Source organism: Micromonospora sp. CCTCC AA 2012012, from assembly GCF_040499845.1.
Taxonomy (GTDB): domain Bacteria; phylum Actinomycetota; class Actinomycetes; order Mycobacteriales; family Micromonosporaceae; genus Micromonospora; species Micromonospora mangrovi.
The window spans coordinates 5,236,525-5,293,584 of record NZ_CP159342.1; the positions used below are offsets into that span (position 1 = coordinate 5,236,525).

Below are 57,060 nucleotides of genomic sequence, written 5' to 3' on the forward strand. Positions count from 1 at the left end.
TGGTGCCGCAGATCGGGTCGCCGCAGGCCGTGGCCGCCGGATACGCGGCCGCCGGCATCCTGATCGGGTCGCTGGTGGCCCTCTGGGCGCTGCACTCCCGCGCCGCCGCCACCAACGTCATCGCCACGGTCGGCTGGCTCTGGCTGCTCGCCGTGGTCGCGGTGGTCGACGGGGTGCTCTCCGGTCGTGGACTCGCCAGCGCTCAGCTCGGCATCTGGCAGATCAGCGCGGACCGTGGCTCGTTCTGGATCCGGGACTACTTCTACTGGCCCGGCGCGGCCCTCTCCACCGGCTCGGCCCTGGTGATCGGCGCGCTCGCCGCCCGGAACGCCGCCCGGTCACCCGACCGGCGGGTGGGGGCGGCGGCATCCGGGGCGGCCGGGCCGCTGCTGGTGGCGGTGGCGTACCTGCTGGCGGTGCCGAGGCTCGCGGGGATCGCCCCCGAGCAGTTGTCGGCCCACCTGATCGCCCCGTACGCGGTGATCGCCGGGGTGGCCGGCTCGGTGCTGGTGACGGCGCTGGCCCAGCGGGCCGACCGGCGGAACGCCGCCCGCGCCGGGGTGACCGTGCCGCGGCAGCGCAGCGGCGAACCCGACGACCCGACGGTGGCCGGCCCGCAGCCGGACGCCGCGACCGGAGACCTCACCGACCCGGGTACGCCGGACCCGACGGTGGTCGAGCCGATGGCCGAGGACATCCCGCCGTCACCGCGCGGAGGCACCAGGACGCGGACGGCGTCCAGCCGTGCCCCGTCGTCCCGGGCCCGTTCCACCGCGACCGCGCCGACGGCTCCCGCCCCGACCGGCGGGTCCACCGATCCGACCGCTCAGGTCCCGGGTGCCGGCGTACCGCTCGGGGGCGGCGCGGAGTCGATCCGGCCGGTCGGGGGCGGCGCGGAGTCGACCGGGCCGGTCGATGGCGGCGCGGAGTCGACCGGGCCGGTCGGTGGCGCGGGGGACGTACCGGCGGGCGGGGCGAAGAGCCGGGCCGGACGGCGTAGCCGCTGAACCCGGCCGCCGGTCGAGGCGGAACAGGTCCGCTGACGTACCCCTCGCCGCGCCCGGCGGGTCAGTCGACCGGCCAGGTGTGCACCGGCTCGTTGCTGGTCTGCAGCTCGGCGTAACGCTGGAGCATGTGGTGCAGCGCGGCGTTGCGGTCCATCCCCCGGTGCCGCTCGGCTGCCCAGACCGCCTCGGTCTGCCACACCGCGCCGTTGCGGCCGGTACGGCAGCGCTGCTCGATGATGCCGAGCAGCCGGTCCCGTTCGGCCGGCGCGACCCCGAACCGGTCCAGCCCCTGCGCGGCCTTCGGCAACAGCACGTCCAGCACCAGCCGGGTGACCGGCACCTCGCCCAGCCGGGGCCAGTGCAGCACGGCGTCCATGCCGCGCCGGGCGGCGGCGTGGAAGTTCTCCTCCGCCGAGCTGAAGGTGAGCTGGCTCCAGATCGGCCGGTCCGACTCGGCGAGCCCCCGGGCCAGCCCGAAATAGAAGGCGGCGTTGGCCAGCATGTCCACCACGGTCGGGCCGGCGGGCAGCACCCGGTTCTCCACCCGCAGGTGCGGGCGGCCGTTCATGATGTCGTAGACCGGCCGGTTCCAGCGGTAGACGGTGCCGTTGTGCAGCCGCAGCTCGCCCAGCTCGGGCACCCCGCCGGCGTGCAGCACCTCCACCGGGTCCTCGTCCTCGCAGATCGGCAGCAGCGGCGGGAAGTAGCGGACGTTCTCCTCGAAGAGGTCGAAGATCGAGGTGATCCAGCGTTCCCCGAACCACACCCGGGGGCGTACGCCCTGGGCCTTGAGCTCGTCCGGCCGGGTGTCGGTGGCCTGCTCGAAGAGGGCGATCCGGGTCTCCGCCCAGAGCTGCCGCCCGTAGAGGAACGGCGAGTTGGCCCCGATCGCCACCTGCACCCCGGCGATCGCCTGGGAGGCGTTCCAGTAGTCGGCGAAGCTGTCCGGCGCGACCTGGAGGTGGAACTGGAGGCTGGTGCAGGCGGCCTCGGGCGCGATCGAGTCGGTGTGCGTCTGCAACCGTTCGACGCCCCGGATGTCCAGCTCGATGTCCTCGCCCCGGGCACCGACGATCTGGTCGTTGAGCACCCGGTAGCGCTCGTTGGTGGAGAGGTTGTCGGCCACCAGGTGGCTCTCGGTGAGGGTGGGCAGGATGCCGACCATCACGATCCGGGCCTCCGACTTGGCGGCCCGTTCCTCGGCGCGGCTGAGGCTGCCGCCCAGGTCCTGCTCGTAGTCGGCGAAGCCGGTGCCCTCGATCAGCCGGGGCGAGGCGTTCAGTTCGAGGTTGAACTGCCCGAGTTCGGTCTGGAAGAGGGGGTCGGAGATGTCGGCCAGGATCTGGTCGTTGCGCATGGCCGGCTCGGCGGCCGGGTCGACCAGGTTGAGTTCGATCTCCAGCCCGGTCATCGGGCGGTCGGCGTCGAAGCCGAAGTCGTCCAGCATCAGCGCGAAGACGTCCAGACAGCGCCGGACCTTCTGCCGGTAGCGGACCCGGTCCTCTCGGGAGAAGGCGCCCTGCTCGACGTCCCTGCCCATGTGTCCTCCCGGCGCGAGGCGCAACGGAACCGTACCGTTCCGGAACGCAGTGTGAACCCCTAACGTTAGGAGCGCCCACGTCGCGGAGGCCAGAGGTCGGACCGACGCGATCGCACGCCGGGCGACGGCAGCCCCGCTCCGGGTGCGCTCCCGGCCGGATCTCTACCCAGCTCGGGCGCTCGTCACCGGGTGCGGCCGACGATTGCCGGTGACAATTCGCACCCGTACGCGAACGGGGCCCGCGCCGTCGGACGGCGCGGGCCCGGGGTTCAGGCGGGAAAGGCTCAGCCCTGGCGGACGGCCTCGCCCTCGATCTCGATCTCGATCTTCTTGCCGACCAGGACGCCACCGGTCTCCAGGGCGACGTTCCAGGTGAGGCCGAAGTCCTCCCGGTCGATCTCGGTGCTGGCGGTGAAGCCGAAGACGTCGGTGCCGAACGGGGTGTGACCCACGCCCTCGAACTCGACCTCCAGGTCGACCGGGCGGGTGACGCCCTTGATGGTCAGCTCGCCGGAGAGGACGAACTCGTTGCCGCTGCGGGACTTCACGCCGGTGCTGCGGTATTCCAGGGTCGGGAACGCCTCGACGTCCAGGAACTCGGGGCTGCGCAGGTGCGCGTCCCGGTCGGCCTGCTTGGTGTCGATGCTGGCGGCCTGGATGGTGGCGGTCACCGAGGACTGCATGGGGTCCTCCGCGATGGTGACGGTGGCGGTCGCGTCGGCGAACTCGCCGCGGACCTTGCTGACCATCATGTGCCGGGCGACGAAGCCGACCCGCTTGTGCGCGACGTCCAGCAGGTAGGTGCCGGCCGTCGGGATGGTGAGGCCGTCCCACTCGCGGGTAACCGCTCCGGTGCTGCTGGTCATGGTGCTGTCCTCCAGGGGAGATTGTTTAGTAACCCAACGACTGACGGAGCAACTATAGCCACAGCAATATTCCCCGTGTCAAGTACTGGTAGGATGGCTTCGTGAACCAGAACGCGTTCGACGACCCCCGGATCACCGCCGTCGGCCTCCTCGTCGAGGCGCACGCCGGGCTGTTCGCCCGGTTCGCCGCCCAGTACGAGGAGCACGGCCTCTCACCCGTCGAGTTCGAGGTGCTGACCCGGCTGGCCCGCTCCCCCGGCAACCAGCTCCGGATGACCGACCTCGCCGCCCAGACCTCGCTCTCCACCAGCGGCGTGACCCGGGTGGTCGACCGGATGGAACGCGACGGCCTGCTCTGCCGCCGGGCCTGCCCCTCCGACCGACGCAGCTCGTACGCGGTGGTCACCCGGGCCGGCATGGAACGGCTGGAGGAGACCCTTCCCGGGCATCTGCGGATCATCGAGCAGTGGTTCACCGGCCAGCTCGAACCGGCCGCGCTCGACGCCCTGCTCGACGGACTGCGCCGGGTCCGCGACGCGGTCCACCCCGGCGCCACCGCCGGCAGCACCGAAACCTCCCCGGCCGAGGCGCCGGCCCGCCCGCGCAGCTGATCGGGGACCGGCAGAAAGACCGGCAGAACTCTTCGAATTGCGGCGGATAGCACCCCGAAAGCGACAAAAGCGCCCAGCCGTGGTGGCTAGGCTTCCGGACAGCGGGGGCGCACCGGGGGGTGCCGGCGCGAGCGATGAGCGAGGGGCAACACCAGGGGGCTTCTTCGCTCGCGCCACCCCCCGCTCTCAGCCCCGGACGGCGGCTCCACCGGGACGCGCGGCGCGGCGCGCCACCAGCGAGTAGAGCAGGCCCTCCTCCTGCGGCAGCAGGCTGATCCCACCCGCCCGCCGGACCCGGTCCAGCCGGTCCAGCACCCCCACGTCGGCGGTGCTCGCGGCCAGCCCCACCAACGCCTCGACGACGTCCCGCCGGTCCTGGCCGTCGATCCCCGCCTCGGCCGCCGTGCCGAACCACTCGGCGGCCAGCTCCCGGTTTCCCTGATGCAGCGCGAGGTGACCCTCGATCAGGGCGCAGACCGTGGCCTGCGGCGAGCCCCGCCCGCCGCCCGGCGACACCCCACCGGACCGCAGCTCGGCCACCACCGCCAGCGCCTCGGCGGAGCGGCCGTCCTGCGCCAACGCCAGACCCACCGTGCCGAGCACCCGGCGGCGGTGCCCCGGGTCACCCAGCCCGGCCAGCGCCGCGGCGACCCGACGACCCTGCTCCGCCGCGTCCGCGTACCAGCCCTGGAGGCGGGTCACCTCCGCCAGGTTGGCCCGGGCGAGCAGCCGCAACCGCTGCTCCCCGCACTGGGCGGCCAGCCGGTCGACCTTGGCGAGGCGCCGCCGGGCCCCCTCCAGGTCACCCACCCGGATGTCGTGCCAGGTCAGGTTGTTCTGGGCGACGGCCATGTCCCGCGTACGACCGTGCCGGCTGGCCAGTGCGAGCACCGCCTCCGCCTGGGTACGCGCCTCCTCGTGCCCGCCGGTGGCGTGCAGCAGCGCGCAGAGCACCGTCCGCGCCGACACCTCACCGGTCACGTCGGCGGCGTCCCGGAACGCGGCCAGTGCCGCCCGGGCCGCCGGCAGCTCCTGCGCCCCGGCCCCGTGCTCGGCGGCCAGCCGCGCCACCCCCAGCGACGCCCAGGCCCGCAGCACCGGATCGGCGTCGGCGGTACGCGGATCGGCCAGCAGCCGACGCAGCCACTGCCGGCCCGACACGTCCCGGCCGCGCAACCGCCACCAGCGGGGCAGCGCCGCCGCCAACCGGAGCGCGGTGACCGGCTCGTCGACGGCGGCGTGGGTCAGGGCGGCGCTGATGTCGGCGGTCGACTCGTCCAGCAGGTGCGCCGCCCCGGGCAGGTCACCCCCGAGCAGGTCGGGCGCGGTCCGGACCACCAGGGCGGCGACGACCCGCGCGTGCCGACGTCGTACGCCGGTCAGCTCCCCCTCGCCGGCCGCCTGCTCGGTGGCGAAGTCACGGACCGCGTCGAGCAGCCGGAACCGCAACGGACCGGTGCCCCGGACGCTGAGCAGGCCCAGCTCACGCAGCCGGTCGAGCAGCCGGACCGGGTCGACGGCGCTTGCCCCCTCCGCGCCGTCGGCGAGCAGGTCTTCGGCCAGCTCCACCGACCAGCGGTTGCGGAACGCGGAGAGCCGGCGCAGCGCCGCCCGCTCGTCCGCCGCGAGCAGGCGGTAGCTGACCGCGACCGCCTCCCGCAGGGTGACCGCCCCCTCCGCCCGGTCCGAGGCGTGCCAGGTCGGCCGGCCGCCGGGTGCCGTGGCGAGATCGAGGACCCGGTCGCCGTACCGGTCGAGGAGTTCGGTGACGTCCAGGATCCGCCCCCGCGCGGCCATCAGCTCGATCGCCAGCGGTAGCCCACCGAGCCGGCGGACCAGCGCCACCACGGCGGGCAGCTCGGCAGGGGTCGGCGGATCGCGGCGGGCCTGGCCGAGCCGGGCGGCGAAGAGCATCGCCGCCGGCCAGCGCGCCAGCGCCGCCGGATCGGAGAGTTCGGTCCCGGCCGGCGGCACGTCGAGCGGCGCGACCGGCCAGACCCGCTCGCCGGGCAGGCCGACCGGATGCCGGCCGGTGACCAGCACCCGCAGCGTCGGCGCCGCCGCCACCAGCCGGTGCAGCGCCTCGGCCACCGGGTCGGGGGCGCGCTCGACGGCGTCCACCACCAGCAGTGCGGGTCGTCCGGCGAACCGGTCGGGCAGCTCGTGCGGACGGGTCACCCCGAAGACGGCGGCACAGGCGGCGAGCACGTCCGCCGGGTCGGAACCCTCACCGACCAGCACCCCGGCGACACCCGCGGGATGGTCGGCGGCGACGGCGTGCGCCACCGCCAGGGCGAGCGCGGTCTTGCCGACGCCGGCCAACCCGACCAGGCTCACCACCGGCGGGTCGGCGGCCAGCAGACCGGCGAGTTCGGCGACGTCCCGGTCCCGACCGATCAGCGGGACCGGCGGCGGGAGGGTGATCGGCGTACCGGTGGGGGTGCCGGCGGCACCGGTGACCGGGAGGTGCCGGGCGGCCTGGCGGGGCGGCGCGACGCCGGCCGGCCGGGCCGCGGAGAGGAAGGCGGCGCGCGTCTCCCCGGTCAGCGCCAGGGCGTCGGCGAGCAGCTCGACGGTGGTGCGCTGGGGTCGGGCGGAGCGACCCCGCTCCAGGTCACGGACGGTCCGCACGCCGACCCCCGACCGGGCGGCCAGCTCCGCCTGGGTCAGGCCGGCCGCGAGCCGGTGCCCCCGCAGCAGATCGGCCAGTCCGGTACGACCGCCCGGGCTCCGCGAACGATCATGATCCGGAGTCATGGGCCCGAAGAGTACGGATCGGGTCCGACGATCGGCAGTGCCGCGTCGTCCACCCGACGGTGGGCCGCCGATATCCGACAGCGTGGAGGTGACGCGGGGCCCCTGCCGCACCGGAGGCGTCGACCGGGGCCCCTCGCCGCTCACATGCCGAGGTCTCGGGCGATGATCATCCGCTGGACCTCGGAGGTGCCCTCGCCGATCTCCAGGATCTTGGAGTCCCGCCAGAAGCGGGCCACCGGATACTCGTTCATGAAGCCGTAGCCGCCGTGGATCTGGGTCGCCTCGCGGGCGTTGTCCACGGCGATGGTGCTGGCGTGCAGCTTGGCGATGGCGGCGTGCCGCTTGAACGGCTCGCCGGCCAGCATCCGGGCCGCCGCGTCGTAGTACGCCAGCCGCGCGGTGTGCGCCTTCATCTCCATGTCGGCGATCTTGAACTGGATCGCCTGGTAGTTGCCGATCGGCCGGCCGAAGGCGTGCCGCTCCCTGGCGTACTTGATCGACTCGTCGACGCAGCCCTGGGCGAGGCCCACCGCGAGGGCCGCGATGGCGATCCGTCCCTCGTCGAGGGTGCGCAGGAACTGGGCGAAGCCCCGACCACGCTGGCCCAGCAGGTTCGCCGCCGGCACCCGGCAGTCGTCGAAGGTCAGCTCGTGGGTGTCCGAGGCGTTCCAGCCGACCTTGGAGTACGCCGGCGCGACCGTGAAGCCGGGCGTGCCCGACGGCACGATGATCGCCGAGATCTCCTTGCTGCCGTCCGGGTTGGTTCCGGTGACGGCGGCGACGGTGATCAGCGCGGTGATGTCGGTGCCGGAGTTGGTGATGAACGCCTTCGAACCGTTGATCACCCACTCGTCCGTGGACTCGTCCAGCACGGCGCGGGTCTGGGTGGCGCCGGCGTCCGAGCCGGTGCCCGGCTCGGTCAGCCCGAAGCCGCCGAGCGCCTCCCCGCTGAGCAGCTTCGGCAGCCACTGCGCCTGCTGCTCCGGGGTGCCGAAGCGGTAGATCGGCATCGCGCCGAGGGAGACCGCCGCCTCCAGCGTGATCGCGATGCTGGAGTCGACCCGGGCCAGCTCCTCCAGGGCCAGGCAGAGCGTGAAGTAGTCACCGCCCATGCCGCCGTGCTCCTCCGGGAAGGGCAGGCCGAACAGCCCCATCTTGCCCATCTGCCGGACCATCTCGTACGGGAAGGTGTGCTTCTCGTAGTGCTCGGCGATGGTCGGGGCGACCACCTCGCGGGCGAACTCCCGCACGCTCTCCCGCAGCGCCTCTTGTTCCTCGCTGAGCCGGAAGTCCATCGGTTCCTCCTGTCAGGGACGGCTCCGCCGGTCGCTCGTGACGCCGGGGGGTCGCTGGGTCTGGTCGCGGTGCCGGGCGGTGGCGGTCCCGCGGGATCGCGGGCCGGTCAGACCGGGGTGACGCCGTGCCGGCGCCGGGAGAAGTGCCGGTCCTTGGTGCGGGCGGCGGCGAACCGGCGGACCAGCTCGGTGCGCAGCTCGTGCGGCTCGACGATCGCGTCGACCACCAGCTCGCTGGCGAGCCGGACGATGTCGATGTCCCGCTCGTACTCCTCGCGCTTCGCGGCGACGAAGGCGGCCCGCTCGTCCGCGTCGGAGATCGCGGCGATCTTGTTGGCGTAGACGGCGTTGACGGCGGCCTCCGCGCCCATCACCGCGATCTTCGCGGTGGGCAGCGCGATCGTCGCGTCCGGCTCGAAGCCGGGGCCGGCCATCGCATAGAGGCCCGCGCCGTACGCCTTGCGGACCACCACGCAGATCTTGGGTACGGTCGCCTCGGAGATCGCCGTGATCATCTTCGCGCCGTGCCGGATGATGCCCTGCTTCTCCACCGCGCTGCCGACCATGAACCCGGGCACGTCGCTCAGGAACAGCAGCGGCACGTTGAACGCGTCGCAGAGCTGCACGAACCGGGTCGCCTTGTCGGCCGAGTCGACGAAGAGCACCCCGCCCTTGAACATCGAGTTGTTGCCGACGACGCCGACGACCTCGCCGTTGAGCCGGCCGAAGCCGATGGTCAGCTCCTTGGCCCAGAGCGCCTGGATCTCGAAGAAGGAGCCCTCGTCGAGCAGGCCCTTGACGTACCGGCGCATGTCGAACGCCTGCCGCTCGCTGACCGGGACCAGCGCGGCCAGGTCGACCTTCTCGGACGCCGGCACCGGCGCGACGGCCGGCGGCTGCTGCTGCCAGTTCCCCGGCAGATACGACAGGTAGGTCCTGACCACGTCGAGCGCGTCGGCCTCGGTCTTGCAGAGGAAGTGCCCGACGCCGGACTCGGCGCAGTGCACCTTGGCCCCGCCCATCGCCTCCAGCGTGGTCTTCTCCCCGGTGACCATCTCGACCATCCGGTCGGAGCCGAGATACATGCTGGCGTTGCCGTCCACCATGGCCACCACGTCGCAGAACGCCGGGATGTACGCCCCGCCGGCCGCGCTCGGCCCGAAGAGCGCGCAGACCTGCGGGATCGAGCCGGAGGCCCGGACCTGGTTCCAGAAGATCCTGCCGGCGCCCCGCCGGCCGGGGAAGAGCTCGACCTGGTCGGTGATCCGGGCACCGGCGGAGTCGACCAGGTAGACCATCGGCACGCCGGTCGAGTAGGCCCGCTCGATGATCCGGATGATCTTCTCGACGGTCCGCGCGCCCCAGCTGCCGGCCTTGACCGTGGAGTCGTTCGCCAACAGGCAGACCGGCCGGCCGTCGATGGTGGCGGTGCCGGTGACCACGCCGTCGGCGGGCAGGCCCTCGGCCATCGCGTTGGCATAGAGGCCGTCCTCGACGAAGGAGCCCTCGTCGACCAGGAGCGCGACCCGCTCGCGGGCGAAGAGCTTGCCCTTGGCGGCGTTCGCCGCGTGGTACTTGTCCGCACCACCGGCCCGGGCGCGCTTGCGCAGCTGCTCCAGAGCCTCACCGTCGAGCGTCACGCCGACTCCCTCGCCATGGGCCGCCTCGTGAGCGGGCCAACTGACCTGAACGATCGTTAGGTTAACGTATCGCACGATCGTCCGGCGACCCCCGGCTGCGGGCCGGGTCGGGCCATTCTCGTGAGAACCACGGAACCTGCGGCCGCAGCTGTGCGCCCTTCCGACGTGACACTTGCTGAGAGTAGGACCGATGTGTGGCGAGCATCACCCGAGCAGTGGGACTTCGACGACGTCTACCGCCGGCAGTGGGGCCCGCTGGTCCGCTTCGCCTACGTGACCACGGAGTCGCTGGCGCACGCCGAGGAGGTCGTACAGGACGTCTTCGTGCAGCTCTACCGGCACCGCGACAACGTGGAGCGTCCCGAGGCGTGGTTACGCCACGCGGTGGCGAACCGGGTGACCTCCTGGGTGCGGCGACGCCAGGTGGAACGCCGGCACCGCCAGCAGCCCGGGGCACCGACCCAGGTGTCCCCGGTGACGCTGGAATTCGTCGCGATGCTGGCGCCGCTGTCCGCGCGACAACGCGCCGCCCTGTTCCTCCGCTACCACGAGGATCTCTCCGAGCAGGAGATCGCCACGGTGCTCGGCTGCCGGCCGGGCACCGTCAAGTCGCTGATCAACCGTGCCCTGGCACGACTGCGCGAAAGGCTGGACCAGAATGCGTGATCTCGACCGGAAGTTGAGCGACGGGTTCAGCCAGGCGCTGGCTGACCTGCCCACCGAGGCACCTGCCGTCGGTGCCGTGAAGCTGTTGGCCGGCAACCCGGCACCCGGCCGACGCGGGCTGGCCGGACGCCGGTTGGTCGCCGGGGTCGCGGTGGCCACCGCCGTGATCGCGGGCGTCGTGGTCGCGCCGTCCGTGCTCCCGCTCGGCGGTGACGGGCCGAGCAGCACGGCTGCGGCCGCCGTGCTGAACAGCACGGCGGAGGCCGCCGAACGGGCGCCGGCCCCGCCGGTGCCACGGCCCGATCAGTTCGTCTACTTCCGGGAGGTCGGCTCGCAGCGCGGCTGCGGACTGGTCTACGAGCGGTGGCAGGCCGCCGACGGCAGGCGTGCGGGCCGGGTGGTGCGGGCGGACGGGGTCAAGGTGCCCCGTCCCGACTGGCACGGCGATCCGGCCGGCCTGCCCGCGCAGGAGGGCTGCCGGAGGATGACCCTCGACGAACCGATCACGGCGGAGAGCAGGGGCGACTGGGAGACGCCGACCCCGGCGTTCGTCGCCGGCCTGCCCACCAACCCCAGAGCCCTCTACGAGCGGGCCCTCCGTGAGGCGACCGCCGCCGGCTCCGAGGAGAAGGACCAGAGAACCTTCGACCACCTGGCGGCCCTGCTGTCGAGTGGCTCGCTCTATCTCACGCCGCAGCTCCAGGCGACGATCCTGCGTGCCATGACCCTGGTGCACGGGATCAGGAAGCACGGGTCCGAGACCGACGCGCTGGGTCGCCGGGGGATCGCCATCGGTGGTCCGCGCAGCGGCGACTACCGGCTGATCCTGGACCCACGCAGCGGGCAGTTCCTCGGCACGGCCGGCGCCCTGGCCGTGGTCCGCACGACCAGCGCGGTGGAGAGCATCACCGAACGCCCCACCCGCTGACGAGTCGCCGACGACGGTACGACGGTCCTGACCGTCGTACCGTCGTGGCGACCCCGGAACGGGGGTTCGGTCAGGCGGGCCGCGGGGTGAGGCGGGTACGGGGCCCGGCCCGCAGCACGCCGGAGGGCAGCTTCTTGCCGACCAGCTCCTCGGCCAGCTCGGCGGCCCCGATCAGGGCGTCCAGGTCGATGCCGGTGTCGATGCCCATGTCGTGCAGCATGTGCACCGCCTCCTCGCTGGCCAGGTTCCCGCTGGCCCCCGGCGCGTACGGGCAGCCGCCGAGGCCACCGACGCTGGCGTCGAACTCGGTGATCCCCAGCTCCATCGCGGTCAGCATGTTCGCCAGGGCGGTGCCCCGGGTGTTGTGGAAGTGCAGCAGCACCGGGACCTGGGCGTTGCGGTCACGGACCGCGGTGACCAGCTCGCGGACCCGACGGGGCGTACCCATGCCGGTGGTGTCGCCGAAGGCGACCCGGTCCGCGCCGTCGCGGACCACCCGGTCCACGATGCCGGCGACCCGCTGCGGATCCACGTCCCCCTCGTACGGGCAGCCGAAGCTGGTCGCCACGATCACCTCGGCCCGCGCGCCCGCGCCGTGCAGCAGGTCGATCAGCTCGGCGATGTCGTCGAGGGACTCCTCGGTGGAGCGGTTCACGTTGCGCCGGTTGTGCGTGTCGCTGGCCGAGACCACCACCTCGATCTCGGTGAACCCGGCGGCCAGGGCCCGCTGGGCGCCCCGGGTGTTCGGCACCAGCGCCGAGTAGCGCACGCCGTCGACCTTCGTGGCCCGCTGCCACACCTCGTCGGCGTCCGCCATCTGCGGGATCGCCTTCGGGTGTACGAACGACACCGCCTCGATCCGCCGCACCCCGGTACGCGACAGGGCGTCGAGGAGACGCACCTTGGCGTCGGTCGGGATCGGTTCCTCGTTCTGCAGCCCGTCGCGCGGCCCGACCTCACGGATCGACACGGATGCTGGCAACTCACTCATCGGTCACCTCACTGTGACGGGATCTGACGGGGTGTTGAGCCCTGTGCTCTCGGGTCAGCGCATCCGGCCCACGATGCCGGTGTCGTAGTCGCCGGAGAGGAACTCCTCGTTCTCCAGCAGCTCGGCGAAGAACGGCAGGTTGCACTTCGGGCCGGCGATCTCGAACCCGGCGACCGCCGCCCGGGCCCGCTCCACCGCCTCGTCGCGGGTCGCCCCGCTGACGATCAGCTTGGCCATCAGGCTGTCGTAGAACGGGGTGACCGTGTTGCCGGCGACATAGCCGGAGTCGACCCGCACGCCCTCGCCGGAGGGCTCGTTCCAGGTGGCGATCACACCCGGGCCGGGCAGGAAGCGCTTCGGGTCCTCGGCGTTGATCCGCAGCTCGATGGCGTGGCCGCGCGGGGAGAGCGCGTCCGGGTCGAAGGTCGGGGGCAGGCCCGCCGCCACCCGCAGCTGCTCCTCCACCAGGTCGACGCCGTAGACGTACTCGGTGACCGGGTGTTCGACCTGGAGCCGCGTGTTCATCTCCAGGAAGAAGAATTCATCGGAGGCGGGGCCGTCGCCCTGGAGGTCCCGCTGACGCGGGACCAACAGGCACTCCACCGTGCCGGCGTTGCGATAGTTGACCGCCTCGCCGGCGCGGACCGCCGCCGCGAGAAAGCGCGACCGCAGCTCCGGGGAGACCGCCGGGGAGGGCGACTCCTCGACCAGCTTCTGGTTGCGGCGCTGCACCGAGCACTCGCGCTCGCCCAACGCCACCACCCGGCCGTCGGCAAGACCGAGGATCTGCACCTCGACGTGGCGCACCCGGGGGAAGTACCGCTCGATCAGCACCGAGCCGTCGCCGAACATCCGCTCGGCGAAGGAGCGGACCTTGTCGTACTCGATGCGCAGCGCGGCCTCGTCGACGGCCACGCCCATGCCCATGCCGCCGCCACCGGCCGCGGCCTTCACCATCACCGGATAGCCGATCTCGGCGGCGGCGACGACCGCCGCGTCCAGGTCGGCGGCCGGGTCGGTGGTGCCCGGTGCGACCGGCACGCCGGCCGCCGCCATCAGGTTCCGGGCGTTGATTTTGTCGCCCATCGCGGTGATCGCGTCCGCGCCCGGTCCGACCCAGATCAGCCCGCTCGCCTCGACGGTACGGGCGAACTCCGCGTTCTCCGACAGGAAGCCGTAGCCGGGGTGGATCGCCTGCGCGCCGGTGCTCTTGGCGGCGGCGAGGATCGCCTCGACGTTCCGGTAGCTCTGGGCCGGGTTCGCCGGCCCGACGCAGACCGCCTCATCGGCCTCGGTGACGAACGGCAACCCCGCGTCGGCCTCCGAGTACACCGCGATCGCCCGGATCCCGAGCCGTTTGGCGGTCCGGATGACCCGGCGGGCGATCTCGCCCCGATTGGCGACCAGCACCGACTCGATCATGTTCTGCAAGGAAGGGCCCCTTCTCCACGCCTCGTACACACCCGGGGTCCCTTCTTAACATGCGTTAAGGCTCGGACGGCGTGTCAGGTCTTAACTATCGTTAAGGCACCGGCGGCGGGTCAGGCCGGCCCGGTGGGTGCGAGCAGGGCGGCGAGGGTGGCGGCACGCAGCAGCTCCGCCCGGCGACGGCGGTCCACCTCGCCACCGAGGAACGGGGTGGAGTTCATCAGGCCGAAGGCGGCGTGGGCGAGCACCCGCGCCTCGCCGTCCGGCAGCCCCGGGTGCAGCGCGGTCAGCACGGTGACCCACTCCTCGACGTAGAGCCGCTGGAGCTTGCGGATGCGGCGGCGCGGCTCGTCCGGGAGGCGGTCCAGCTCGTGCAGGTGCAGGGCGATCACCGCCGGGTTGGCCAGCGAGAAGTCGACGTGGAAGTCGATCAGCGACTCCAGCGCGGCGCGCGGGTCCCCCGGGTGGTGGGCGGCCCGCTCCCCGCCACCGGCGAGCAGCCCCTCGCTGACCGGGATCAGCGCGGCGGCCAGCATCGCCTCCTTGCCGGCGAAGTGGTGGTAGAGCGCCGGGCCGGTGACCCCGGCGGCCGCACCGATGTCGTCCATCGACACGCCGTGGTAGCCACGGGCGGCGAAGAGGCCGACCGCGATCTCCAGGATCTCGTCCCGCCGGGATCGGCGTCGACCCGCGCCCGTCGCCGCGTTCGCTCCGCCCCGTGCCTGCTGTTCCACCGCCACGCCGGCAAGCCTAGACCTCACGCCCGCCCAGTTGGAGCCTCGGTTACCCGCCGGTCGCTTCCACACCCCGCCGGACCTGACCGTCCGCGCGGCCTAGCCGGGGCGACTGCTCAGGCCGGAGAGACGCAGGGCGAGCCGCTGCCGGGCCGAGGGCAGCGCGGAGACCGTACGCAGCAGCAGGTCGCGCACGGGACGGGCGGCCGGGGGCAGGGTGGCCAGCCGGGTGAGCCGGCCGGCGAAGCCGGCGACCTCCTCGGCGCGCGGCCGGCGCGCGGCGGCCCAGTCGTCCAGGAGCTGGTCGGGGCCGCCGTCGCGTACGTCGGCCAGGGTGTCGCCGAGGGCCACCGCGTCGCAGATGCCGAGGTTCATCCCCTGCCCGCCGGCGGGGCTGTGCACGTGCGCGGCGTCACCGGCCAGCAGCACCGGACCGGCCCGGAACGTCCCGGCGACCCGGTGGTGGATGCGGAACCGGGAGGCCCAGAGCAGTTCGGTCAGCCGGTCCGGTCGGCGGGCCGGTCCGCGCTCGTCGAGCAGTGCCTGGAACCGGGCGAGGTCCGGTTCGGCGGGGGCGTCGGCCACCGTGGCGACGAGGCGGACCACGCCGTCGGGCAGGGGTGCCCAGACCAGCGGCCCCTGCCGGGCCATGAAGAGGGAGACCTGATCGCGGGGGAGCGCGCTGTCCACCCGGACGTCGGCGAGCAGGAACGACTCACCCGGGTCGGCCGGCCCGCCGAACGGGATGCCGGCCAGCTCCCGGACGGTGCTGTGCATGCCGTCCGCGCCGACCACCCAGCGGGCCCGGACCGTCTCCCCGCCGGCGAAGCCGACCGTGGCGCCGGCCTCGTCGCGGGTCAGGCCGGTCATCTCGTACGGGCGCAGCACCCGGCCGCCGAGCGCGGTCAGTCGCGCGGTGAGCACCGCCTCCGTCTCCGCCTGGGAGACCAGCAGCGCGTACGGGTGGCGGGAGGGCAGCGCGTCGAAGGGGACGCTGAGCAGCACCCGGTCCCGGTCGCGGACGGTGAACCCGGGCGCGCGCAGCCCTCGGGCCACCAGGGGCGCGCCGGCCCCGATCCGGTCCAGCACCTCCAGGGTGTACGCGTGCACGACCGCCGCGCGTGAGGTCTCCGCCGGCCGGTCGCGCCGGTCGACGACGGTCACCTCGACGCCGCGCCGGGCCAGGGTCACGGCCACGGCCAGGCCGGTCGGGCCGGCTCCCACCACGAGGACGTCGGTGCGTTCGGGCAGCATGGCCCACCTCCAACAGGTCAACAACTGTTTGCCAACACCTGTTGACGACGTTAGGCCGAGCCGACTGTCCATGTCAACGCTTGTTGGCCTACAGTCGTGGACATGACCGATGCCGCGCCCCGCGCCCGCCGCTCCGACGCCACCCGCGCCGAGATCCTGCGGGCCGCCCGCGAGCGCTTCGCCGCCGACGGGTACGAGCGGGCCACCATCCGCGCCATCGCCGCCGACGCCCGGATCGACCCGTCGATGGTGATGCGCTACTACGGCAGCAAGGAAGGCCTCTTCGCCGCCGCCGCCGAATTCGACCTGCGGCTGCCGGCGCTGGCCGAGGTGCCCACCGACCAGCTCGGCGAGGTGCTGGTCCGGCACTTCCTCGACCGCTGGGAGGGCGACGAGACGCTCGCCGCGCTGCTCCGTACGGCCAGCACCAACCCGGGCGCCGCCGACCGGATGCGGCACATCTTCGCCGGCCAGCTCGGTACGGCCGTGGCCCGGCTCGACCCCGACCCGGTGACCGCCGCCCGACGGGCCGGCCTGGTGGCCAGCCAGATCCTCGGGCTGGCCTTCACCCGTTGGATCGTCGCCCTGCCGCCGGTGGTGGAGCTGCCCGCCGCCGACCTGGCCGCCTGGGTCGCCCCCACCATCCAGCGCTACCTCACCGCGCCCGCCCCACGGCTGACACAGTGACGGCCGTGGGCACCCGGAGGTGACCACGGCCGTCGGAGGCGCGTGGAGGGGTCAGCCGGCGAGGCCGCCCGGCTGGTCGCCCTTCACGACGGGGGCCCGGACCAGGTTGCCCCACTCGGTCCACGAACCGTCGTAGTTGCGCACCTGCGGGTAACCCAGCAGGTGGTGCAGCACGAACCAGGTGTGACTGGACCGCTCCCCGATCCGGCAGTACGCCACCACGTCGTCCGACGGGCTCAGCCCGAGCTGGTCGGCGTAGATGGCGCGCAGCTCGTCGGCCGACTTGAAGGTGCCGTCGTCGTTCGCGGCGGACTTCCACGGCTTGCTCACCGCGCCCGGGATGTGCCCGCCGCGCAGCGCGCCCTCCTGCGGGTAGTCGGGCATGTGCAGCATCTCGCCGGTGTACTCGCCCGGCGAGCGGACGTCGACCAGCGGACGACCGGCGGCGACGTGCGCCATCACCTGCTCGCGGTACGCCCGGATCGGCGCGTCGTTGCGCTGCGGCACCGGGTAGTCGGCGCGGGGTCGGGCCACCTTCTCCCGGGTCAGCTCCCGCCCCTCGGCGATCCACTTCTGCCGGCCGCCGTCGAGCAGCCGTACGTCGGCGTGGCCGAAGAGCGAGAAGACCCAGAGGGCGTACGCGGCCCACCAGTTGAAGTTGTCGCCGTAGAAGACGACCGTGTCGCCCCGGCCGATGCCCTTCGCGGCACACAGCTCGGCGAAACTCTTCGCGTCCAGGTAGTCGCGGGTGACCTGGTCGTTCAGCTCGGTGTGCCAGTCGACCTTGACGGCACCCGGGATGTGCCCGGTGTCGTAGAGCAGCACGTCCTCGTCGGACTCCACCACGACGAGGCCCTCGTCGCCCAGGTGCTCGGCCAGCCACTCGGTGGTGACCAGCCGCTGCGGGTCGGCGTACGACTGGAGGCGGGGATTCGGATCACTCGGCACAGGCATGATCCCCAAGGTACGCCCGATCCCCGGGCCACCGGCCGGTCAACGCGGATCGGGCGCAGCGGATGTGGCCGGTGGCACGTGCGGACGCCGGCTCGGGCGGCTCTCCCGAGGCCCGGGAACCTCGCTCACTCCCCCCTTTGCTCTGCTGCACCGCACGCAACACAAACGGCCTCCCGGTGTTGCGTCCGCTCCAGCAGAGCAAAGGGAGCCCGACAGCGCATCGTCGGCTCCGACCTCACCGGGGCGGCTGGCCCACGGGGGCTGCCAGACGGCAGCCGAGGGCTGCCGGCAGCCGGGGGGTCGGCAACCCCCCGGGGGGTCGGTAGTCGGGAAGGCGGTCGGCAGCCGGGAGGGTGGTCAGGCGCGGCGGTGGACCAGTCGGCCAGCCACCACGGTGGCCAGGCAGGTGCCGTCGTCTGCGAAGACCGCCAGGTCGGCCCGGCCGGTGACGAGCAACGCCGGCGGCCGGACCCGGTCCAGCACCGCGACGTCGTTGCGGACGGCAGCGACCCGCAGCTCCGGGTCGGTGACGTGGGCGGCGAGCACGGCGGTCGCCCCGAGTCGGAACAGGGCGTGCACCCGCTCGCGCGGGGTGGGGGCCGGCGGCAGCGGCCCGTCGTGGACCAGCGCCGGCCCGAGGGTGCCGGCCCATCGCCGCACCCGCACCCGGGGGTACGCGGCCGTCAGCTCGGCCAGCGGTGCCACCGCCTCAACCCGGTCCCCGGTCACCAGCACCGCGAGCCCCGGCGTCGGCTCGTCGGTGAGGGTCCCCCGCAGCAGCGGGGCGGCGTGGAGCGTCTGCACGCTCAGTCGGCCAGCGGGCCGAGCACCGGGCGCTTCGCGGTGACCGTGTCGCCGGAGGAGCGGCCGGTGAGCCGCCGCTTGATCCAGGGGGCCAGGTGCCGGCCCGCCCAGCGCAGGTCGGCGGCGCGGGCCGCCAGCCAGGGGCTGGGCGCCGGGTGCGGCGGCACCATCAGCCAGTCCTCCTCGCAGCCGACGCCGAGCGCGTTCAGCACCTGCCCGGCGACCCGGCGGTGCCCGGCCGCCGACAGGTGCAGCCGGTCGGTGCTCCAGAGCATCGGGTTGAGGAAGGTGTCGTCGGCGAAGAGGTCGACCAGGATCGCGCCGTGCCGCTCGGCGGTCTCGCCGACCGCCTTGTTCAGCAGCGCGATCCGGGGTGCCACCAGGCGCTGCCCGGGCAGCCGGGCCATCACGTCGGCGAACCGGAAGAGGATCACGTCGGCCCCGCCGGAGCGCAGCCGGGCCACCACGTCGTCGAAGCGGGCCACCAGGGCGTCCGGGTCGAAGGTACGGCGCAGCACGTCGTTGCCACCGGCGGCGAAGCTGATCAGGTCGGGCTTCATGGCCAGGGCGGCCGGCACCTGCTCGGCCACCACGCCGGGGAAGAGGCGACCGCGGATCGCCAGGTTCGCGTACCCGAAGTCGGGGCCGGCCTCGGCGGCGAGCCGGGTGGCGACCAGATCGGCCCAGCCCCGGTAGCTGCCGTCCGGGTACGCGTCGTCCATGCCCTCGGTGAAGCTGTCCCCCACCGCCACGTAACTGCGCCAGCGCACTGCGTCTCCCTCTCCGTCCCGGCAGAGTTGCACCGGCCAGTCTCCCACCGCCCCACCGCCCGACGTCGCCCCCGGCACACGACGTGGCGGAGGTCATCGACGGGACAGCTCTCTTCCACCGGCCAGGGATGGGGTGGGCCACCGCACGGATCCGGACAACGCCCACGAGAAGAGCGGACCACCAACCGGTGGCCCGCCCTTCTTCGTCCTAGGTCAGGGCACGTATGCCAGGAGACGCTGGCCGCGTACGGACGCCGGCTCGGCAACGGTGTCGAGCTGCCGGAAGTTGCCGTCGAGCACGGTGAGGGTGTCATCCCGCTGGACGATCGCCTTGCCGTCGAGGGTGAACAGGATGCTGCGCACCTTGCCGGTGCCGGGTAGGTCGACCACCTTTCCGGTGGCGGTGTCGATGACCGCGAAACTGCTGTCCGCGCGGGACGGGTCGGTGCCCTTCCAGCCGACAGCGACGTACCGGCCGTCGATGGAGACGCTGCGGGCCGCCCAGCCGTCGCGCCCCTCAGCCTCGGCCGCCGGCGGCGTGTAGGTGTACTGGCGCAGCACTCCCTCGTCGGTCACCTGATGCTGGCCCGACTCCGCGTCCAGCGACGCCAACCACTTCCCGTCGGGGGACCAGCACCGGTCGGTTTCCTGGCCCGGGTCGCCGTTGACGGGCTTCCCGGCAGCCATGTCGACCAGCACCGAAACTTTGCCCTTCTGCGCCATCAGGAGGTCACCGCCCTTCCAGACCAGCGCCCGGGACCCGAGGCAGCTGATGCCGGTGGCCACGGTTCGCTGCCGGGTTCCGTCGATACGGGACGTGACAAGCGCGCCGCTCCACCCGGTGGTGCTGCCGTCCTTCACCCATGCCAGCCGCTTGCCGTCCGGTGAGATGGTCATCGAGTTGGCCATGCAAGTGTCGTTGCCCAACGGAAGCATGTTCACCTCGTGCCGTCCGGGCCGCACCAGGTGGATGCGCGCCTCGCTGCCGGTGAACTCGAGGTAGTAGCGGGTGCCGTCGAGCACGGCCGGCGCCGACTCACCGGCACCCGCACTGGGACTCTCCGGGGCCGGACTCGGGGCGCGCGAGGGCTTTGGCGCTGGCGTCACCTTCCCGGAGGGGCTGGGACTCTCGGAGACGGTGGGTCCGGCCGGGGCCGGGGGCGGCGAGCCGTTCGGGCGTACGGCCAGGGCGGTGCCGGTGGCGGCGGCGACCAGCACCAGGGCCGCCGCCGTGGTGGCCACCGTCCGCTGGACGCCGAGCCGACGGGACGTACGCAGCGCCCGGTCCCGCAGGTCGACCGGCGTGACCTCGTCGGCGAGCCCGGCCAGGTCGGACCGGAGGCGGTCGTGGTTCATCGGGCGCTTCCTTCCAGGACGTACAGCTCGGCGAGTTCCGGGGCGACGATGCGGAGTCGGGCCAGCGCCTTCGAGGTCTGACTCTTGACGGTGCCGACGGTGACGCCGAGCAGGTCGGCGGCCTCCGCCTCGGAGCGGTCCTCGAAGAACCGCAGCACCAGCACGGCCCGCTGTTTCGCCGAGAGCTTCGCCAGGGCGGCCCGCAGGGTCAGTCGGAGCGTGGTCTGCTGGGCGTGGTCGGTGGTCGAGTCGCCTCCGCGTGGCTCGGGCAGGTCGCCCGGCATCGACTCGGCCACCCGGCGTCGCCGCCACCAGGAGACCTGAAGGTGGTACATCGTCCTGCGGGTGTACGCCTCGGCGTTGCCGCTGTCGTGCAGCCGGCCCCACGACCGGTGGGTCCGGGCCAGGGCGGACTGGACGAGGTCCTCGGCCAGGTGCTGATCGCCGGTGAGCAGGTAGGCCGAGCGCAGCAGCGCCGGCGAGCGGTGGCGGACGAACGAGTCGAACTCACTCAACAGAGGGTCCACACGAGCCGATCCTTGGGGTGAGGTGGTGCGCCGTCGTGACGCTCTTCCAGACGCCACCCTCACCCACTGTGGTTGCCGTGCCCCGCTGTCGGGTTCACGCCGGACCCTTCCGGTACGGCCCCCACGCCACGAAGCGTTCGAACAGCTCGCGCGGCGTCGGCCCGTCGTACGGGTTAGCCGGAACAGGTCGTGGGTGGCCTCGTGATAGAGCCCGGAGAGATAGGCGGCCAGGTCGACGGGGCTGCCGTCGTACTCGGCCTTGAGCAGCAGGCGCGCCTCGGCACACGGCCACAGCGACCCGCAGGCCCGGCAGACCCAGAGCGGGCGCAGCGGCACGTGCGGCGGCCTGGGCCGCCTGGCACCGAGCGCACGCGCGCGAGCCCCGCCACCGGCCTGACGTCATCGTCGACGAGCTCTCCTCGGACCTGGCCTGGCACCGCTGGGCGGGTTGGACGGCAGATGATCCCCGCTGGCACACCTACCTGCTCGACACCGGGGGGCAGCAGCGGGAGCGGTCGATCCGTACCGTTGTCGTGGTGTCGGAAGTTCAGCACCCCGAGATGCTCCGCGTTGGTTGGCCGGACCGACGCCGGGACCGCACCCACTGGCTGCTGACCCCGCTGGTCACGCTCGTGGCGGCGCCCGTGACGGCCGCTGCCGTCGGAGTGCTCGTCCTGCTCGGCGGTGGGTTCGACCAGTCGCCGACGTTCTGCGAGTCGGCCCTCAGCGACAACCGCTGCGAGGAGAAGACCCTCGCCATGCTGGGTGAGCACGCCGTCCTCTTCGCCGCGGTGTGGTTGTTGCTCTGGCTGGTGCCGTGGTGGCGCGGCCTCCGTACGCCGCGCGTCCTGCTGGCCGTCGCCGCGACGGTGGTGCTCGTCGCCGCGCCGCTGCGGATGATGGACTGATGGCCCCGGCGCTGAGCGCCGGGGCCATCGTCGTGCGGTGGATCAGACTCAGCTGACGGTCACCGTGACGACCTTCGGCGTCTGCTGCACCTGCCCGTAGTTGTCGACCGCCCGGATCGACACGGTGTAGGTGCCCGCCGGGATCACCGGCGAGGTGTACGCGAAGTTCGACCCCGGCGAACCCGGGCTGGTGAGGAACGTGGCGATCCAGGGCGCGCCCGTGCCGAACACGCCGGTCGAGTTCATCCCCTTGCCCGCGGAGTTGACGATCTGGAGCTCCACCCGGAGCATCCCGACGTCGTCCACCCCGCGTCCGCTGACCACGATCCGCCCGTCGGTGTAGACCTGCCCGTCGGTCGGGGTGAGGGCCGGCTCCAACCGGGGGTCGAGGTCACCGGGGTACACCAGGTACTTGGCGGTGGCCCCGGAGGTCGAGCCGTCGAGCTGGCCCGCCGTGTCGACGGCCCACGCCTCGACGCTGTACTCGCCCTTGGTCGGCAGGTCGATCGGCAGGCTGAACGTGGTGCTCGTCGCGCCGGGCGAGGCGAGGGTGGCGTTCACCGTGGCGAAGGAGGCCGCCATGGTGCCGTTCGGCTGCACGTACCGGCCGGTGTCCAGGTCGCGCAGGGCCACCCGGACGGCCTGGACGCCCTTGTCGTCGGTCGCCTTGCCGGCCAGGTCGAGGTGCAACTGCTCGATGTTCTGGTCGGTGCCGGTGAAGTTCAGCGTGCCGTTCGGGAAGGCGTCGTTCGCCACCTGGGCGGTGACCGTGAGCTTGCCGAGGTTGGTGGTCGGCGTGATCAGGCCCAGGCCGTCCGTGGCCCGCACCCGGAAGTCGTACACCCCGGGGGTGAGCGGCGCGGTGGTGAAGGACCAGTTGTACGACGGCGCGCTGAGGTTGGTCGGGGAGACCCGGTGGTAGGCGGCGACCGCGTCGACGCCCCAACTGCCGTCGGCGGCCAGCGACTCCTTGGTGGTGGTGTTGCGGAGGTAGACCTCGACGGACTTCACGGCGTCGTCGTCGGCGGCGGTCCCGGAGAAGGTGATCGGTTGGCCCGGGGCGACGGTGAGCGGCGCGGCGGCGGTCGGCGGGGTCATCGCCACGGGGGCGCTGATCGCCACGGTCGGCGGGACGCCGGTGGACGAGATCGTCCACTCGCGGGTGGCACCGCGCAGGTCCGCCTGGCCGGCGGTGTCGATGGCGGTGGCCATCAGCTTCCAGTCGCCCTCGATGGGCAGGTCCAGGTCGAGCTGCCAGGTGGTCGACACCGCCCCGATCACGTCCGGCTCGCCGCGGAACGTGTTGTAGACCGGGGCGAGCGTCCCGTCGTCCTGGAGGTACCGGTTGTCCGGGGTGCGCAACCAGTACGTCATGGCGCTGACGCCCTTGTCGTCGGTCGCGGTGCCGGTGACGGTGAACGCCTTGGTGCTGAGCAGCCCGGCGGTCGGATTCGTGATCGTCGTCGCGGGCGGCAGGTCGTCGAAGCGGAACGTCTCGATCTTCTTGACGGCCTTGGTCGGGTCGCTCGTCCCGTCGCGGGCGAACGCCTTGGCCTGGACCTGGTATTCGGCGACCGGCAGCGACACCGACAGGGACCAGCCGGTGGCGGTCGCGTTCGGCGCGGCGAGCGTCGCGTTGATGCTGTTCGCGGGCCCCCAGGTGGTCAGGTCGTCCTGGAGGTACTGCTTGGAGCCTCGGTTCTGGATTTCCACCTGGACCCGGCTGACGCCGGCCGGGGCGATCGCCTTGCCGTCCAGCACGAACGCCTCGTTGGCCTGCTTCACCGCGCCCTCGATGGGCGTGACGACGGTGGTGTCCACCGCCGAGGGCGCCGGCTCCCGGGACAGGTCGAAGAAGCCGACCCGGCCGACCGTCTTGCCGCCCTTGATGTTGCCGTCGCCACCGACGAAGAGACCACGGGGGGTGGCCAGCATCGCCTTGTCGCCCTCGTACGAGTTGGAACCCGGGTTCCATTCCAGCGCGGTGCCGGTGACCGGGTCGAGCGCGCCGAGGTGGTCGCGGCGGACCACCTGGTCACCGAGGCCGTAGCCGCTCAGCCCCTGGCCGGTGCCGTACCCGACGTTGTCCAGGCCGGGCCACGGCACGTTGGAGGTCGGCGACTCCTGCCAGCTGAAGTGACCGCCGACGTACACCGCCTTCTCGGTGATCGCGACGGAGTAGATGCTGTCGAAGTGCCGGGAGATCCAGAGCGGCTCCACGTTGTCGTTACCGGTCATCGGGAACGCGATCGCCGTGTCGTTGATCGGCGGCCGGTCGCCACCGGAACCGCTGGTCACGACGAAGTAGGAGTCGTCCGGCGCGATGTCGCCGGCATAGGCCCGCTGGATGCCGCCGACGAAGGAGAGGTTGTCCTCCCACAGCCGGGTCCGCCAGGGCAGCAGCGACTTGGCGGCGGTGTCGATCAGACCCACGCCGTAGCGGTCCTGGCCGGCGATCTGCCGACCGGTGTGCACCACCAGCAGCCGCTTGTCGTCGTGCGTCAGCTTGAGCTGCTGCACGGTGAGCAGGCCACCGATGCCGATGCCGCCGGAGAGCGGCAGGTCGAAGCCGGTGTCCACCGCGCCCGTGGTCGGGTTGACCGCCGCCAGGGCACGGCGGCTCACGCCGTTGACCTTGGTGAACTGGCCGCCGACGTAGACGGCGGTGCTGCTCACCGCGAGGGCCGTCCCCCGGCCGTCGGCGGTGGCGGTGAAGCCCGCGACCGGCGCGCCGGTGACCGGGTCGAGCCGGGCGATCTTGCGCTTGGTGATGCCGCCGACCGTGTTGAACGAGCCGGTGACATAGAGGGACGCGCCGTCGGGGGAGGCCTCGACGGCCTCGACGGATCCGTCGAACGTCGGCCGGAAGCCAGTGTCCACCTTGCCGGTGTCGATGTTGTACGAAGCGAGCGAGCGCTGCGGGATCGCCGTCCCGCCGACGTTGGCGATCGAGGTGAAGGTGCCGGCGATGAAGACCCGGTTGCCGATCACCTCGATGTCCTTGATCTCGCCGTCGTTGATCCTCGGCGTGTCGGTACGCGGCGTGCTCGGCACCAGCCGGGTCTGCCCCGGCACCGGTTCGGCCGCGATGGCGACCGTGCGGGCGACCGTGTCCACCGCGTCGCTGCTGACCGTTCTGACGACGGCGCGGGCGGCGCTGCCCGCGGCCCTGTCGCCGAGCCGGCCCGCCATCGTGCTCGCCGCCGCCGGCACGGCCGTCAACACGACCGCCCCGGCGACCAGGCCGGCTATCGCGCGGCTCCGTACGTGCATCGAGACAACCCCCTGTAAACGCCCGGGGCGCGTCACCGGGTCGGACCCCGGCACCGTCCACCCCCGGGAGTACCGGAGTCACCGTAGGAGGGCTGACCGCTATTGATAAGAGCCGTGACGGGAAATCGACCGCTCGACATCCATTCCGGCCGCACCGGCCACCTGCTCCACCCTCCGATCCAGCTCCCCTCCACCAATCGGCTCGGTGCGGGGCCCACCCTGACGGCAGAAAGGGGGCGGACATGCGGTCGGAATCGGCTCGCCGGCCGCCCCGGTCCTTCGTAGGCTGCGGCAATGCTGCTGCGCATGTCCACTCTGCTGCTCCGGACCCTGCGGGACGACCCGTCGGACGCGGAGGTGCCGAGCCACCGGCTCCTGCTGCGGGCCGGCTACGTCCGCCGCGCCGCACCGGGCGGCTACACCTGGCTGCCGCTGGGCAAGCTGGTGCTGGACCGGGTGAGTGAGATCGTCCGGGCGGAGATGACCGCGATCGGCGACCAGGAGGTGCACTTCCCGGCGCTGCTGCCGGCGGAGCCCTACCGGACGAGCGGCCGGTGGACGGAGTACGGCGACGACATCTTCACCCTGGTCGACCGGAAGGGAGCCGAGCACCTGCTCGCGCCGACCCACGAGGAGTTGGCCGCGCTGCTGGTCAAGGATCTCTTCTCGTCGTACCGGGACTTTCCGGTGACGCTCTTCCAGATCCAGACGAAGTTCCGGGACGAGGCCCGGCCCCGGGCCGGCCTGCTGCGCGGGCGGGAGTTCCTGATGAAGGACGCCTACTCGTTCGACCTGGACGACGCCGGTCTGCGCGCGGCGTACCAGCGGCACCGCGACGCGTACGTCCGGGTGTTCGACCGGCTCGGGCTGGACTTCACCGTGGTGCACGCGACGTCCGGGGCGATGGGCGGCTCGGCGTCGGAGGAGTTCCTCGCCGCCACGCCCGTCGGCGAGGACACCTTCGTCGGCTGCACGTCCTGCGGCTACGCGGCCAACACGGAGGCGGTGGTGACCCGCGCCCCGGCGGCCGGCGACCCCGACGCGCATCCGGCGTCGACGGTGCACGACACCCCGGAGACCCCCACGATCGCCTCCCTGGTCGACCTGGCGAACGCGCGCGGCCTCGGCGGCCGACGGGACTGGACCGCCGCCGACACCCTGAAGAACGTGGTGCTGACCGTCCGCCGCCCCGGCGTCGAGGAGGCCGAACTGCTGGTCGTCGGGGTGCCCGGGGACCGGGAGGTGGACCTCAAGCGGGTCGGGGCGGCCCTGCACCCGGCCACGGTCGAGGTCTTCGACGACTGGGCGGCCCATCCGGACCTGGTCCGCGGCTACCTCGGGCCGCAGCTCCTGGCGAAGCTGGGCATCCGCTGTCTGGTCGATCCCCGGGTGGTGCCCGGGACCGCCTGGCTGACCGGCGCCAACGAGCCCGGCCGGCACGCGGTCGACGTGGTCTGCGGTCGAGACTTCACCCCGGCGGGCACGATCGAGGCCGCCGACGTACGCGCCGGTGACCCCTGCCCGGCCTGCGAGGACGGCGAACTGGTCATCCGGCGGGGCATCGAGATCGGACACATCTTCCAGCTCGGCCGGCGGTTCACCGACGCGTTCGCGGTGGACGTGGCCGGTTCCGAGGGGAAGCCGGTCCGCCCGACGATGGGCTGCTACGGCATCGGGGTGTCCCGGGCGGTGGCGGCGATCGCCGAACAGCACCACGACGACCGGGGACTGGTCTGGCCGGCCGAGGTGGCGCCGTGCGACGTACACCTGGTGGCGGCGGGGAAGGGGCCGCAACTCGACGCGGCGCTCGACCTCGGCGGACGCCTCTCCGCCGCCGGCCTGCGGGTGCTGGTCGACGACCGCACGCACGTCTCCGCCGGGGTGAAGTTCACCGACGCCGAGCTGATCGGCATCCCGCGCGCCGTCGTGGTCGGCCGCCGCACCGCCGAGGGGTACGTCGAGCTGCGGGACCGCGCCACCGGCGAGCGGGAGGAGGTGCCGCTCGACGGTCTCGTCGAGCGGCTGACCGGCGAGCCGGTCGCGGCGCGCCGCAACGGGGTGTAGCGGACGTGCCACGGGGTACCGCAGCGGGATCGACCAAGGTTTGTTCGGAGGCTCTCATGTACCGGGTCAGTGACGTGATGACGAAGCAGGTGGTCTACCTGTCGGCGGAGACCACCCTGGACGAGGCGGCCAGGGTGATGAAGGAGTCGGACATCGGCGACGTGGTGGTCACCGACGGGGCCACCCTCGCCGGCCTGCTCACCGACCGGGACATCGTGGTGCGGGCGGTGGCCGAGCGCGCCGACCCGACGAGCACCACGATCGGCTCGATCATCACCCGTGAGGTGGTCATGATCGAGCAGCACTCCACGGCCGGCGAGGCGGCGGCCCTGATGCGGGAGCGGAACATCCGCCGGGTGCTGGTCTGCGACACCGACCGCAAACTCGTCGGCATCGTCTCCCTGGGCGACCTCGCCATGCAGCTCGACCCGAACTCGGCGCTGGCCGACATCAGCGAAGGCGCCCCCAACAACTGAGCGTGGGGCCTCTCGGCGGAGGGGCCCCCGCCACCGCGGTGGCGGGCCGGGCGGGCGGCGGTAGCCTGGCGGGATGCCCGAGATGCCGACCAAGCTGGCCGAGATCGTCGACGAGTTCGCCACCGCGCCCCGCGACGTGGTGCTGGAGCTGCTGCTCGAGTACTCCGACGTCATCCCGCCGTTGCCGGCCGGGGTGGACCGGGACGAGCTGGAGCAGGTCCCCGAGTGCCAGACGGCCTTCTTCCTGCGCGCCGAGGTCAACCCGGACCGGACGGTGACCACGATCTTCGACTGCCCGCCGGAGGCGCCCACCACCCGGGCCTTCGCCGGCATCCTCGCCGAGGGGCTGGCGGGGGCGAGCGCCGAGCAGGTGCTGGCCGTACCGGACGACCTCTACCAGCGGATGGGGCTGGCCGAGGTGATCAGCCCGCTGCGCGTACGCGGGGGGACGGCGATCCTCGCGCGGATGAAGCGGCAGGTCCGGGAACAAGCCGGCTGAGCTGGGCGTTCACCTCGATCATGGAGATCGAGATCTACGCCGACGTGGTCTGCCCCTGGTGCTGGATCGGCAAGCGCCGACTGGAGCAGGCCCTGGCGTCGTACGACGGCGACGTGACCGTGCGCTACCGCCCGTTCCAGCTCGACCCGACGCCGGTGACCGAGCCGAAGCCGCTGGTGGAGGCGCTCGCCGCCAAATTCGGTGGCCGGGAGCGGGCCGAGGCGATGTTCGCCCAGGTGAGTCAGGTGGGCGCCGGTGTGGGTCTGGAGCTGCACTTCGACCGGGCGGTGCACGCCAACACGTTCGAGGCACACCGGCTGATCCGGTTCGCCACCGAGCGGGACCGGGCCACCGAGATGATCGACGCGCTCTATCGCGCGCACTTCACCGACGGGGTGGACGTCGGCTCGGTCGATGCACTCGTCCGGCTCGCCGGGGAGGTCGGCCTGGACGAGGCCGAGACCCGCGGCTACCTGGAGTCGAACCTCGGCCGCCGCGAGGTGGCCGCCGACCTCGCCGCCGCCCACGAGCTGGGGGTCTCCAGCGTGCCGACCTTCGTGCTGGCCGGGAAGTACGCCGTCACCGGCGCCCAGGAGCCGGAGACCCTGCTCGCCGCCCTGACCGAGGTCCAGCGCCGGGAGTCGGGCGCCGCCTGAACCCCGGCCATCGACGTCCGTGATGTTTCACGTGCAACGGTATCGACGGGCATGACGACCTAGGCCGGCCTGGCCAGCCCCTCCACCACCGTCGCACCGGGCAGTGCGCCCAGCGCCGGGCCCGGCAGCGCGATCTTGCTGTGCCGCACGCCGGACCCGATGATCACGTGCGGGGTGGCGATCACCCGCGAGTCCACCAGGATCGGCCACTGCTCCGGCAGGCCGATCGGGGTGATGCCGCCGTACTCCATGCCGGTCAGCTCCACCGCGTCGGCCATCGGGGCGAAACTCGCCTTGCGCACGTTCAGCAGCCGGCGGACCGTGCCGTTCACGTCCGCCCGGGTGGTGGCCAGCACCATGCAGGCGGCGTACCGGATCTCGCCCTCCCGCTTGCCGGCGACCACCACGCAGTTGGCCGACTCCGCCAGCTCCACCTCGTACGCCGCGCAGAAGGCGGCAGTGTCGGCCAGCTCGGCGTCGATCGGCGCGACCAGCACCGAGTCGACGTCCACCGGCGCCTCGGCCGGCCACCGCTCGACCGCTGCGGCCACCGGCGGCGCCAGCAGGTCGAGTCGGGTCCGGGCGGGCTCGGTCTTCAGCGTCCCCATCACGGGTGGATCCTCGCACCCGCCACCCGGATCCGCTCGTCGGCGGGCCGACCGGTGGGGTCAGTTGCCGCCGGTGAGGAAGGCGTTCTGCCGGGCGAAGTTCTGCTCCTGCGCCGACATGACCTGCTCGGCCCGGATCGTGCGGGCCCGGGACGCCTCGACGTCCTCCATGCCGTGCCGGACGCCCAGCCGGATCACGCCGTAGAGGAAGACGAAACCGCAGACGTAGAGGATGACCGTGGTGACGATGACCAGCATGCGGTCACCGTAGGCCGGAGCCGAACGGATGGGCGTTTCACTTTCCGCCGGTTCCCCCGTACGTGTCGGCCAGGTGATCCGCCCAGGTGCGGGTGCCGGTCGGGGTGACGGTGGTGGTCAGCGCACCCGCGCGCAGGGCGCGACCGAGCCGGCCCGGGATCCGTACCGGCAGGAGGGGGCGACGCGACCGGCGGGCGGTCCGCCAGGCCCGTACCGCCTCGTCGAAGCGGAGCACCTGCGGCCCGCCGAAGTCCTCGACCGCGTACGACGGGCCGGCACCGAGCATCCCGACCAGCCGCCCGGCCACCTCCCCCGGGTCGACCGGCTGGGCCAGCAACGCCCGGTCCCCGATCACCGGCCCCCACCGGCTCACCGTGCGCAGCAGCTCGTCCAGGAACTCGGGGAACTGGGTGGCCCGCAGGACGCTCCACGGCACCGGACCGGAGCGGACGACCTCCTCGGCGGCGAGCTTGTGCCGGTAGTAGCCCAGCGGCACCCGGTCCACCCCGACGATCGACACGTACACCAGGTGGCCGACGCCCGCCTCACCGGCGGCCACCGCCAGCCGCCGGGTGCCGACCACGTCCACCGCCCGGGTACGCCGACCGGCGTTCGGCGCGGAGGCCAGGTGGAGCACGGCGTCCACCCCGTCGACCGCCTCGGCCAGCCCCCGGCCGGTCGCCAGGTCCAGCGTCACCCACTCCGGATCCGCGCGGCGCTGCCGGCTCGCCGCCCGCACCACGAACCCGTCGTCGCGCAACCGTGGCAGCACCACCCGACCCAGCCGCCCGCTCGCCCCGGTCACCAGCACCCTCATCGACGCTCCCTTCGCACGCTCCACCGCAATCCGACGAGACAGCAGCCGCCTTCGTGACCGGGGCCGCCTTCGTGACCGGGCCCGGCCGGTCAGCCGACCCGTGCGGGCACCACCACCCGGCCGGCGAGCAGCACACCCAGCACCCCGCAACCGGCCGCCACCGCCAGGGTCGCCGCATAGCTGCCCGGTCCCGGGGCGGCCCCGGCGGCCAGCACCGCACCCGTCAGCGCCAGCACGGTGGCGGCGAACAACGAGTCACCCAGTTGCAGCGACGAGGAGTTCCGCCCCTGCTCCTCGGGGGCGGACAGCGCCAGGGTCAGCACCGACAGCGACGGATAGAGCAGACCCATGCCCAGCCCCGCCGTCGCCCAGCCGAGCACCGCCAACGGCACCGGCACGGACGGCAGGACGGCCAGCGCCACCGTCGCCGTACCGGCGGCGATGCACGCCAGCCCGACCCGGGGCAGCGTCGCCGCCGATCGCGGCGGGGTGAGCCGACCCTGCACCCAGGAACCCACCGACCAGGAGACCGCACCGACGGTCAGCACCAGACCCGCGGCGGTCGGCGAGAACCCGCGCTCCCGGGAGAGCATCAGCGGAATCACCACCTCCGCACCGGCGAACGCCGCGGAGGCCAGCCCTCGCAGCCCCACCACCGTCGGCAGCCCCCGCCGGGCACGGAGGAAACCGACCGGCAGCAGGCGCGGGGCACAGGCCAGCAGCCCGGCCAGCGCCACCGCCACCGCGACGACGGCGGTGGCGCCGCGCTGCTGCCCCCCGTAGTGCAGCAGTGCGGCGCTCGCCCCCGCGCCGACGGCCCAGCCGATCCGGGCCCGCGCACCGCCCGGCGGTCGGGCCGGCACGGCCGTACCCAGTGCCCGCAGGCCCGGCTGGACCAGCAGCACCGCCGGCACCGCCACCACCGGCACCGCCAGGAAGACCCAACGCCAGCCCAGGTGCTCGACGATCAGCCCGGCCAGCGCCGGGCCGACCAGCGACGGCACCACCCACGCCGCCGCGAACGCGGCAAAGATCCGCCGCCGCAACGCCTCCGGGTACGCCTGCCCGACCACCACGTACAACGCCACCGAGAGCAGTCCGGAGCCGAAGCCCTGCACCACCCGGCCGACGACCAGCAGCCCCATCGTCGGGGCGCTGCCGGCGACGAGGAGCCCCAGCACGAACCAGGCCACCCCGTGCCACATCGGCGCCCGGGGTCCCCGGGCGTCGCACCAGATGCCGGAGACCACCATCGCCACCACGCCCGAGGCGAACGGGCCGCCGAAGGCGAGCGCGTAGAGGGACAGCCCGTCCAGGTGGCGGGCGACGGTCGGCATGGCGGTGCCCACCGCGAGCGCCTCGAACGCCAGCAGCGAGACGAGGGCGACGCTGCCCACCGTCATCGCGCGCAGGCGCGGGGCGTAGAGGTGGTCGGGCGGGGCCGCGGCAGCGGCGGTGACGGTCACCGCTGACCGTCGGGGGGCGACATCGGCATGCGCTCAGCCTCGGACCTCAACCCGGATTGAGGTCAACCGTGACGCCCGTCTCGTCACGCCGACTCCAGCGCCTCGCCCACGCCCTTCGCCAGTCCCGACATGTGCTGGTCGGCCAGCAGGTGCCCGGCGGTGATGACCAGCGCCAACGGCCACTCGATGACCTGGAGGGCGGCCAGCACCCCGAGCCCCGCGTAGTAGGTCACCTTGTCCGGCGGTGGCACCGCCACCTCGCCGAGCAGCGGGATCTCCACCCGCCGGCCGTACGTCCGGACCGCGTCGTGCGAATCGTTGAGGTGTCGCGTCAGCGTGCTCATCCCGGCCTCCCCGGTGTGTCACGACCATCGACGTCCGGATGGCATTCCACCGGGGACGCCGTCCATGCTCCGGCGCACAGGGAAACTTCCGCCGCTCAGGGGGCATAACGGACCCCCCGCCGGGAAGCCAGGCCGCCGGGACGAGGCGTGGGAGGCGAGATGGCGTACGGCGGGCACGACGGTGGCACCGGGGAGCGTGGCCGACGGTTCGGCCGTACCCCTCGATGACGCTGTTGGGCCGGGCCGGCCGGCTGCTGCCGCCGCTCGGCGTGCCGGAGGTGGTGACGCACGCCGCCCGTACCGTCGCCGCCGCCGTGCCGGACGCGGCCCGGAGTGTCGCCTCGGCGCTGCCGGACGCGGCCCGGCACGCCGTGCCGACGATGCCGGACGCCGCGCGGAGCAACGGCGCGGCCGTCGGGGAGAGCGCCCGGTCGGCCGTGCCGGCACCCGTCACCGACGCCGCCCGCAGCGCCGGGGCCGCCGCCGCCCGGCTGGCGCGGGCCGCCGGGCTGACCCGACGGCGGGTCTGGTCCCGCGACGGGCGGCACCACATCGAGGTGCACGGCGTCTGTCAGGACGGCGGTGACCGGCTGGCCCGCCAGGTCGAGCAGGCCCTCGAACGGATCCCCGGCGTGAGCTGGGCCCGGGTGAACGCGCCCTCCGGCCGGGTGGTGGTGGCCGTCGACGACCCGAAGCCCCGGCTGCGCGACCTGATCGACACCGTCGCCCGCACCGAGCGGGTCTGCCCGCACGAGCCCGACCCGGACATCCCACCCCCGCACCCGCCCGAGGAGGGGCCGCGTACGCCCCGCACCCTCGGCGGCCTGGTCTCCGACGCACTCGGCCTGACCATCTCCGCGGCCACCCGGATCCTGCCCTTCACCCCGGTGCCCGGTGAGGTCGCCGGCCTGCTCGGCGCGATCGACCTGCACCCGAAGCTGCACCACCTCGCCGGCCGGGGACTGCGCGCCGACCCGCGCGCCGAGGTGATCTTCCCGCTCGCCGAGGCGGTGGTGCAGGGCCTCACCGGCGGTTGGGCCGGCATCGTGCTGGACAGCGCGCAGCGCATGGTGCAGTGGGGCGAGGCGCGGGCCCAGCTCACCGCCTGGTCGAAGGCCGAACCGCGGCTGACCGGCGACCCCGACCGGGCGGTCGCCCGGGTGCCCGACGGTGAACGCCCCCGCCCGAAACCCGACGGCCCGATCGAGCGGTACATCCAGCGGGTGCTGCCCCTCGGCGCGGCGGCCGGTGCGGCGGCGCTGCCGGTGGTCGGCCCGAAACGGGCCGCCGCCCTCGCGCTCTCCACCCTGCCGAAGGCGCCCGGCAGCGGCCGGGAAGGCTACGCCGCCCAGCTCGGCCGGATCCTCGCCCGGCGGGGCGTCATCGCCATGGACCGCAGCGTGCTGCGGGAACTCGACCGGATCGACACGGTGGTGCTGGACGCGGCGGTCCTCGGCTCCGACCGGGGCGTGCTCGCCGACCTGGCCCCGCTGCCGGGCGCCGACACCGGCCAGGTGGCCGCGCGGGCCTTCGCGCTCTTCGATCCCGCCGCCCCGGACCGGTTGCACCACGTCGACGGCTGGCGGCTCGGCCCGCTCGACCGGATCGACGCCGACGACCCGGGCGACACCCCGGAGAGCCGCCGGCTCCGCGACACCGGCGGCACGCTGCTGGGGCTGGCCGACGGCGACCGGCTCGCCGCGCTGCTCCGGGTGGAGCCGGAACCCGCCCCCGGCGTCGACGCCCTGCCGACCGCCGCCCGTCTGGCCGGCCTGCGGCTCGTCGTGGCCGGCGACGACGAGCGTCGGTACGGCTTCGCCGACGCCCTCGTGCCCGGCGGCGACCGGCTCGCCGACTCCGTGCGCGCCCTGCAACGCGACGGGGCCGTGGTGATGGTGGTCTCCGGCGACCGGGCGGCCCTCGCCGCCGCCGACTGCGGACTCGGCGTGGCCGGCGACGAGGACCTGCCGCCGTGGGGTGCCCACCTGCTGGTCGGCACCGACCTGCGGGTTCCCGCCCTGCTGATCGAGGCGACCGGGGTGGCCCGGCGGACAGCCGGCCAGAACATCCGGATCGCGATGGCCGGCAGTGGACTCGCCGCGCTCGGGGCGTTCACCGCGGACCCCCGGCAGCTCCCCGGGCGGGCCCTGACCACGGTCAACGGCGCCGCCGCGCTCGCCTTCGCACACGGCGTGTTCCGGGCCCGCCGGCTGCCGGACCGGACCGCCGCGCCCGTACCGGCGCTCACCGCCTGGCACCTGATGCCGATGGAGACGGTGCTCGGCCAGCTCGACACCGGACCGCAGGGGCTCAGCGGCGCCGAGGCGGCCCGCCGCCGACGGGTCGTGACCGGCGACGGGACCGGCCCGGCCGGGCTGCTCCGGGCGTTCGTCGACGAGCTGGCCAACCCGCTGACGCCGGTGCTCGCCGCCGGGGCGGTGCTCTCGGCCACCTTCGGCTCGCTCGTCGACGCCGCCCTGGTCGGCGGCGTGGTGGGCGGCTCCGCGCTGGTCGGCGCGGTGCACCAGCGCAACACCGAGCGCTCCCTGGCCGAGCTGCTGTCCCGCTCGGCGGTAACCGCGCGGGTGCTCCGCGACGGCGTGGAGCAGGTGGTCGCGGCTGAGGAACTGGTGCCGGGGGACGTGATCACGGTCGGGCCCGGTGACGCGATCCCGGCCGACTGCCGGGTGCTCGACGCGGACGGGCTGGAGACCGACGAGTCGTCCCTGACCGGTGAGTCGCTGCCGGTCGCCAAGACGGACGAGCCGGTGGTGGCCGCCGCCGTCGCCGACCGCCGTTCCATGCTCTACGAGGGCACCACCGTCGCCGCCGGACACGGCACCGCCGTGGTGGTGGCCACCGGCGCGGAGACCGAGTCGGGGCGGAGCCTCGCGCTGGCCCGCCAGGCACCCCCGGCCAGCGGGGTGGAGGCCCGGCTCGGCAAGCTGACCAGCTCCGCCGTGCCACTGGCGGCCGGGTCGGCGATCGCGGTGGCCGGGGCGGGGCTGCTGCGGGGCGTACCCCTGGCGGAGACGGCCGCGACCGCCGCGAACCTGGCCGTCGCGTCCGTGCCGGAAGGGCTGCCGTTCCTGGTCAGCGCCGCCCAGCTGGCGGCCGCCCGGCGGCTGGCCGAACACGGCGCCCTGGTCCGCAACCCGCGCACCATCGAGGCGCTGGGCCGGGTGGACGTGCTCTGCTTCGACAAGACCGGCACCCTCACCGAGGGAAAGCTGCTGCTGGCCGGGGTGGGCGACGGCGACGGCAACCGGTACGCCCCGCCGGACCGGCTCGGCCAGGAGCTGAAGCTGACCCTCGCCACCGCGCTGCGGGCCACCCCCGCCGCCGCCGACCCGGACGAGTTGCCCCAGCACACCGACCGGGCGGTACGACGCGGCGCGACGACCGCCGAGGTGACCGAGCAGACCGGCGCGACCGGCTGGACGGCGCTGGGCGGGCTGCCCTTCGAACCGTCCCGGGGCTACCACGCCACCGTGGGACGCGACGCGAACGGGCTGCTGCTCAGCGTGAAAGGGGCGCCCGAGACGGTGCTGCCGCGCTGCGCGGCCCGGCGTACCGGGGCGGGCGACGAGCCGCTGGACGAGGCCGGTCGGGCGGCGCTGCACACGATGCTCGCCGAGCGGGCCGGTGCCGGGCACCGCATCCTCGCCGTCGCCGAATGCCGGACCGGCGCCGAGGAGGTGACCGACGAGGACGTACGCGGCCTGGTCTTCGTCGGCTTCCTGGCGCTCGCGGACGGGGTGCGGGAGAGCGCCGCCCCGGCGGTCCGGCGGATCCGGCAGGCCGGCGTGCACACCATCATGATCACCGGGGACCACCCGGCCACCGCCGAGGCGATCGCCGCCACCATCAGTCCCGACCACGGCGCGCAGCGGGTGGTCACCGCGACGGACCTCGACCGGCTCGACGACGACGCCCTCGCCGATCGGCTCGCCCACACCGACGTGGTGGCCCGCTGCACCCCGGCCCACAAGGTACGCATCATCCAGGCGCTCCAGAAGTGCGGCCGGACGGTGGCGATGACCGGGGACGGCGCCAACGACGCCCCGGCGATCCGGCTGGCCGACGTGGGCATCGCCCTCGGCCAGCGGGGCACCCCGGCCGCGCGGGCCGCCGCCGACCTGGTGGTCACCGACGACCGGCTGGAGACCATCATCGCCACCCTGGTCGAGGGGCGGGCCATGTGGTCCTCGGTACGGCACGCGCTGAGCATCCTCGTCGGCGGCAACCTCGGCGAGATCGCGTTCAGCGTGCTCTCCGCCGCCGCCACCGGGCGGTCCGCCCTGACCGGCCGGCAGCTCCTCCTGGTCAACCTGCTCACCGACCTGGCACCGGCCCTGGCCATCGCGGTCCGCCCGCCCGCCGCCGACGGGGCCGACCATCTGCTGCGGGAGGGCCCGGACACCTCGCTCGGCGAGACGATGACCCGGGAGATCGCGTTGCGGGCCGCGGCCACCACGCTGGGCGCGACCGCCGGCTGGACGCTCGCCCGGTACACCGGTCGACGGCGGCGGGCCGGCACCGTCGCGCTGGCCTCACTGGTCGGCACCCAGCTCGGGCAGACCGTGCTGGCCGGCGGGACCAGCCCCACCGTGCTCGCCTCGACCGCCGCCTCCGTCGGTGTGCTGGTCGCGGTGGTGCAGACCCCCGGGGTGAGCCAGTTCTTCGGCTGCACGCCGCTGGGTCCGGTGGGTTGGGGCATCGCCGCCGGTTCGGCGATCGGCGCCACCGTCGCCAACGGCGCCCTCACCCGCCTCGTCGACCGCACCCTGTCCGCTGCCGACAAGCGGGAGCATGGGCGCGACGAACGAGGGTAGGGGTCAACCATGGGCAGCGACGCACCCGAGGTGACCTTCGTCGGCACCGCGACGACCGTGCTCCGGATCGGTGGGTTCACCCTGCTCACCGATCCGAACTTCCTGCACCGGGGGCAGCGGGCCTACCTCGGTCACGGGCTCTGGTCGAAACGCAGCACCGACCCGGCGCTCACCCTTCCCGAGCTGCCCGCACTGGACGCGGTGGTCCTGTCCCACCTGCACGGCGACCACTTCGACCGGGTCGCCCGCCGGGGTCTCGACCACGCGCTGCCGATCGTCACCACACCCGAGGCGGAACGGAAACTGCGCCGCTGGGGTTTCCACGCGGCGCAGGGGCTGCCCACCTGGCGCTCGTACGAGCTGCACCGGGGCGACGCCACCCTGCGGCTCACCTCGCTGCCCGGCCAGCACGGGCCGGGCGCGCTCGACCGGCTGCTGCCCGACGTGATGGGCACGATGGTCGACCTGGAACGCGGCGGCTCCCGCGAGTTCCGCCTCTATGTCACCGGGGACACGCTGCGCCGTCCGCAGCTCGCGCAGATCCCCCAGCGCTACCCGGACATCGACGCCATGCTGATCCACCTGGGTGGCACCCGGATCGCCGGCATCCTGCTCACCATGGACGCGAAGCAGGGCGCCGACGTGGTGGAGCTGATCCGTCCGAAGCTGACCGTGCCGATCCACTACGACGACTACCCGGTGTTCCGCTCGCCGCTGCGGCACTTCGTCGAGGAGGCCCGCCGGCGCGGCCTGGTCCGCCAGGTCCGCACCGTCATGCGCGGCGAGACCGTGCCGCTCACCACGCCGCCCGCCTGACCACGCCGATCGCCGCCCGTCCGGCGGGACCGGAGGGGCGGCGATCGGCGTACGGGCGGGTCAGTCGCGCTCGGAGAGGTCACGTCACTGGTCATGATCTCGCGTGCGGTCGGCATCGGCGTCACACCTCACCCTCGGGGGGATCGTTGTCCCGTTTCCTGCCCCCGGCCGGCGGAGGCACGGCCGGCACATGGACGGCCACCTGCGGGGAATGCGGCGAGTGGAGGTGATCGACGTGACGTTCGTCCAGGTGATCGAGTACGAGTCGGACCGCCCCGACGAGGTGCGCGAACTCAGTGAGGACTGGGCACGGCACCAGCTGTCGAACGCCCCGGCCCGGATGACGGTGGCGGAGGACCGCGAGCGGCCCGGCCACTTCGTGATGGTGGCCGAGTTCGACAACTACGAACAGGCGATGGCGCACAGCTCCCAGCCGGAGACCGGCGCGTACGCCGACCGGTTGCGCCGGTTGGCCCGGAGCGAACCGCGCTTCGTCAACCTGGAGGTCGCCCACCAGGAGACCTGACCACCGGCGGCGCGCCCGGGCGGCTCACGGCAGCCGCCCGGGCGGCGTTCCGACTAGCTTGGGGGGATGGTCCACGGCGAGCAGTTCCTCAGCACCCGTCCGCAGACCCCCCGTCCGGTGGACGCCGGACCGACCGCGCCACCCGTGGACCCGTGTAGCGGGGGCCACGGCTGGAAAAAGTGACATGGTGCCGAAACGTCTGCTGGATGGCCGCTACCAGTCCGAGGAGCTGCTGGGCAGCGGCGGCATGGGCGAGGTGTGGCGGGGACGCGACCTGCGGCTCGACCGCCCGGTGGCGATCAAGGTGCTCACCGCGGCCGGCCTCGACGAACCGCAGGCCGCCGAACGCTTCGACCGCGAGGCCCGTACGGCGGCCCGGCTGAGCCACCCGCACATCGTCGGGGTGTACGACTTCGGCACCGAGGAGGACGACTCCTACCTGGTCATGGAGCTGGTCGAGGGGCGTACGGTGGCGCAGCTGATCGCCGCCGGTCCGCTCGCCCTCGGTCAGGCGCTGTCGATCGCCGTGCAGGTCAGCGACGGGATCGCCGCCGCGCACGCCGCCGGGGTGGTGCATCGGGACGTCAAGCCCGGCAATCTGATCGTCACCCCGTCCGGCACGGTGAAGATCTGCGACTTCGGCATCGCCCGGCTCCCCCGGACGGCCGGCCAGAACAGCCTCACCGGTCCGGCGACCAAGCTGGGCACCAGCTCGTACATGTCGCCCGAGCAGGCCCTGGGCCGACCGGTCGACCCCCGCACCGACCTGTACGGCCTGGGCTGCACGCTCTACGCGATGCTGGCCGGCACCCCGCCGTTCGCCGGTGACCCGCTGAGCGTGCTGCACCAGCACGTCAACGAACCGCCTCCGCCGCTGCGGGAGCGCCGTCCCGACGTACCGGTGAAGCTGGACACCGTGGTGGCGGAGCTGCTGGCGAAGGACCCGGCGGACCGGCCCACCGACGCCGCCGCGGTCCGGGACCGGCTCGCGGCGCTGCTGCCGGCGGCGGGTTCCCCCGCCGCCCCCGTCCCGGTGGTGCCGCTGCCCGCCTCGGCCGGGAAGCGCCCGCCCGGGCCGGCCCGGCGGCGCGGAGCCCGCCTCGCGCTGGTGGCCGCCGCTCTGCTCGGGGTCGCGCTGCTGGCGCTGGCCACCGTGGCCCTGCTGCACCGCGACACCGGCTCGCCGGTCGCCGCACCCACCGTCGCGCCCACCCCGGTCGCCACCTCGACGGCACCGGCCGCACCGGTGGTGCCGGTCACCGTCGCCCCGCCCACCCCGAAGCCTCGGACGCTCGCCCCCACCACCCGGCCCCCGGCCACCCGGACGACCAGGCCGCCGGCCGCGTCCCGCACGCCGAGGCCCGCCCCACCCGCCGACCCGATCGTGGCGATCCGGCTCTCCATCCAGCGGCAGGTGGCGACGGGCCAGCTCAATCCGGACGCGGCGAAGGACCTGCACACCAAGGTGGACGCCATCGCCAAGGAGATCGCCGAGAACGACCCGGACCAGGCCGAGGCCCAGCTCAAGAAGCTGCGGGACAAGCTCGCCGAGCTGCGGCGGGGCGGCAGGCTGACCGCGGCCGGCTACACCGCGCTGAGCGCCGACGCCGACCGGATCGCCGCCGAGCTGCGCTGAGCCCGGTCAGTGCCAGGTGGCGGCCGCGCGCCGCAGCCGGTCGTTGATCGCCCGACCGACCCCGACGTCGGGCACCGGCTCGGCCACGATCTCGGTCACCCCGGCGGCGTCGAGCCGGTGCAGCGCGTCGAAGAGCCGCGCGGCCGCCGCCGTCAGGTCACCCTCCGGGGACAGCACCTCGACCGCGGCCCACCCGTCCGCCGGGCGGTCCCGGAAGGCGAGGAAGCCACGTCGGCCGCCGTCGCCGGCCGCCGGCCCCGCCGCACCCAGCACCAGAGGGGTACGCGGCGCGTAGTGCGCCGCCAGCGTCCCCGGCGCCACCGGCTGACCCGAACTACCCGCTCGTACGCTCACCGGGCCTACCGCCTCGACCAGCGCCTCCACCGGCAGCGCGCCCAGCCGCAGCACCACCGGTCGGTCGCCGCGCGCGTCCACGATGGTCGACTCGATGCCGCACCGGGTCGGTCCGCCGTCGAGCACCACGTCCACGGCGGCGCCCAGTCCGGCCACCACGTGCTCGGCCCGGGTCGGGCTGAGCTGCCCGAACCGGTTGGCGCTGGGTGCGGCCACCGGCACCCCGGCGGCGGCGATCAGCGCCCGCGCCGACGCCTCGTCCGGCACCCGGACCGCCATGGTGTCCAGCCCGGAGGTGACGATCGGCGGGATGGCCGCCGGCCGGTCCACGATCAGGGTCAGCGGGCCGGGCCAGAAGCGCTCCACCAGCGCCGCCACCGCCGCCGGCACCGGACCGACGAGATCGGTCAGGTCGGCCGCGTCGGCCAGGTGAGTGATCAGCGGGTCGAAGCTGGGCCGCGCCTTCGCCTCGAAGATCCGCGCGGCGGCCCGGGCGTCGAGCGCGTTCGCGCCGAGCCCGTAGACCGTCTCGGTGGGGAAGGCGACCAACCCTCCCGTACGCAGGACGGAGGCGGCTTCGGCGATGCCGCTGTCGGCCGGCAGGACGCGCGGGGATCCGGTGCTCACGCCCCGACGCTAGCCTGCCGCCGACGGGCCGGTGCCACGGGTCGGCGGTACGGCGTGACCGGCGGGGCGGTGGTCGGTTGCGCCCAGCCCGCGCTCCCGTTCCGTGGGGGCGGCAGCGACGCCGCGGCAGGCGGGGGGCCTCCGGCGCCTACGCGCCCGTCGGAACCGGCGCGGTGCCGGAAACCGCCGGCATCGTCGACACCTGGTGGCAGGGAGCAGACTCGCTCGTCGCGATCCACGACGGCGAAGCGGAACTCTTCGGACGCCCCGACTATCGCGAGGCGCGCGTGTACGCCGGCAACATCGCCATGGAGTGGCTCTAGCCGCGCCGGGCGCGTTCTCAGACCGGTCGGACCTCGGCGAGCCGCTTGACCGCGTACCCGTCGTCCCAGCAGACCGCGGCCTCCCAGGCGGCCGACGCCTGCCCGGCGATGTCGTACGCGCCGTCGTCGAGGCCGGCGGCGTTGTCGGGCAGCACCAGGTCGAGGTCGGGGACGTCGACGTGCGCCTCGTCCCAGTCGATCAGCGCGACCCGGTCCGCGGTCATCCGGACGTTGCCGGGGTTGGGATCGCCATGGACGACGCAGGTCGGATGTCCGACCAACCGTGCCCACGCCGCCCGGCACCGGGCGACGCCCTCCGGGGGCATCGCGCCGAGGTCGATCTTGGTGCCGGTCTCGGCGTGCAGGAGGTCGGTCGACGACCGCCAGCCCGGGCGCTGCGGCCAGCCCTGCGTCAGCCGGTGCAACTCGCGCAGGGTGGCGGCCACACGACGCCAGTCGGCCTGCGTCTCGGGCGGTCCACCGTCCAGGTAGGGCATCACCACCAGACCGTCGACGAACAGCCGGCCGTCCCTGGTCGGGATCGGCACCGGCACGGTCAGACCGGCCCGGTCGAGGTGTTGCAGGAGCCCGGTCTCCCAGGCCAGATCGGCGTCGCTCCTGCTGCCGAGACGACCGACCGCGAGGCGCCCGCCGACGCGTACGCTCCACACCTCGTTGGCGACTCCGCCGGTGAGCGGTTCGATGCGAGTGGCGTCCTCACCCCACCGCCCGAGTGTTTCCCACCCCATCGGCCAGATCCTACGGACGTTCACGGCTCTACGACCGGCTGCGTCACTCTCGCTCGCTGAAGGTCCACCATCGTGGGTCGCTCCGCTGGCGTTCTGGCGGCTCGGGCCCCGTGATGTTCTCGGGCGGATACCAGATGCCCCGCCAGACAGGCACCCCGAGCGATCAACCACCGGACACGGTGCCGGGCTGAAACTCGGCCAGATCCGGATCCTCGACGACCTTCGTCATCGGTGGCACATGCGGTCCGTACCGGTGTCTGACTATCTCCAGGCAGTCGTCGAGACCCTGGCCGGTCACACCCACCACAGGCGGCCAGCCGCGCGGGTAGATCGCCGAGAGGTCGAAGTGAAACCAGTACCTGTCCATCATGACGAACCTGAGATAGACCAAGGGAAGTCCTGGTGGAGCCCAGGGGACTCGAACCCCTAACCCCTGCCTTGCAAAGGCAGTGCTCTGCCAGTTGAGCTAGGGCCCCGAGGGCGGACGACTCCGCCGGGTGCTGGCAGCCGGGAGACGGACGCTCAGCGCAGGTCGGGGGCGGTGGTCGCCTCGTGCCACAGAGCGCGCTCGTCGTTCGACGCCTTGACCTTCTTGGCGACGACGGCGGCCACTCCGACGACGCCGGCCAGGATCAGCAGCTTCTTGAACATTGGGGCGACCCCTCGCGCTCGACTATCGTCGGACGATGTGCGGTGGGGCTAGCTGGAATCGAACCAGCGACCTCAGAGTTATCAGCTCTGCGCTCTAACCGACTGAGCTATAGCCCCGCGTAGCGACGAGCAAGGTTAACCCATCGCCGCGTCCGGCCCCAAATCGGGGTGGCCGTGGCGGGGCTCCCGCCCGTACGAGATCGAACCTACCCGGATACGCGACACCGGGGCGACCGCTTTACGCGGTGCCCCGGTGTCGGACGTTGCTCAGTCCCGCTCGGCGAGCGTCAGCTCGATCCCGCCCACCAGGTCGGCGCAGACGTTGTAGACGAAGGCACCGAGGGTGGCGAGCGCGGTGAAGAGCACGACGTTGACCAGGCCGATCAGCGCGGAGCTGAGGATCACGCCCTTGGCGGTGATCCGGAAGCCGTTGGCCCCCTGGCCGCCGCCGGCGCTCACCAGGTCGGTCAGGCTGTCGTTGACGCTCTTGAACACGCCCATCGCGTCCAGCGCGAGGTAGAGCACCGAGGTGGCGACGACCACCACGATGAAGAGCACCACCGAGACGGCGAAGGCGAACTTCATCACGGACCACGGGTCGATCCGCTTGAGGTTCAGCCGGGCCCGGCGCGGCCCGCGGGACGCGGCCGAGCTGACCGAGGTACGCGCGGCGCGTACCGCCTCACCGACGCGGGCGGCGCCGACGGCCGCCGCGCCGCTGATCCCCGGCGGCAGGCCACCGCCGTTCGCGGGACGCCCCGCGGTGGCGGTCGGGCGGCCACCGTCCGGGGACGGCTTCGCGGCGGTCCCCGCACTGGTCACCCGGGGCTGGGTGCCCGTGGTGCCGCTGGCCGGCCGGGCCGCGGCGCTCGGCTTGACCGGCTGGGCGGCAGCCGGCTTCACCGGGGCGGCCAGGCCGTCGGCGGAGGTCGGCGCGTCGACCTTGGTCTTGTCGGACGTCTCGCTCGCCCCCGATTCCTCACCCGGCGTCTCCGGCGGTGGCACCATGCCGGGGGCTCGGGTGAACTTCGGGGCAGGCGCGTCGGCGGGGACCGTGGCCCGGCCCACGGCCGCGCGGCCGGTCGCTGGTGTGCCGCCCTTTGCGGCCTCCTCGTCGACCGGGTTGGCCGAGGTCCCCTTGTTCCCCGACTTCGCCTGTGTCTCCGTCATCAACTAGTCCTGTTCGTCAGGCTCGTCGGCATTGCGAGCAATCGCCACGATAGTCACGCCGTCCGGGAGGTCCATGAGCTTGACCCCCATTGTGTTCCGGTCACGCGTACGGCGTACAGGCTTCACCGGAGTCCGGATGACACCACCGTTACTGGTGATCGCGAACAGCTCGTCGTCCGGATCGATCACCACCGCGCCGACCAGACCACCGCGTCGCTCGGTGATCTTCGCAGTCAGCACGCCCTTACCTCCCCGGCCCTGGACCGGATATTCCTCGATCGGGGTACGTTTCGCGTATCCCCCGTTCGTGGCGACCAGCACGTCCAGGCCCTCCCGGACGACCTCCATGGCCAGCAGCACGTCTTCCTCGCTGAAGCGCATGCCGATCACGCCCGAGGTGGCCCGGCCCATCGGCCGCAGCGCCTCGTCGGAGGCGTTGAAGCGGATCGCCTGGGCGTTCTTGGAGACCAGCAGCAGATCGTCCTCCGGCCCCACGAGGGCAGCACCGACCAGCTCGTCCTCATCGCGCAGGTTGATCGCGATGATTCCGCCGGACCGGTTGGAGTCGAACTCCTCGAGCCGCGTCTTCTTCACCAGGCCGTTCTTCGTGGCCAGTACCAGGTAGGGAGCCACCTGGTAGTTCGGGATTTCGATGATCTGGGCGATCTGCTCGTCTGCTTGGAAGGCGAGCAGGTTGGCCACGTGCTGGCCCTTGGCCACCCTACTGGCCTCGGGAAGCTCGTACGCCTTGGCCCGGTAGACCCGACCCTTGTTCGTGAAGAACAGCATCCAGTCGTGGGTAGAGCATACGAAGAAGTGGCTGACGATGTCGTCCTGCCGGAGCGTCGCCCCGCTGACGCCCTTGCCGCCACGCCGCTGGGAGCGGTAGAGGTCGACCTTGGTGCGCTTGGCGTACCCGGTGCGGGTGATGGTGACGACCACGTCCTCGCGGGCGATCAGGTCCTCCATCGAGACCTCGCCGTCGAACGGGATGATCTTCGTACGCCGCTCGTCGCCCCACTTCGCGACGATCTCGCCGAGCTCCTCGGAGACGATCTTCCGCTGCCGCTCCGGCTTGGCGAGGATGTCCTTCAGGTCGGCGATCTCGATCTCGAGCTTGGTGAGGTCGTCGATGATCCGCTGCCGCTCCAGGGCGGCCAGGCGGCGCAGCTGCATGTCCAGGATGGCGGTCGCCTGGATCTCGTCGATCTCCAGCAGCCGGATCAGGCCCTGTCGGGCGTCGTCCACCGTCGGCGAGCGCCGGATCAGCGCGATGACCTCGTCCAGGGCGTCCAGCGCCTTGGCCAGACCGCGCAGGATGTGGGCCCGCTCCTCGGCCTTGCGGAGCCGGAACGCGGTCCGCCGGCGGATCACGTCGATCTGGTGGTCGACGTAGTAGCGGATGAACTGGGCCAGGTTGAGCGTGCGCGGCACGCCGTCGACCAGGGCCAGCATGTTGGCGCCGAAGGTCTCCTGGAGCTGGGTGTGCTTGTAGAGGTTGTTCAGCACCACCTTGGCGACCGCGTCGCGCTTGAGCACGAGCACGATCCGCATGCCGGTACGCCCGGAGGACTCGTCCCGGATGTCGGCGATGCCGGCGAGCTTGCCCTCCTTGATCAGCTCGGCGATCCGCTCCGCGAGGTTGTCCGGGTTGACCTGGTAGGGCAGCTCGCTGACCACCAGCGCCGGGCGACCCCGCTTGTCCTCCTCGACCTCCACCACGGCGCGCATCCGGATCGACCCGCGCCCGGTCCGGTACGCGTCCTGGATGGCCGACTGGCCGACGATCAGGCCGTGGGTCGGGAAGTCCGGACCCTTGACGATCTCCAGCAGCGCCTCGAGGGTGGTCGCCTCGTCGACGTCCGGGTTCTCCAGGCACCACTGCACCGCGGCGCCGATCTCGCGCAGGTTGTGCGGCGGGATCTTGGTGGCCATGCCGACCGCGATGCCCTCGGAGCCGTTGACCAGCAGGTTCGGGATCCGGGACGGCAGGATGGTGGGCTCCTTGGCCCGGCCGTCGTAGTTGTCCTGGAGGTCGACGGTGTCCTCGTCGATGTCCCGCAGCATCTCCATGGCGAGCGGGTCGAGCTTGCACTCGGTGTACCGCATGGCGGCGGCGGGGTCGTTACCGGGTGAGCCGAAGTTGCCGTTGCCGTCGACCAGCGGGTAGCGCAGCGACCAGGGCTGCGCCATCCGGACCAGCGCGTCATAGATGGCCGAGTCGCCGTGCGGGTGGAACTGACCCATCACGTCGCCGACGACCCGGGAACACTTCACATAGCCGCGGTCCGGCCGGTAGCCGGAGTCGAACATCGCGTAGAGGATCTTGCGGTGGACCGGCTTGAGCCCGTCCCGGACGTCCGGCAGCGCCCGCCCGACGATGACGCTCATCGCGTAGTCGAGGTAGGAGCGCTGCATCTCCACCTCGAGGCCGACCGGTTCGATCCGGTCGTGCTGGACGACGGCGGCGATTGTCTCCGGGTTCTCCGGCTCGGTCGGGGTGGACTCGGGAGTATCGGTCACTGTTAACCCTTATCAGACTCAGAGTCGTGTTCGTGCTGTGGATAACGGCTGTGGAAAGCGGCGGAGCTGTGGATAACCCTGTGGACCGCCGGGCCGGCCGGTGGATCGACCGCCGGCCCGGGCGGTCCGTCAGATGTCCAGGAAGCGCACGTCCTTGGCGTTGCGCTGGATGAACGAGCGGCGCGCCTCGACGTCCTCACCCATCAGCACGCTGAACAGCTCGTCCGCGGTCGCCGCGTCGTCGAGCGTCACCTGGCGCAGCGTCCGCGTCGCCGGGTTCATCGTGGTCTCCCACAGCTCCGGATAGTTCATCTCGCCGAGACCCTTGAACCGCTGGATGTCGTCGGGCCGGGCGTTCGGCTTCTTCTGCTGGCGCAGCGCGATCAGCCCGTCCCGTTCCCGGTCCGAGTACGCGTACTGGGCGTCGTCGCCCTTCTTGTTCCACTTGATCTTGTAGAGCGGCGGGGCGGCAAGGTAGACGTGACCCAGCTCGACCAGCGGGCGCATGAAGCGGAACAGCAGGGTGAGCAGGAGCGTCTGGATGTGCTGGCCGTCGACGTCGGCGTCGGCCATCAGCACCACCTTGTGGTACCGCAGCTTCTCCATGTCGAAGTCGTCGTGGATGCCGGTGCCCAGCGCGGTGATCAGCGCCTGGACCTCGTTGTTCTTCAGCACCCGGTCGATCCGGGCCTTCTCCACGTTGAGGATCTTGCCCCGGATCGGCAGGATCGCCTGGGTCCGCGGGTCGCGCCCCTGCTTCGCCGAGCCGCCCGCCGAGTCACCCTCGACGATGAAGACCTCGGACTCGCGCGGGTCGGTGGACTGGCAGTCGGCCAGCTTGCCCGGCATCGAACCCGACTCCAGCAGCGACTTGCGCCGGGCCAGCTTCCGCGCCTGCTGCGCGGCGATCCGCGCCCGGGCGGCCTGGGACGCCTTCGTGATGATCATCTTGGCTTCGGCCGGGTTACGGTCGAACCAGTCGACCAGCCGGTCGTTGCAGACCCGCTGCACGAAGCTCTTCACCGGGGTGTTGCCCAGCTTGGTCTTCGTCTGGCCCTCGAACTGCGGGTTGGTCAGCTTGACCGAGATGATCGCGGCCAGACCCTCGCGGATGTCCTCGCCGGAGAGCTTCTCGTCGCCCTTGAGCAGCTTCTTCTCCGCGCCGTAGCGGTTGACGACGCTGGTCAGCGCGGAGCGGAAACCCTCCTCGTGGGTGCCGCCCTCATGCGTGTTGATGTTGTTCGCGAAGGTGTAGACCGACTCGCCGTACGACTCGTTCCACTGCATGGCGATCTCGAGCGACATGCCCTCCTCCTCGGAACCGAACTCGACCACCGTCTTGTGGATCGGGTTCTTCGAGGCGTTGAGGTGCCGGACGAAGTCGGCGATGCCGCCCTCGTAGTGGAAGGTGACCTCGCGGAGCTTGCCCTCCTCACCCTCCGGCACCCGCTCGTCGAGCAGGTGGATGGTGAGACCGCGGGTCAGGAAGGCCATCTCCTGGAGCCGGCGGTAGATCGTCTGGAAGTCGAACTCGACGGTCTCGAAGACGTCCGGGTCGGGCCAGAAGGAGACGGCCGAACCGGTCCCGTCCGTCGGCTCGCCCTTCTCCAGCGGGGTGGGCTTGGAGTGGTGGTACTGCTGCCGCCAGTAGAAGCCGGACTTCTGGATCTCCACGGCCATCTTGGTGGAGAGGGCGTTCACCACGGAGACGCCGACGCCGTGCAGACCGCCGGAGACCGCGTACGCCTTGCCGTCGAACTTGCCGCCCGCGTGCAGCACGGTCAGCGCGACCTCGACACCCGGCTTCTTGAGCTTGGGGTGGAGGTCGACCGGGAAGCCACGGCCGTTGTCGGTGACCCGGACGCCGCCGTCGGCCAGCAGCACCACGTCGATGGTGTCGCAGTGGCCGGCCATCGCCTCGTCCACCGCGTTGTCCACGACCTCCCACACGAGGTGGTGGAGGCCGCGCTCACCGGTGGACCCGATGTACATACCGGGCCGCTTCCGGACGGCCTCCAGCCCCTCGAGAACGGTGATCGACTCGGCGCCGTACTCCTGCTTGTCCTGCGCTGCCACCCTCGGCCACTTTCTCGCGCCCGTCCGCGCCGGGGCGCGGGGGGCGCGGGTTCGGCGGACAGGACGCGACGTCGGCGCACGGACCGGCCCGGAACTCCAGGTCACGGATCGCGTACGCCGGTCGCCGCGGTTGCCCGCGGATCGCGATCGGCGGGACCTGACCCGGGACAATGATCAAGGGCCCTGGGGGGCCCGTGTCCGTCGCTCCGCGTCTGGTCTTCGTCTCGCGTCCAATCTTACTGTGCGCACACGACAGAACCGCCACTCGGCACCCCTGCAGGGCGGCTGAGAACTCCGTAGCGGCCCGAACCGCGCTGTCCGCAACTCCCCCTACACGGCATGCCCTGATCACCGGGCGCTGCCGGCCACCGGATCGGTACCCGTGCGTGACCGGCCGGGGGTCGCGGTGCGGGCGGGTGTGCCGTACCTTTGCGGCGCCCACCGCCGCCGGTCTTGATCTTTCCCGGGTCGAACCGGGACGATCGACCCGATCGGTCCGACAACGTGTTGTAAGAGGTGACGCCAGATGGGGCTGGACAATGTGGCGGTGCACTGGCCGCGTACCGGCCGCTTCTACGACCCGGTCGCACCGGCCGAGTTCGTGGACTTCGGCGAGATCGTCGACATGCCGCGGATCTCCGCGCCCACGGCGGCGCTCGCCGAGCTGATCGCCAAGACCGGTACGGTGCGGGCCACCGCCTACACCGAACTGGTCGACCTGATCCTCGGACTGGAAAATGTGCTCTACGCCACTGAAGCGGCGGCCGAGGACGAGGACCCGGTGATCGACCCCGACGGCTGCTCCTGGATCGCCGGCGGGGTGGAGAAGTTCGTCGTCCAGCACCGGCCGTTCGGCGAGGCGGTGACCTTCGAGTCCGTCAGCGAGGTGCTGCGCTCGCTGCTGGCCGACGGGCGCCTGGCCGAGCAGCAGCTGCGCTGGCTGAACAGCCGGCTCGACGGTCTCCGGGACGAGAACGGCGACCCGCCGCAGTGGAACTTCACCTGTGCCGAGCTGAGCGTGCTCGCCGCCTTCTACCGGCGCTGCGCCGAGCGGGGCTTCGCCGTCTACGCCGACGCCTGAGGCGGTCCGGCCGCCCTCCACCGGGGGGTGGCCGGGTCAGCCGTAGGTGTCGCGGGGGCCACGGCCCCGCACCCGGCGCGGGCCGCGTGACCAGGACGGCGCGGCCGGGCCGTGGATGTGCAGCTTGCGGACCACGTTGTGGCCGACCTCGCTGGCGATCTGCTTCAGCAGCGAGCCGGCCAGCAACCGCAGCTGCGTCGCCCACGCGGTGGAGCGGGCCTCCACCGTCAGCTCGCCGTTCTCCAGCTTCACCGGGCGGCTGTTCTGGGCCACCTCCGCCCCGACCACCCGCTCCCAGGCACCGAAGACCGTCGCCTCGGCCGCCGGCTGCTGCCAGCCCCGCGCCTTCACCAGCCGCTCCAGCACCGCCCCGAGCAGCTGCGGATCGCGCGGGTCCGGGCCCGCGCCGGAATAGCCGCGCAGCCGCCGCTCGCCGCCCTCGTTCCCGACCGCGCTGCGCCGACGGGTCTGGGCCGCCGCCTGCCGCCGGGCCTTCGCCGCGTCCAGCACCGCCCGGGCCAGCTCCGGCCCGGCCGCGCCCGCCGCGGCGTCGCCACCCGCCGCAGGCCCGGCCGCTCCTGCCGCGTCCGCCCCCGCGCCGGGCGAGCGCCGGCCGCCGGCCCGTTCCGCGCCGCCGCCCGTTCCGGCAGCGGGGGTACGCTCACCGCGCCCCGGCCCCAGCCGGGCCGGTGGGAGCAGGGGTTCATCCGACACGGCGTACCGTCCCCTCGGCCACGGCGTACCGGGTGCCGCGCAGGGCCGCCGGCACGTCGTCGTCCACCGCACAGGTCACCAACAGTTGGCTCGCCCCGCCGACCAGCCCCGCCAGCCGCTCCCGGCGACCCGCGTCCAGCTCGGCGAAGACGTCGTCGAGGACCAGCACCGGCTCGATCCCGTCCGCGCGCAGCAGGTCGTACGCGGCCAGCCGCAGGGCCAGCGCGTAGGACCAGGACTCGCCGTGGCTCGCGTACCCCTTGGCGGGCAGCGGGCCCAGGGTGAGCGCCAGGTCGTCCCGGTGCGGACCGACCAGGGTGGTGCCGCGTTCGATCTCCGCCGACCGGGACTCGGCCAGCGCGGCGGTCAACGCCTCGGCCAGCGCGGCCCGGTCCACCGTCGGGTCGGGCAGCTCCACCGACGGCCGGTACGCGATCCCCGCCGCGCCCTTCCCCGCCGCCACCGCGTCGTACGCCTTGGCGACGTGCGGGGTCAGTGCGGCGACCAGCTCCAGTCGCCCGGCGAGCAGCTCGGCACCGTGCTGCGCGAGGTGGGTGTCCCAGACGGCGAGGGTGGAGAGGTCCCCGCCGCGCGACCCACCCGTCTTGCGGGCCAGGTACGCCGTCCGCAGCAGGGCGTTGCGCTGCTTGATCACCCGCTCGTAGTCGGCGCGCACCCCGGCGTACCGGGGCTGGCGGGTGACCAGCAGGTCGTCCAGGTAGCGGCGGCGCTCGGCCGGGTCGCCGCGCACCAGCTCCAGGTCCTCCGGGGCGAAGAGCACCAGCCGCAGCGCGCCGAGCACGTCCCGGGCCCGACGCGCCGGTGAGCGTCCCAGCCGGGCCCGGTTGGCCTTGCCGGGGACGATCTCCAGCTCGATCAGCAGTTCCCGCCCGTCGTGCACCACCGCGCAGCGGATCACCGCCGAGGAGGCACCCATCCGGACGAGCGGGGCGTCCGTGGCGACCCGGTGCGAATCCAGGGTCGCCACGTAGCCCAACGCCTCGACCAGGTTGGTCTTGCCGACGCCGTTGGCGCCGATGAGCACGTTCGGACCCGGCTCAAGGTCGACGCCGACCCGCTCGTAGGAGCGGAAGTCGACCAGTTCGAGCCGGCGGACGTACACAGGTTGTGGATACCGCTCAGCGCTTGTGGACGGCGTGGCCGCCGAACTGCTGGCGCAGCGCGGCGACGGCCTTCATCGCGGGCGACTCGTCCTGCCGCGAGGCGAACCGGGCGAAGAGGGAGGCGGTGATGACGTTCAGCGGTACGGCCAGCCGGACCGCCTCGTCGACCGTCCAGCGACCCTCGCCGGTGTCCTCGGTGTAGCTGCTCAGCTCGGCCAGCTCCGGGTCCTCGTCGAGCGCCCGGTCCAGCAGGTCGAGCAGCCAGGAACGGACCACGGTGCCCTCGCGCCACGACTTGAAGACGCCCGGCACGTTCGTCACCAGCTCGGACTTCGACAGCAGCTCGTAGCCCTCGGCGTAGGCGTGCATCAGGCCGTACTCGATGCCGTTGTGCACCATCTTGGCGTAGTGGCCGGCGCCGACCGGGCCGGCGTGCACGAAGCCGAACTCACCCTCGGGCTTGAGCGCCTCGAAAATCGGCATCAGCCGCTCGACGTGCTCCTGGGCACCGCCGACCATCAGGGCGTAGCCGTTCTGCTTGCCCCAGACGCCACCGGAGACACCGGCGTCGAGATAGCCGATGCCCTGCTCGTTCAGCCGCTCCGCACGCGGGGCGTCGTCGCTGAACCGCGAGTTGCCGCCGTCGACGATGATGTCGCCCTCGCCGAGCACACCGGCCAGCTCGTCGATGGTGGCGTCGGTGACCCCGGCCGGGACCATCACCCACACCGCCCGCGGCGCCTCGAGCTTCTCGGCCAGCTCGGCCAGGCTCGCGACGTCGCTCAGCTCCGGATTGCGGTCGAAGCCGACCACCTCGTGCCCGGCGGCGCGCAACCGTTCGCGCATGTTGCCGCCCATCCGGCCGAGTCCTACCAGGCCGAGCTGCATCTGCTCCTACCTCCGTGCGTCGGTCTTCAGGGGTGCGATCAGCGGGAGACGCGGATCGGCATGATGAGGTATCGGTACCCCGGGATGACCTCGCCATCCTCACCGGCCGGGGAAATCACCGCCGGCTTGAAGGCGTCGACGAACGCCAGCTGGGCGTACTGGGCGCCCAGGTTGTTCAGGCCGTCGATGAGGTACTGCGGATTGAAGCCGATGGTCAGCGGGTCCCCCGTGAAGGTCGCCTCCATCGCCTCGCTGGCCCGCGCCTCCTCGGTGCCCCCGGCCTCGACGACCAGACCGTCCGCGCTGAAGCTCAACAGCACCGGGGTGGTCCGCTCGGCCACCAGCGCGACCCGCTTGACCACCTCGATCAGCGTGCTGACCGGGACCCGCGCCTCCGCGTTGTGGGTGGCCGGGAAGAGCGACCGCACCGGCGGGTAGTTGGCGCCGTCGAGCAGCCGGCTGGTGGTCCGCCGGGTGCCGCCGGCGAAGCCGATCATGCCCTCGCCGGCACCGCCCTGGGAGAGCGCCATGGTGACGTGACCACCGAGCGGGCCGAGCGCCTTCGCGGTGTCGTTCAGGGTGCGGGCCGGCACCAGGGCGTTGATGCTCACGTCGGCGTCGTCCGGCCGCCACTCCATCTCGCGCAGCGCGAGGCGGTAGCGGTCGGTGGCGAGCATGGCCAGCGTGGTGCCGGAGAGCTCGATCCGGACGCCGGTCATCATCGGCAGGGTCTCGTCCCGGCCGGCGGCCACCGCGACCTGGGCGACGGCGGCGGCGAAGGCGGCCGCGTCGACGGTGCCGGCGCTCTCCGGCATCTCCGGGAGGGCGGGGTAGTCCTCGACCGGCATGGTGGGCAGGGTGAACCGGGCGCTGCCGCAGACCAGTTCGAGGTGGGCGCCGACGGCGGCGATGTCCACCGGCTTGGCCGGCAGGGCCTTGGTGATCTCGGCGAGCAGGCGGCCGGAGACCAGGGCGGCGCCGTCGGCGTCACCCTGCACCTCGACGGTGACCTGGCTGGAGACCTCGTAGTCGAAGCCGGAGACCTGGAGGTTGCCGTCGGTGACCCGGAGCATCACCCCGGCGAGCACCGGTACGGAAGGTCGGTTGGGCAGGCTCTTGGCGGTCCACGCGACCGCCTCGGCGAGCGCGTCGCGCTCCACTCGGAACTTCATCAATGCCTCCGCGTCGACGTCAGCGACAACTCTCTCATGCCGACCGCTGCCCACCGTCCCGCCCGACCGTGCGGGTACCCATCGCACCTTAGGGCGCGAGGGCATCGGCTGTGCGTCCGGCCCCGTGGATCCAGGTGCCGGGCCACTGCCGACGGCAGTGCTCCGGCCCGATCCACAGGAAGTCCAACGGTGATGATTGGTTTTTGATTCTTTAGAAGAGATAACTCATCGTCTTCATCGCACCTGTGCAAACTGTGGAGAACCCACGTCTGCCCAGGTCAGACAGGTTATCCACCGGTGGTTTGGCTGTGGAGAACCAGGGGTACAACTCGTGCCCCGATCCACAGGCGCCGTCGGTCCCCAGGTTGTCCACGGTTGTCCACCGGTTGTCCACCGGTAATCCACCGGGTTTCTCCCCAGTGCTGTGGACGGACGCGACGGCACCGACCGACGTCATCCCCAGAACCTTCAACAGGTCGCCCACAGGTGCACCGTCTCCGGTGGACAACCCGGCGGTCATCCCCAGGCGTCCACAGGCTCGTCCCCAGGACTTGTCCACAGTCTGTGGGTAACCGCCCCTGTGCAGAGCGTGGTTGTCCACCGGTTGTGGAACAGGGGATGTGGACAACCGGGCGGTCCTGTGGACGAACATGACACCGATCGTGGGGCCTCGACCCGGTCGAGGGTCAACTCCGGCCGACCCGAGGGCACCAAAAAGCCCGGCCGAAAGTTCCCGACCGGGCGTGGCGCAGGACGCCGACGTGTCGTACGCCTCAGGTGTTCTGCTTGATCCGGTTCGTCAGCTCGGCGATCTGGTTGTAGAGCGAGCGCCGCTCCGCCATCTGCTGCCGGATCTTCCGGTCCGCGTGCATCACGGTGGTGTGGTCCCGGCCGCCGAAGGCCTGCCCGATCCGGGGCAGTGACAACTCGGTCAGCTCCCGGCACAGGTACATGGCCACCTGGCGGGCGTTGACCAGCACCCGCGACCGCGACTGGCCGCGCAGGTCCTCCAGGCTCACCCCGAAGTAGTCGGCGGTCGAGGCCATGATCTGGTCGGCGTTGATCTCCGGGCCGCCGCCGTCGGGCATGAAGTCCCGGAGCACCTCCTCGGCCAGCGACAGCTCGACGCTCGACCGGGTGAGGCTGGCGAACGCGGTGACCCGGATCAGCGCCCCCTCCAGCTCGCGGATCGAGTTCGACACCCGGGAGGCGATGAACTCCAGCACGTCCGGCGGGGCGTACATCCGCTCCTGCGCCGCCTTCTTCTGCAGGATCGCGATCCGGGTCTCCAGGTCCGGCGGCTGGATGTCGGCCAGCAGCCCCCACTCGAACCGGGTCCGCATCCGGTCCTCCAGGGTGGCCAGCTGCCGGGGCGACCGGTCGGAGGTGATCACGATCTGCTTGTTGGCGTTGTGCAGGGTGTTGAAGGTGTGGAAGAACTCCTCCTGGGTGCGCTCGCGGTTCTCCAGGAACTGGATGTCGTCGATCAGCAGGATGTCGACGTCGCGGTAGCGCCGCTGGAACGCACTGGTCTTGTCGTCCCGGAGCGAGTTGATGAAGTCGTTGGTGAACTCCTCGGTCGAGACGTACCGGACCGAGCGGGCGTTGCCGAGCGTCGTGGCGTAGTGCCCGATGGCGTGCAGCAGGTGGGTCTTGCCCAGCCCCGAGTGCCCGTAGATGAACAACGGGTTGTACGCCTTCGCCGGCGACTCGGCCACCGCGACGCTCGCCGCGTGGGCGAACCGGTTGGACGAGCCGATAACGAACGTCTCGAACATGTACTTGGGGTTGAGCCGGTTCCCGCCGCTCTCCGTACCCCCGGGGAGCCGTCGGTCGTCCCGGCCGCCCGGCCGGTGGTCCGAGCCGCTGCGGCCCGGACCGCTGTCGGTGCCGCCGTCCCGGGGCAGGCCGCGCAGCGGCTGCTGGTTGCGCGGACCGGGGTCCTCCCGGTAGCGCGGCTCGTAGCCACGGGAGTCGGCCGCCGGGGCCTGCTCGACCCGGGCCCGCTCGTCGAAGCCGCGGCGCTCGGGCGGCGCCGGCTGCCGGGCGCCCCGCGCCGGCTCCGCGAAGGCGGTGCCGAAGAGGGTCTCCTGCCCGTCGCGGCTGGTCGGGATCAGGTGGGGCCGGCCGCCGTCCGACGCCGCGCGCTGGCGGGGCGTCGTCTCCTCGGGCGTCGGCTCGCCGCGCTCCTCCGGGTAGCCCGACTCGGTCGGGTAGCCCGACTCCTCGGGATAGCTCTGCTCGACCGGGAAGCGCCGGTCGGCGAAGTCGGGGCGCGCGGGCGGCCCGGGCTGGTCGAAACCGGTGAGCAGGTCCGGCGGGCCGTCCAGGTCGACGGGCGCGGACTCGGGGGCGCTGCGGTAGACGGTGCCGGCGGGCCGGCCCGTGGGGTCCTCGGCCACCCGGACGGTGACGGCGACCTGGATGGCCCGGCCGAACCGACGGCTGAGCGCCTCGGTGATCGCGGGCCGCAGCCGCGACTCGATCACGTCCCGGGTGAACGCGTCCGGGACGGAGAGCAGCGCGGTGTCCTCCACGATCGCGCGCAGCCGGGTCAACCGCAGGTACGCCCGCTGCTGCGCGGAGATGATCTCGTCGGCGAGTTCGTCTGTGGTCGCCGTCCACACCGCGGCAAGGTCGGTCGCTCCGGTCACCGTCGTGCCACCCCCTCGCCTCTGCTCCGACCGCCGCTGCTGCCCACCGGCCGTCCTGGCCCGTCCACCGCGTCCGCGCGGGATGTACGTCACACCCACCCGGACGGCTGACCGGTCGTCATCCACAAGTTATCCACAGCCTGTGTACCGACCGATTGTGGCCGCCCACCGGACGCGGGTCGGACCTGCCCCCCTGATTCACGAGAGGCGCTGAAGCGGGTTCACCGTGCCGAACGATTCACTACCTTGTCCGGTCTTGCCTGTCAGCGACAACCCGGAGTACCGACGCTGACCGCAATCGGGCACGCTAACAGCGCGGACCCCACGCCATCAACCGTCGACGCGGTGGTGGCCTTGTCAACATCAGTGAAAACCGCCCCTTCGGTCGCACTCCGCCGCTGGCGAGAGGCCCGGGTGTGATGTTTGACGGTCATTGCCCCCCTGCGTAGGCTGGAGCGGCTGCTCTCTCGCCCTCTGCTAGGGTGATGGGTGCCTGCTGTCCGTGGTTGTCTCCTCGCGCCGTCGAGGTTCCGCACCGCCCGGGCAGCACCGATCGGGGCCACCGCAGAGGTGGCCTGGACCACCACACGACCCCGGCGATCCCGTCGCGCGGGGCGCGTACGAAAACGGAGAGCCTGACGTGAGCAAGCGCACCTACCAGCCGAACAACCGCCGGCGCGCGAAGACCCACGGCTTCCGGCTGCGCATGCGCACCCGTGCCGGCCGCGCCATCCTGTCGACCCGTCGCGCCAAGGGCCGCGCCCGCCTGTCGGCCTGAGGCCGACCGGTCCGGTCCGGGGACGTGGGCAGTCGTGCTGGCCGCCGCACAGCGACTGCGGCGCAGTAACGACTTCGCCGCAGCGGTCCGCGGTGGGCGACGCGTCGGCCGAGGTGCCGTCGTGGTCCACCTGACGCTGCCCCAACCGACGACCGGAGCTGTAGCGACAACCTCGCCGG

Annotated in this window: 50 protein-coding genes, 2 tRNA genes and 1 pseudogene (2 of these 53 cut by a window edge); 18 read left to right on the forward strand and 35 right to left on the reverse strand. The window is 72.8% G+C overall.

Annotation, left to right across the window (positions count from 1 at the left end; translation table 11 throughout):
- Positions 1-1,007 carry the 3' portion of a hypothetical protein gene (locus ABUL08_RS23465; RefSeq protein ID WP_350932124.1) on the forward strand. Its footprint begins 343 nt before the window's first position, so only the last 1,007 of its 1,350 coding nucleotides appear in the window; its start codon lies beyond the left edge, outside the window; the stop codon is at positions 1,005-1,007.
- A 61-nt stretch (positions 1,008-1,068) separates the two neighbouring features.
- Here the strand turns inward: ABUL08_RS23465 and ABUL08_RS23470 are convergent, their stop codons facing one another.
- Both ABUL08_RS23470 and ABUL08_RS23475 read right to left on the reverse strand, forming a co-directional pair.
- The gene (locus ABUL08_RS23470) at positions 1,069-2,547 is read right to left on the reverse strand and encodes a glutamate--cysteine ligase (RefSeq protein WP_350932125.1); all 1,479 of its coding nucleotides are present in this window, start codon (positions 2,545-2,547) and stop codon (positions 1,069-1,071) included.
- Between the two features lie 284 nt (positions 2,548-2,831).
- Positions 2,832-3,413: a YceI family protein gene (locus tag ABUL08_RS23475; protein ID WP_350932126.1), complete on the reverse strand. Its 582-nt coding sequence runs from the start codon at positions 3,411-3,413 to the stop codon at positions 2,832-2,834.
- A gap of 101 nt (positions 3,414-3,514) precedes the next feature.
- Between ABUL08_RS23475 and ABUL08_RS23480 the strand changes: the two genes are divergently transcribed.
- Entirely contained in the window at positions 3,515-4,024 is a 510-nt protein-coding gene (locus tag ABUL08_RS23480; protein WP_350932127.1) for a MarR family winged helix-turn-helix transcriptional regulator, read from the forward strand.
- A 186-nt stretch (positions 4,025-4,210) separates the two neighbouring features.
- Here ABUL08_RS23480 and ABUL08_RS23485 read toward each other — a convergent pair whose 3' ends face one another.
- The 3 genes from ABUL08_RS23485 to ABUL08_RS23495 all read right to left on the reverse strand — a co-directional run bounded on the left by ABUL08_RS23485 (position 4,211) and on the right by ABUL08_RS23495 (position 9,716).
- Entirely contained in the window at positions 4,211-6,781 is a 2,571-nt protein-coding gene (locus ABUL08_RS23485) for an ATP-binding protein (RefSeq protein WP_350932128.1), read from the reverse strand.
- Between the two features lie 140 nt (positions 6,782-6,921).
- Entirely contained in the window at positions 6,922-8,076 is a 1,155-nt protein-coding gene (locus ABUL08_RS23490) for an acyl-CoA dehydrogenase family protein (protein WP_350932129.1), read from the reverse strand.
- 107 nt (positions 8,077-8,183) lie between these two features.
- Positions 8,184-9,716, reverse strand: a complete 1,533-nt coding sequence (locus ABUL08_RS23495; RefSeq protein WP_350932130.1) for an acyl-CoA carboxylase subunit beta — start codon at positions 9,714-9,716, stop codon at positions 8,184-8,186.
- 192 nt (positions 9,717-9,908) lie between these two features.
- Between ABUL08_RS23495 and ABUL08_RS23500 the strand changes: the two genes are divergently transcribed.
- Together ABUL08_RS23500 and ABUL08_RS23505 are read left to right on the forward strand one after the other, a co-directional pair.
- Complete coding sequence (locus ABUL08_RS23500; RefSeq protein ID WP_350932131.1) at positions 9,909-10,382, forward strand: RNA polymerase sigma factor; 474 nt, start codon at positions 9,909-9,911, stop codon at positions 10,380-10,382.
- Positions 10,375-11,310 carry a CU044_5270 family protein gene (locus ABUL08_RS23505; RefSeq protein WP_350932132.1) on the forward strand — a complete coding sequence of 312 codons (936 nt, stop codon included), beginning with the start codon at positions 10,375-10,377 and terminating at the stop codon, positions 11,308-11,310. The genes ABUL08_RS23500 and ABUL08_RS23505 overlap by 8 nt, the downstream gene beginning before the upstream one ends.
- Before the next feature lie 70 nt (positions 11,311-11,380).
- On the opposite strand, the gene ABUL08_RS23510 is transcribed toward ABUL08_RS23505, so the two are convergent.
- The 4 genes from ABUL08_RS23510 to ABUL08_RS23525 form a co-directional block, all read right to left on the reverse strand.
- Positions 11,381-12,301 carry a hydroxymethylglutaryl-CoA lyase gene (locus ABUL08_RS23510; RefSeq protein WP_350932133.1) on the reverse strand — a complete coding sequence of 307 codons (921 nt, stop codon included), beginning with the start codon at positions 12,299-12,301 and terminating at the stop codon, positions 11,381-11,383.
- Between the two features lie 54 nt (positions 12,302-12,355).
- A complete protein-coding gene (locus ABUL08_RS23515; RefSeq protein WP_350938800.1) occupies positions 12,356-13,723 on the reverse strand; it encodes an acetyl-CoA carboxylase biotin carboxylase subunit in 1,368 nt (455 codons plus the stop codon).
- 119 nt (positions 13,724-13,842) lie between these two features.
- Positions 13,843-14,469, reverse strand: a complete 627-nt coding sequence (locus tag ABUL08_RS23520) for a TetR/AcrR family transcriptional regulator (RefSeq protein ID WP_350932134.1) — start codon at positions 14,467-14,469, stop codon at positions 13,843-13,845.
- Between the two features lie 93 nt (positions 14,470-14,562).
- Positions 14,563-15,717, reverse strand: a complete 1,155-nt coding sequence (locus tag ABUL08_RS23525; RefSeq protein WP_350932136.1) for an FAD-dependent oxidoreductase — start codon at positions 15,715-15,717, stop codon at positions 14,563-14,565.
- Between the two features lie 102 nt (positions 15,718-15,819).
- Between ABUL08_RS23525 and ABUL08_RS23530 the strand changes: the two genes are divergently transcribed.
- Positions 15,820-16,404 carry a TetR/AcrR family transcriptional regulator gene (locus ABUL08_RS23530; RefSeq protein ID WP_350932137.1) on the forward strand — a complete coding sequence of 195 codons (585 nt, stop codon included), beginning with the start codon at positions 15,820-15,822 and terminating at the stop codon, positions 16,402-16,404.
- 51 nt (positions 16,405-16,455) lie between these two features.
- Here the strand turns inward: ABUL08_RS23530 and ABUL08_RS23535 are convergent, their stop codons facing one another.
- From ABUL08_RS23535 to ABUL08_RS23560, 6 genes and pseudogenes are all read right to left on the reverse strand, one after another.
- Positions 16,456-17,358 carry a sulfurtransferase gene (locus ABUL08_RS23535; protein ID WP_350932138.1) on the reverse strand — a complete coding sequence of 301 codons (903 nt, stop codon included), beginning with the start codon at positions 17,356-17,358 and terminating at the stop codon, positions 16,456-16,458.
- Positions 17,359-17,715: 357 nt separating this feature from the next.
- Positions 17,716-18,162 carry an imidazolonepropionase-like domain-containing protein gene (locus ABUL08_RS23540; protein ID WP_350932139.1) on the reverse strand — a complete coding sequence of 149 codons (447 nt, stop codon included), beginning with the start codon at positions 18,160-18,162 and terminating at the stop codon, positions 17,716-17,718.
- A 2-nt stretch (positions 18,163-18,164) separates the two neighbouring features.
- The gene (locus ABUL08_RS23545; RefSeq protein WP_350932140.1) at positions 18,165-18,932 is read right to left on the reverse strand and encodes an SGNH/GDSL hydrolase family protein; all 768 of its coding nucleotides are present in this window, start codon (positions 18,930-18,932) and stop codon (positions 18,165-18,167) included.
- Positions 18,933-19,145: 213 nt separating this feature from the next.
- Entirely contained in the window at positions 19,146-20,288 is a 1,143-nt protein-coding gene (locus ABUL08_RS23550; protein ID WP_350932141.1) for a TolB-like translocation protein, read from the reverse strand.
- On the reverse strand, positions 20,285-20,815 hold the full coding sequence (locus tag ABUL08_RS23555; protein ID WP_350932142.1) for a SigE family RNA polymerase sigma factor: 531 nt from the start codon (positions 20,813-20,815) through the stop codon (positions 20,285-20,287). The genes ABUL08_RS23550 and ABUL08_RS23555 overlap by 4 nt, the downstream gene beginning before the upstream one ends.
- Before the next feature lie 94 nt (positions 20,816-20,909).
- Positions 20,910-21,163: pseudogene (locus ABUL08_RS23560) on the reverse strand (hypothetical protein); the annotation flags it as partial.
- 188 nt (positions 21,164-21,351) lie between these two features.
- On the opposite strand from ABUL08_RS23560, the gene ABUL08_RS23565 reads away from it, so the two are divergent.
- Positions 21,352-21,723, forward strand: a complete 372-nt coding sequence (locus ABUL08_RS23565; RefSeq protein ID WP_350932143.1) for a hypothetical protein — start codon at positions 21,352-21,354, stop codon at positions 21,721-21,723.
- A 48-nt stretch (positions 21,724-21,771) separates the two neighbouring features.
- Here ABUL08_RS23565 and ABUL08_RS23570 read toward each other — a convergent pair whose 3' ends face one another.
- Complete coding sequence (locus ABUL08_RS23570; RefSeq protein ID WP_350932144.1) at positions 21,772-24,996, reverse strand: phage tail protein; 3,225 nt, start codon at positions 24,994-24,996, stop codon at positions 21,772-21,774.
- A gap of 294 nt (positions 24,997-25,290) precedes the next feature.
- Between ABUL08_RS23570 and ABUL08_RS23575 the strand changes: the two genes are divergently transcribed.
- The 4 genes from ABUL08_RS23575 (at position 25,291) to ABUL08_RS23590 (ending at position 28,691) form a co-directional block, all read left to right on the forward strand.
- Positions 25,291-27,060 (forward strand): proline--tRNA ligase, encoded by a 1,770-nt coding sequence (locus ABUL08_RS23575; protein WP_350932145.1) that lies wholly within the window; start codon positions 25,291-25,293, stop codon positions 27,058-27,060.
- 56 nt (positions 27,061-27,116) lie between these two features.
- Positions 27,117-27,536: a CBS domain-containing protein gene (locus tag ABUL08_RS23580; protein ID WP_350932146.1), complete on the forward strand. Its 420-nt coding sequence runs from the start codon at positions 27,117-27,119 to the stop codon at positions 27,534-27,536.
- A gap of 73 nt (positions 27,537-27,609) precedes the next feature.
- Positions 27,610-28,035 (forward strand): SufE family protein, encoded by a 426-nt coding sequence (locus ABUL08_RS23585; protein ID WP_350932147.1) that lies wholly within the window; start codon positions 27,610-27,612, stop codon positions 28,033-28,035.
- Positions 28,036-28,055: 20 nt separating this feature from the next.
- The gene (locus ABUL08_RS23590) at positions 28,056-28,691 is read left to right on the forward strand and encodes a DsbA family oxidoreductase (protein ID WP_350932148.1); all 636 of its coding nucleotides are present in this window, start codon (positions 28,056-28,058) and stop codon (positions 28,689-28,691) included.
- A gap of 59 nt (positions 28,692-28,750) precedes the next feature.
- Here the strand turns inward: ABUL08_RS23590 and ABUL08_RS23595 are convergent, their stop codons facing one another.
- The 5 genes from ABUL08_RS23595 to ABUL08_RS23615 all read right to left on the reverse strand — a co-directional run bounded on the left by ABUL08_RS23595 (position 28,751) and on the right by ABUL08_RS23615 (position 32,184).
- Entirely contained in the window at positions 28,751-29,299 is a 549-nt protein-coding gene (locus ABUL08_RS23595; RefSeq protein ID WP_350938802.1) for a YbaK/EbsC family protein, read from the reverse strand.
- Positions 29,300-29,359: 60 nt separating this feature from the next.
- Entirely contained in the window at positions 29,360-29,557 is a 198-nt protein-coding gene (locus tag ABUL08_RS23600; protein WP_350932149.1) for a hypothetical protein, read from the reverse strand.
- 37 nt (positions 29,558-29,594) lie between these two features.
- Complete coding sequence (locus ABUL08_RS23605; RefSeq protein ID WP_350932150.1) at positions 29,595-30,374, reverse strand: SDR family oxidoreductase; 780 nt, start codon at positions 30,372-30,374, stop codon at positions 29,595-29,597.
- An 89-nt stretch (positions 30,375-30,463) separates the two neighbouring features.
- The gene (locus ABUL08_RS23610; RefSeq protein WP_350932151.1) at positions 30,464-31,840 is read right to left on the reverse strand and encodes an MFS transporter; all 1,377 of its coding nucleotides are present in this window, start codon (positions 31,838-31,840) and stop codon (positions 30,464-30,466) included.
- An 83-nt stretch (positions 31,841-31,923) separates the two neighbouring features.
- Positions 31,924-32,184, reverse strand: a complete 261-nt coding sequence (locus ABUL08_RS23615; RefSeq protein ID WP_350932153.1) for a hypothetical protein — start codon at positions 32,182-32,184, stop codon at positions 31,924-31,926.
- Between the two features lie 380 nt (positions 32,185-32,564).
- Here ABUL08_RS23615 and ABUL08_RS23620 point away from each other — a divergent pair, with 380 nt between their 5' ends.
- From ABUL08_RS23620 to ABUL08_RS23635, 4 genes are all read left to right on the forward strand, one after another.
- Positions 32,565-37,019 carry a cation-translocating P-type ATPase gene (locus ABUL08_RS23620; protein ID WP_350938804.1) on the forward strand — a complete coding sequence of 1,485 codons (4,455 nt, stop codon included), beginning with the start codon at positions 32,565-32,567 and terminating at the stop codon, positions 37,017-37,019.
- A gap of 9 nt (positions 37,020-37,028) precedes the next feature.
- Positions 37,029-37,835 (forward strand): MBL fold metallo-hydrolase, encoded by an 807-nt coding sequence (locus ABUL08_RS23625; RefSeq protein WP_350932154.1) that lies wholly within the window; start codon positions 37,029-37,031, stop codon positions 37,833-37,835.
- Between the two features lie 235 nt (positions 37,836-38,070).
- Positions 38,071-38,361, forward strand: a complete 291-nt coding sequence (locus ABUL08_RS23630) for a hypothetical protein (RefSeq protein WP_350932155.1) — start codon at positions 38,071-38,073, stop codon at positions 38,359-38,361.
- A 187-nt stretch (positions 38,362-38,548) separates the two neighbouring features.
- Positions 38,549-39,997 carry a serine/threonine-protein kinase gene (locus ABUL08_RS23635; RefSeq protein ID WP_350932156.1) on the forward strand — a complete coding sequence of 483 codons (1,449 nt, stop codon included), beginning with the start codon at positions 38,549-38,551 and terminating at the stop codon, positions 39,995-39,997.
- A gap of 6 nt (positions 39,998-40,003) precedes the next feature.
- On the opposite strand, the gene ABUL08_RS23640 is transcribed toward ABUL08_RS23635, so the two are convergent.
- Positions 40,004-40,954, reverse strand: a complete 951-nt coding sequence (locus ABUL08_RS23640; RefSeq protein ID WP_350938806.1) for an L-threonylcarbamoyladenylate synthase — start codon at positions 40,952-40,954, stop codon at positions 40,004-40,006.
- Between the two features lie 197 nt (positions 40,955-41,151).
- Between ABUL08_RS23640 and ABUL08_RS23645 the strand changes: the two genes are divergently transcribed.
- Entirely contained in the window at positions 41,152-41,301 is a 150-nt protein-coding gene (locus ABUL08_RS23645; protein WP_350932157.1) for a hypothetical protein, read from the forward strand.
- 17 nt (positions 41,302-41,318) lie between these two features.
- Here the strand turns inward: ABUL08_RS23645 and ABUL08_RS23650 are convergent, their stop codons facing one another.
- From ABUL08_RS23650 to gyrB, 8 genes are all read right to left on the reverse strand, one after another.
- Positions 41,319-42,050: a phosphotransferase enzyme family protein gene (locus ABUL08_RS23650; RefSeq protein ID WP_350932158.1), complete on the reverse strand. Its 732-nt coding sequence runs from the start codon at positions 42,048-42,050 to the stop codon at positions 41,319-41,321.
- A 163-nt stretch (positions 42,051-42,213) separates the two neighbouring features.
- Complete coding sequence (locus tag ABUL08_RS23655; RefSeq protein ID WP_350932159.1) at positions 42,214-42,417, reverse strand: hypothetical protein; 204 nt, start codon at positions 42,415-42,417, stop codon at positions 42,214-42,216.
- Between the two features lie 33 nt (positions 42,418-42,450).
- Positions 42,451-42,526: transfer RNA gene (locus ABUL08_RS23660), tRNA-Ala, on the reverse strand.
- A gap of 46 nt (positions 42,527-42,572) precedes the next feature.
- The gene (locus tag ABUL08_RS23665; RefSeq protein ID WP_231928447.1) at positions 42,573-42,701 is read right to left on the reverse strand and encodes a DLW-39 family protein; all 129 of its coding nucleotides are present in this window, start codon (positions 42,699-42,701) and stop codon (positions 42,573-42,575) included.
- A 43-nt stretch (positions 42,702-42,744) separates the two neighbouring features.
- Positions 42,745-42,818: transfer RNA gene (locus tag ABUL08_RS23670), tRNA-Ile, on the reverse strand.
- Between the two features lie 150 nt (positions 42,819-42,968).
- Positions 42,969-43,871, reverse strand: coding sequence for a DUF3566 domain-containing protein (locus ABUL08_RS23675; protein WP_350932160.1), 903 nt, complete (start codon positions 43,869-43,871; stop codon positions 42,969-42,971).
- A 3-nt stretch (positions 43,872-43,874) separates the two neighbouring features.
- Positions 43,875-46,394 (reverse strand): DNA gyrase subunit A, encoded by a 2,520-nt coding sequence (gyrA, locus tag ABUL08_RS23680; RefSeq protein ID WP_350932161.1) that lies wholly within the window; start codon positions 46,392-46,394, stop codon positions 43,875-43,877.
- Between the two features lie 129 nt (positions 46,395-46,523).
- Positions 46,524-48,470, reverse strand: a complete 1,947-nt coding sequence (gene gyrB / locus ABUL08_RS23685) for a DNA topoisomerase (ATP-hydrolyzing) subunit B (protein ID WP_350932162.1) — start codon at positions 48,468-48,470, stop codon at positions 46,524-46,526.
- Between the two features lie 526 nt (positions 48,471-48,996).
- On the opposite strand from gyrB, the gene ABUL08_RS23690 reads away from it, so the two are divergent.
- Complete coding sequence (locus ABUL08_RS23690; RefSeq protein WP_350932163.1) at positions 48,997-49,551, forward strand: hypothetical protein; 555 nt, start codon at positions 48,997-48,999, stop codon at positions 49,549-49,551.
- A gap of 36 nt (positions 49,552-49,587) precedes the next feature.
- On the opposite strand, the gene ABUL08_RS23695 is transcribed toward ABUL08_RS23690, so the two are convergent.
- From ABUL08_RS23695 to dnaA, 5 genes are all read right to left on the reverse strand, one after another.
- Positions 49,588-50,232 carry a DUF721 domain-containing protein gene (locus tag ABUL08_RS23695; protein WP_377522573.1) on the reverse strand — a complete coding sequence of 215 codons (645 nt, stop codon included), beginning with the start codon at positions 50,230-50,232 and terminating at the stop codon, positions 49,588-49,590.
- A 22-nt stretch (positions 50,233-50,254) separates the two neighbouring features.
- The gene (gene recF, locus ABUL08_RS23700) at positions 50,255-51,388 is read right to left on the reverse strand and encodes a DNA replication/repair protein RecF (protein ID WP_350932166.1); all 1,134 of its coding nucleotides are present in this window, start codon (positions 51,386-51,388) and stop codon (positions 50,255-50,257) included.
- A gap of 16 nt (positions 51,389-51,404) precedes the next feature.
- Positions 51,405-52,277: a phosphogluconate dehydrogenase (NAD(+)-dependent, decarboxylating) gene (gene gnd, locus ABUL08_RS23705; protein WP_350932167.1), complete on the reverse strand. Its 873-nt coding sequence runs from the start codon at positions 52,275-52,277 to the stop codon at positions 51,405-51,407.
- A gap of 38 nt (positions 52,278-52,315) precedes the next feature.
- Complete coding sequence (gene dnaN / locus ABUL08_RS23710) at positions 52,316-53,449, reverse strand: DNA polymerase III subunit beta (protein ID WP_350932168.1); 1,134 nt, start codon at positions 53,447-53,449, stop codon at positions 52,316-52,318.
- A 773-nt stretch (positions 53,450-54,222) separates the two neighbouring features.
- Positions 54,223-56,103 (reverse strand): chromosomal replication initiator protein DnaA, encoded by a 1,881-nt coding sequence (gene dnaA / locus ABUL08_RS23715; RefSeq protein WP_350932169.1) that lies wholly within the window; start codon positions 56,101-56,103, stop codon positions 54,223-54,225.
- A gap of 640 nt (positions 56,104-56,743) precedes the next feature.
- Between dnaA and rpmH the strand changes: the two genes are divergently transcribed.
- Together rpmH and rnpA are read left to right on the forward strand one after the other, a co-directional pair.
- A complete protein-coding gene (gene rpmH, locus ABUL08_RS23720; protein WP_007073824.1) occupies positions 56,744-56,881 on the forward strand; it encodes a 50S ribosomal protein L34 in 138 nt (45 codons plus the stop codon).
- 34 nt (positions 56,882-56,915) lie between these two features.
- Positions 56,916-57,060: the beginning of a ribonuclease P protein component gene (gene rnpA, locus ABUL08_RS23725; protein WP_350932171.1), read on the forward strand. Its footprint extends 272 nt past the window's final position; only the first 145 of its 417 coding nucleotides appear in the window; the start codon lies at positions 56,916-56,918; its stop codon lies off the right edge, out of view.

Coding starts and splice junctions, on each gene's coding strand:
- ABUL08_RS23470 (WP_350932125.1), bottom strand. CDS start 2,547: ATGGGCAGGGACGTCGAGCAGGGCGCCTTCTCCCGAGAGGACCGGGTC.
- ABUL08_RS23475 (WP_350932126.1), bottom strand. CDS start 3,413: ATGACCAGCAGCACCGGAGCGGTTACCCGCGAGTGGGACGGCCTCACC.
- ABUL08_RS23485 (WP_350932128.1), bottom strand. CDS start 6,781: ATGACTCCGGATCATGATCGTTCGCGGAGCCCGGGCGGTCGTACCGGA.
- ABUL08_RS23490 (WP_350932129.1), bottom strand. CDS start 8,076: ATGGACTTCCGGCTCAGCGAGGAACAAGAGGCGCTGCGGGAGAGCGTG.
- ABUL08_RS23505 (WP_350932132.1), top strand. CDS start 10,375: ATGCGTGATCTCGACCGGAAGTTGAGCGACGGGTTCAGCCAGGCGCTG.
- ABUL08_RS23510 (WP_350932133.1), bottom strand. CDS start 12,301: ATGAGTGAGTTGCCAGCATCCGTGTCGATCCGTGAGGTCGGGCCGCGC.
- ABUL08_RS23515 (WP_350938800.1), bottom strand. CDS start 13,723: ATGATCGAGTCGGTGCTGGTCGCCAATCGGGGCGAGATCGCCCGCCGG.
- ABUL08_RS23525 (WP_350932136.1), bottom strand. CDS start 15,717: ATGCTGCCCGAACGCACCGACGTCCTCGTGGTGGGAGCCGGCCCGACC.
- ABUL08_RS23530 (WP_350932137.1), top strand. CDS start 15,820: ATGACCGATGCCGCGCCCCGCGCCCGCCGCTCCGACGCCACCCGCGCC.
- ABUL08_RS23535 (WP_350932138.1), bottom strand. CDS start 17,358: ATGCCTGTGCCGAGTGATCCGAATCCCCGCCTCCAGTCGTACGCCGAC.
- ABUL08_RS23550 (WP_350932141.1), bottom strand. CDS start 20,288: ATGAACCACGACCGCCTCCGGTCCGACCTGGCCGGGCTCGCCGACGAG.
- ABUL08_RS23570 (WP_350932144.1), bottom strand. CDS start 24,996: ATGCACGTACGGAGCCGCGCGATAGCCGGCCTGGTCGCCGGGGCGGTC.
- ABUL08_RS23575 (WP_350932145.1), top strand. CDS start 25,291: ATGCTGCTGCGCATGTCCACTCTGCTGCTCCGGACCCTGCGGGACGAC.
- ABUL08_RS23580 (WP_350932146.1), top strand. CDS start 27,117: ATGTACCGGGTCAGTGACGTGATGACGAAGCAGGTGGTCTACCTGTCG.
- ABUL08_RS23585 (WP_350932147.1), top strand. CDS start 27,610: ATGCCCGAGATGCCGACCAAGCTGGCCGAGATCGTCGACGAGTTCGCC.
- ABUL08_RS23590 (WP_350932148.1), top strand. CDS start 28,056: ATGGAGATCGAGATCTACGCCGACGTGGTCTGCCCCTGGTGCTGGATC.
- ABUL08_RS23595 (WP_350938802.1), bottom strand. CDS start 29,299: ATGGGGACGCTGAAGACCGAGCCCGCCCGGACCCGACTCGACCTGCTG.
- ABUL08_RS23600 (WP_350932149.1), bottom strand. CDS start 29,557: ATGCTGGTCATCGTCACCACGGTCATCCTCTACGTCTGCGGTTTCGTC.
- ABUL08_RS23605 (WP_350932150.1), bottom strand. CDS start 30,374: ATGAGGGTGCTGGTGACCGGGGCGAGCGGGCGGCTGGGTCGGGTGGTG.
- ABUL08_RS23615 (WP_350932153.1), bottom strand. CDS start 32,184: ATGAGCACGCTGACGCGACACCTCAACGATTCGCACGACGCGGTCCGG.
- ABUL08_RS23620 (WP_350938804.1), top strand. CDS start 32,565: ATGCCGGACGCCGCGCGGAGCAACGGCGCGGCCGTCGGGGAGAGCGCC.
- ABUL08_RS23625 (WP_350932154.1), top strand. CDS start 37,029: ATGGGCAGCGACGCACCCGAGGTGACCTTCGTCGGCACCGCGACGACC.
- ABUL08_RS23650 (WP_350932158.1), bottom strand. CDS start 42,050: ATGGGGTGGGAAACACTCGGGCGGTGGGGTGAGGACGCCACTCGCATC.
- ABUL08_RS23655 (WP_350932159.1), bottom strand. CDS start 42,417: ATGGACAGGTACTGGTTTCACTTCGACCTCTCGGCGATCTACCCGCGC.
- ABUL08_RS23665 (WP_231928447.1), bottom strand. CDS start 42,701: ATGTTCAAGAAGCTGCTGATCCTGGCCGGCGTCGTCGGAGTGGCCGCC.
- ABUL08_RS23675 (WP_350932160.1), bottom strand. CDS start 43,871: ATGACGGAGACACAGGCGAAGTCGGGGAACAAGGGGACCTCGGCCAAC.
- ABUL08_RS23690 (WP_350932163.1), top strand. CDS start 48,997: ATGGGGCTGGACAATGTGGCGGTGCACTGGCCGCGTACCGGCCGCTTC.
- gnd (WP_350932167.1), bottom strand. CDS start 52,277: ATGCAGCTCGGCCTGGTAGGACTCGGCCGGATGGGCGGCAACATGCGC.
- dnaN (WP_350932168.1), bottom strand. CDS start 53,449: ATGAAGTTCCGAGTGGAGCGCGACGCGCTCGCCGAGGCGGTCGCGTGG.